The organism is Klebsiella sp. GW_Kp181 (genome assembly GCF_040062315.1).
Lineage (GTDB): Bacteria > Pseudomonadota > Gammaproteobacteria > Enterobacterales > Enterobacteriaceae > Klebsiella > Klebsiella oxytoca.
Map to the genome: position 1 here is coordinate 1 of NZ_JBEAFR010000077.1, position 57363 is coordinate 57363.

General features: G+C 52.8%; 55 protein-coding genes, 2 rRNA genes and 1 pseudogene (1 of these 58 only partly in view). 34 read left to right on the forward strand and 24 right to left on the reverse strand.

Features of this window, described 5'->3' with window-relative positions:
• Positions 1-166 (forward strand): 23S ribosomal RNA (locus tag ABLV11_RS20545); the annotation flags it as partial.
• 71 nt (positions 167-237) lie between these two features.
• Positions 238-353: ribosomal RNA gene (rrf, locus tag ABLV11_RS20550) — 5S ribosomal RNA — on the forward strand.
• A gap of 125 nt (positions 354-478) precedes the next feature.
• Here the strand turns inward: rrf and mobB are convergent.
• Entirely contained in the window at positions 479-985 is a 507-nt protein-coding gene (gene mobB, locus ABLV11_RS20555; RefSeq protein ID WP_004107330.1) for a molybdopterin-guanine dinucleotide biosynthesis protein MobB, read from the reverse strand.
• The gene (gene mobA / locus ABLV11_RS20560) at positions 982-1563 is read right to left on the reverse strand and encodes a molybdenum cofactor guanylyltransferase MobA (RefSeq protein ID WP_004116769.1); all 582 of its coding nucleotides are present in this window, start codon (positions 1561-1563) and stop codon (positions 982-984) included. Before mobA ends, mobB begins: the two co-directional genes overlap by 4 nt.
• A 71-nt stretch (positions 1564-1634) precedes the next feature.
• Here mobA and ABLV11_RS20565 point away from each other — a divergent pair, with 71 nt between their 5' ends.
• The 3 genes from ABLV11_RS20565 to dsbA all read left to right on the forward strand — a co-directional run bounded on the left by ABLV11_RS20565 (position 1635) and on the right by dsbA (position 3617).
• Positions 1635-1904, forward strand: a complete 270-nt coding sequence (locus ABLV11_RS20565) for a YihD family protein (RefSeq protein WP_004107333.1) — start codon at positions 1635-1637, stop codon at positions 1902-1904.
• Between the two features lie 75 nt (positions 1905-1979).
• Entirely contained in the window at positions 1980-2966 is a 987-nt protein-coding gene (locus ABLV11_RS20570; protein ID WP_004107336.1) for a serine/threonine protein kinase, read from the forward strand.
• A 27-nt stretch (positions 2967-2993) separates the two neighbouring features.
• Positions 2994-3617: a thiol:disulfide interchange protein DsbA gene (gene dsbA / locus ABLV11_RS20575; RefSeq protein ID WP_004107338.1), complete on the forward strand. Its 624-nt coding sequence runs from the start codon at positions 2994-2996 to the stop codon at positions 3615-3617.
• A gap of 49 nt (positions 3618-3666) precedes the next feature.
• Here dsbA and ABLV11_RS20580 read toward each other — a convergent pair whose 3' ends face one another.
• The gene (locus ABLV11_RS20580; RefSeq protein WP_348855713.1) at positions 3667-4566 is read right to left on the reverse strand and encodes an acyltransferase; all 900 of its coding nucleotides are present in this window, start codon (positions 4564-4566) and stop codon (positions 3667-3669) included.
• Positions 4567-4962: 396 nt separating this feature from the next.
• Between ABLV11_RS20580 and polA the strand changes: the two genes are divergently transcribed.
• On the forward strand, positions 4963-7752 hold the full coding sequence (polA, locus tag ABLV11_RS20585; protein ID WP_126489660.1) for a DNA polymerase I: 2790 nt from the start codon (positions 4963-4965) through the stop codon (positions 7750-7752).
• Positions 7753-8099: 347 nt separating this feature from the next.
• Here the strand turns inward: polA and yihA are convergent, their stop codons facing one another.
• Positions 8100-8732 (reverse strand): ribosome biogenesis GTP-binding protein YihA/YsxC, encoded by a 633-nt coding sequence (yihA, locus tag ABLV11_RS20590; RefSeq protein WP_004107344.1) that lies wholly within the window; start codon positions 8730-8732, stop codon positions 8100-8102.
• 584 nt (positions 8733-9316) lie between these two features.
• On the opposite strand from yihA, the gene yihI reads away from it, so the two are divergent.
• Positions 9317-9823 carry a Der GTPase-activating protein YihI gene (yihI, locus tag ABLV11_RS20595; RefSeq protein ID WP_126489659.1) on the forward strand — a complete coding sequence of 169 codons (507 nt, stop codon included), beginning with the start codon at positions 9317-9319 and terminating at the stop codon, positions 9821-9823.
• 188 nt (positions 9824-10011) lie between these two features.
• Positions 10012-11385 carry an oxygen-independent coproporphyrinogen III oxidase gene (gene hemN, locus ABLV11_RS20600; protein WP_004107348.1) on the forward strand — a complete coding sequence of 458 codons (1374 nt, stop codon included), beginning with the start codon at positions 10012-10014 and terminating at the stop codon, positions 11383-11385.
• A gap of 36 nt (positions 11386-11421) precedes the next feature.
• Here hemN and ABLV11_RS20605 read toward each other — a convergent pair whose 3' ends face one another.
• The 4 genes from ABLV11_RS20605 to glnA all read right to left on the reverse strand — a co-directional run bounded on the left by ABLV11_RS20605 (position 11422) and on the right by glnA (position 15707).
• The gene (locus ABLV11_RS20605) at positions 11422-11532 is read right to left on the reverse strand and encodes a YshB family small membrane protein (protein WP_016809591.1); all 111 of its coding nucleotides are present in this window, start codon (positions 11530-11532) and stop codon (positions 11422-11424) included.
• A 109-nt stretch (positions 11533-11641) separates the two neighbouring features.
• The gene (gene glnG, locus ABLV11_RS20610) at positions 11642-13051 is read right to left on the reverse strand and encodes a nitrogen regulation protein NR(I) (protein WP_004107350.1); all 1410 of its coding nucleotides are present in this window, start codon (positions 13049-13051) and stop codon (positions 11642-11644) included.
• 8 nt (positions 13052-13059) lie between these two features.
• A complete protein-coding gene (glnL, locus tag ABLV11_RS20615; protein WP_004107353.1) occupies positions 13060-14109 on the reverse strand; it encodes a nitrogen regulation protein NR(II) in 1050 nt (349 codons plus the stop codon).
• 188 nt (positions 14110-14297) lie between these two features.
• Positions 14298-15707 carry a glutamate--ammonia ligase gene (gene glnA / locus ABLV11_RS20620; protein ID WP_004107355.1) on the reverse strand — a complete coding sequence of 470 codons (1410 nt, stop codon included), beginning with the start codon at positions 15705-15707 and terminating at the stop codon, positions 14298-14300.
• Positions 15708-16085: 378 nt separating this feature from the next.
• Between glnA and typA the strand changes: the two genes are divergently transcribed.
• From typA to fabY, 5 genes are all read left to right on the forward strand, one after another.
• A complete protein-coding gene (typA, locus tag ABLV11_RS20625; RefSeq protein ID WP_004107356.1) occupies positions 16086-17909 on the forward strand; it encodes a ribosome-dependent GTPase TypA in 1824 nt (607 codons plus the stop codon).
• Between the two features lie 133 nt (positions 17910-18042).
• Positions 18043-18642 carry a glucose-1-phosphatase gene (gene yihX / locus ABLV11_RS20630; protein WP_004107358.1) on the forward strand — a complete coding sequence of 200 codons (600 nt, stop codon included), beginning with the start codon at positions 18043-18045 and terminating at the stop codon, positions 18640-18642.
• Positions 18636-19496 (forward strand): virulence factor BrkB family protein, encoded by an 861-nt coding sequence (locus ABLV11_RS20635; RefSeq protein WP_004107366.1) that lies wholly within the window; start codon positions 18636-18638, stop codon positions 19494-19496. Before yihX ends, ABLV11_RS20635 begins: the two co-directional genes overlap by 7 nt.
• Positions 19493-19930, forward strand: a complete 438-nt coding sequence (dtd, locus tag ABLV11_RS20640; RefSeq protein ID WP_004107369.1) for a D-aminoacyl-tRNA deacylase — start codon at positions 19493-19495, stop codon at positions 19928-19930. Before ABLV11_RS20635 ends, dtd begins: the two co-directional genes overlap by 4 nt.
• Before the next feature lie 44 nt (positions 19931-19974).
• Positions 19975-20916 (forward strand): fatty acid biosynthesis protein FabY, encoded by a 942-nt coding sequence (fabY, locus tag ABLV11_RS20645; protein WP_004107372.1) that lies wholly within the window; start codon positions 19975-19977, stop codon positions 20914-20916.
• A 17-nt stretch (positions 20917-20933) separates the two neighbouring features.
• Here the strand turns inward: fabY and ABLV11_RS20650 are convergent, their stop codons facing one another.
• Entirely contained in the window at positions 20934-21851 is a 918-nt protein-coding gene (locus ABLV11_RS20650; protein WP_004116784.1) for an alpha/beta hydrolase, read from the reverse strand.
• A 110-nt stretch (positions 21852-21961) separates the two neighbouring features.
• Between ABLV11_RS20650 and ABLV11_RS20655 the strand changes: the two are divergent.
• Positions 21962-22125: pseudogene (locus tag ABLV11_RS20655) on the forward strand (VapC toxin family PIN domain ribonuclease); the annotation flags it as partial.
• A gap of 40 nt (positions 22126-22165) precedes the next feature.
• Here the strand turns inward: ABLV11_RS20655 and fdhE are convergent.
• The 4 genes from fdhE to fdnG form a co-directional block, all read right to left on the reverse strand.
• On the reverse strand, positions 22166-23095 hold the full coding sequence (gene fdhE / locus ABLV11_RS20660; protein WP_004116785.1) for a formate dehydrogenase accessory protein FdhE: 930 nt from the start codon (positions 23093-23095) through the stop codon (positions 22166-22168).
• Positions 23096-23423: 328 nt separating this feature from the next.
• Positions 23424-24059: a formate dehydrogenase cytochrome b556 subunit gene (gene fdoI / locus ABLV11_RS20665; RefSeq protein WP_004116787.1), complete on the reverse strand. Its 636-nt coding sequence runs from the start codon at positions 24057-24059 to the stop codon at positions 23424-23426.
• Positions 24056-24958 carry a formate dehydrogenase subunit beta gene (gene fdxH, locus ABLV11_RS20670; protein ID WP_004107383.1) on the reverse strand — a complete coding sequence of 301 codons (903 nt, stop codon included), beginning with the start codon at positions 24956-24958 and terminating at the stop codon, positions 24056-24058. The genes fdoI and fdxH overlap by 4 nt, the downstream gene beginning before the upstream one ends.
• A gap of 12 nt (positions 24959-24970) precedes the next feature.
• On the reverse strand, positions 24971-28021 hold the full coding sequence (gene fdnG / locus ABLV11_RS20675; protein ID WP_094298909.1) for a formate dehydrogenase-N subunit alpha: 3051 nt from the start codon (positions 28019-28021) through the stop codon (positions 24971-24973).
• A 156-nt stretch (positions 28022-28177) separates the two neighbouring features.
• Between fdnG and fdhD the strand changes: the two genes are divergently transcribed.
• Together fdhD and ABLV11_RS20685 are read left to right on the forward strand one after the other, a co-directional pair.
• Positions 28178-29014, forward strand: a complete 837-nt coding sequence (gene fdhD, locus ABLV11_RS20680) for a formate dehydrogenase accessory sulfurtransferase FdhD (protein ID WP_016809588.1) — start codon at positions 28178-28180, stop codon at positions 29012-29014.
• Positions 29015-29142: 128 nt separating this feature from the next.
• Positions 29143-29355 carry a YdgH/BhsA/McbA-like domain containing protein gene (locus ABLV11_RS20685; RefSeq protein WP_004107394.1) on the forward strand — a complete coding sequence of 71 codons (213 nt, stop codon included), beginning with the start codon at positions 29143-29145 and terminating at the stop codon, positions 29353-29355.
• 164 nt (positions 29356-29519) lie between these two features.
• On the opposite strand, the gene ABLV11_RS20690 is transcribed toward ABLV11_RS20685, so the two are convergent.
• The 7 genes from ABLV11_RS20690 to ABLV11_RS20720 form a co-directional block, all read right to left on the reverse strand.
• Positions 29520-30218: an oligogalacturonate-specific porin KdgM family protein gene (locus tag ABLV11_RS20690; RefSeq protein WP_004107397.1), complete on the reverse strand. Its 699-nt coding sequence runs from the start codon at positions 30216-30218 to the stop codon at positions 29520-29522.
• 222 nt (positions 30219-30440) lie between these two features.
• A complete protein-coding gene (locus ABLV11_RS20695; RefSeq protein WP_004107400.1) occupies positions 30441-31283 on the reverse strand; it encodes a PTS system mannose/fructose/sorbose family transporter subunit IID in 843 nt (280 codons plus the stop codon).
• Entirely contained in the window at positions 31276-32076 is an 801-nt protein-coding gene (locus ABLV11_RS20700; RefSeq protein ID WP_004116796.1) for a PTS sugar transporter subunit IIC, read from the reverse strand. Before ABLV11_RS20700 ends, ABLV11_RS20695 begins: the two co-directional genes overlap by 8 nt.
• A gap of 11 nt (positions 32077-32087) precedes the next feature.
• A complete protein-coding gene (locus ABLV11_RS20705) occupies positions 32088-32585 on the reverse strand; it encodes a PTS sugar transporter subunit IIB (protein ID WP_004116798.1) in 498 nt (165 codons plus the stop codon).
• Between the two features lie 13 nt (positions 32586-32598).
• On the reverse strand, positions 32599-33777 hold the full coding sequence (locus ABLV11_RS20710; protein ID WP_032729182.1) for a glycoside hydrolase family 88 protein: 1179 nt from the start codon (positions 33775-33777) through the stop codon (positions 32599-32601).
• Positions 33774-34256, reverse strand: a complete 483-nt coding sequence (locus ABLV11_RS20715) for a PTS fructose transporter subunit IIA (protein ID WP_016809585.1) — start codon at positions 34254-34256, stop codon at positions 33774-33776. The genes ABLV11_RS20710 and ABLV11_RS20715 overlap by 4 nt, the downstream gene beginning before the upstream one ends.
• Before the next feature lie 174 nt (positions 34257-34430).
• A complete protein-coding gene (locus ABLV11_RS20720; RefSeq protein ID WP_126489657.1) occupies positions 34431-37031 on the reverse strand; it encodes a sigma 54-interacting transcriptional regulator in 2601 nt (866 codons plus the stop codon).
• Positions 37032-37163: 132 nt separating this feature from the next.
• Between ABLV11_RS20720 and ABLV11_RS20725 the strand changes: the two genes are divergently transcribed.
• The 9 genes from ABLV11_RS20725 to ABLV11_RS20765 all read left to right on the forward strand — a co-directional run bounded on the left by ABLV11_RS20725 (position 37164) and on the right by ABLV11_RS20765 (position 43544).
• Positions 37164-37394 (forward strand): hypothetical protein, encoded by a 231-nt coding sequence (locus ABLV11_RS20725; RefSeq protein ID WP_158423280.1) that lies wholly within the window; start codon positions 37164-37166, stop codon positions 37392-37394.
• 173 nt (positions 37395-37567) lie between these two features.
• Positions 37568-38548, forward strand: coding sequence for a 6-phosphofructokinase (locus tag ABLV11_RS20730; RefSeq protein ID WP_004116804.1), 981 nt, complete (start codon positions 37568-37570; stop codon positions 38546-38548).
• An 11-nt stretch (positions 38549-38559) separates the two neighbouring features.
• Complete coding sequence (locus tag ABLV11_RS20735) at positions 38560-38874, forward strand: PTS sugar transporter subunit IIB (RefSeq protein WP_004107427.1); 315 nt, start codon at positions 38560-38562, stop codon at positions 38872-38874.
• Positions 38867-40234 (forward strand): PTS sugar transporter subunit IIC, encoded by a 1368-nt coding sequence (locus tag ABLV11_RS20740; RefSeq protein ID WP_224329779.1) that lies wholly within the window; start codon positions 38867-38869, stop codon positions 40232-40234. Before ABLV11_RS20735 ends, ABLV11_RS20740 begins: the two co-directional genes overlap by 8 nt.
• Positions 40221-41063 (forward strand): class II fructose-bisphosphate aldolase, encoded by an 843-nt coding sequence (locus ABLV11_RS20745; RefSeq protein WP_004107433.1) that lies wholly within the window; start codon positions 40221-40223, stop codon positions 41061-41063. Before ABLV11_RS20740 ends, ABLV11_RS20745 begins: the two co-directional genes overlap by 14 nt.
• Positions 41064-41119: 56 nt before the next feature.
• The gene (locus ABLV11_RS20750; RefSeq protein ID WP_016809582.1) at positions 41120-41389 is read left to right on the forward strand and encodes a hypothetical protein; all 270 of its coding nucleotides are present in this window, start codon (positions 41120-41122) and stop codon (positions 41387-41389) included.
• A gap of 9 nt (positions 41390-41398) precedes the next feature.
• Positions 41399-41836, forward strand: a complete 438-nt coding sequence (locus tag ABLV11_RS20755; protein ID WP_004107437.1) for a PTS sugar transporter subunit IIA — start codon at positions 41399-41401, stop codon at positions 41834-41836.
• Positions 41833-42384, forward strand: coding sequence for a hypothetical protein (locus ABLV11_RS20760; protein ID WP_064344067.1), 552 nt, complete (start codon positions 41833-41835; stop codon positions 42382-42384). The genes ABLV11_RS20755 and ABLV11_RS20760 overlap by 4 nt, the downstream gene beginning before the upstream one ends.
• 131 nt (positions 42385-42515) lie before the next feature.
• Positions 42516-43544: a YiiG family protein gene (locus ABLV11_RS20765; RefSeq protein WP_126489655.1), complete on the forward strand. Its 1029-nt coding sequence runs from the start codon at positions 42516-42518 to the stop codon at positions 43542-43544.
• Between the two features lie 37 nt (positions 43545-43581).
• Here the strand turns inward: ABLV11_RS20765 and ABLV11_RS20770 are convergent, their stop codons facing one another.
• Complete coding sequence (locus ABLV11_RS20770; protein ID WP_004107443.1) at positions 43582-43905, reverse strand: AzlD domain-containing protein; 324 nt, start codon at positions 43903-43905, stop codon at positions 43582-43584.
• The gene (locus ABLV11_RS20775) at positions 43905-44564 is read right to left on the reverse strand and encodes an AzlC family ABC transporter permease (protein ID WP_064371043.1); all 660 of its coding nucleotides are present in this window, start codon (positions 44562-44564) and stop codon (positions 43905-43907) included. The genes ABLV11_RS20770 and ABLV11_RS20775 overlap by 1 nt, the downstream gene beginning before the upstream one ends.
• Positions 44565-44664: 100 nt before the next feature.
• Between ABLV11_RS20775 and ABLV11_RS20780 the strand changes: the two genes are divergently transcribed.
• The 9 genes from ABLV11_RS20780 to ABLV11_RS20820 all read left to right on the forward strand — a co-directional run bounded on the left by ABLV11_RS20780 (position 44665) and on the right by ABLV11_RS20820 (position 56294).
• The gene (locus tag ABLV11_RS20780) at positions 44665-45213 is read left to right on the forward strand and encodes an XRE family transcriptional regulator (RefSeq protein WP_004107447.1); all 549 of its coding nucleotides are present in this window, start codon (positions 44665-44667) and stop codon (positions 45211-45213) included.
• A 75-nt stretch (positions 45214-45288) separates the two neighbouring features.
• Complete coding sequence (locus tag ABLV11_RS20785) at positions 45289-46284, forward strand: substrate-binding domain-containing protein (protein WP_126489654.1); 996 nt, start codon at positions 45289-45291, stop codon at positions 46282-46284.
• Positions 46285-46398: 114 nt separating this feature from the next.
• Positions 46399-48522: an alpha-galactosidase gene (locus tag ABLV11_RS20790; protein WP_126489653.1), complete on the forward strand. Its 2124-nt coding sequence runs from the start codon at positions 46399-46401 to the stop codon at positions 48520-48522.
• A 41-nt stretch (positions 48523-48563) separates the two neighbouring features.
• The gene (locus tag ABLV11_RS20795; RefSeq protein WP_024274858.1) at positions 48564-49829 is read left to right on the forward strand and encodes an MFS transporter; all 1266 of its coding nucleotides are present in this window, start codon (positions 48564-48566) and stop codon (positions 49827-49829) included.
• A 39-nt stretch (positions 49830-49868) separates the two neighbouring features.
• A complete protein-coding gene (locus ABLV11_RS20800; RefSeq protein WP_004107456.1) occupies positions 49869-50462 on the forward strand; it encodes a maltose acetyltransferase domain-containing protein in 594 nt (197 codons plus the stop codon).
• A 102-nt stretch (positions 50463-50564) separates the two neighbouring features.
• Entirely contained in the window at positions 50565-51944 is a 1380-nt protein-coding gene (locus tag ABLV11_RS20805) for a carbohydrate porin (RefSeq protein ID WP_023321840.1), read from the forward strand.
• A 410-nt stretch (positions 51945-52354) separates the two neighbouring features.
• On the forward strand, positions 52355-53365 hold the full coding sequence (locus tag ABLV11_RS20810; RefSeq protein WP_064398855.1) for a LacI family DNA-binding transcriptional regulator: 1011 nt from the start codon (positions 52355-52357) through the stop codon (positions 53363-53365).
• 71 nt (positions 53366-53436) lie between these two features.
• A complete protein-coding gene (locus ABLV11_RS20815) occupies positions 53437-54825 on the forward strand; it encodes an MFS transporter (RefSeq protein ID WP_123830055.1) in 1389 nt (462 codons plus the stop codon).
• A 104-nt stretch (positions 54826-54929) separates the two neighbouring features.
• Positions 54930-56294, forward strand: a complete 1365-nt coding sequence (locus ABLV11_RS20820) for a NosD domain-containing protein (RefSeq protein ID WP_004116819.1) — start codon at positions 54930-54932, stop codon at positions 56292-56294.
• Between the two features lie 54 nt (positions 56295-56348).
• Here the strand turns inward: ABLV11_RS20820 and rhaM are convergent, their stop codons facing one another.
• Both rhaM and fucO read right to left on the reverse strand, forming a co-directional pair.
• Entirely contained in the window at positions 56349-56663 is a 315-nt protein-coding gene (gene rhaM / locus ABLV11_RS20825) for an L-rhamnose mutarotase (protein ID WP_004116822.1), read from the reverse strand.
• Positions 56660-57363, reverse strand: the 3' portion of a protein-coding gene (gene fucO, locus ABLV11_RS20830; protein WP_126489652.1) for a lactaldehyde reductase. It continues 445 nt past the right edge of the window; only the last 704 of its 1149 coding nucleotides appear in the window; its start codon lies beyond the right edge, outside the window; it ends in the stop codon at positions 56660-56662. Before fucO ends, rhaM begins: the two co-directional genes overlap by 4 nt.

Sequence of the window (57363 nt, forward strand, 5' to 3'; positions counted from 1 at the left end):
TAAGTGCTGAAAGCATCTAAGCACGAAACTTGCCCCGAGATGAGTTCTCCCTGACTCCTTGAGAGTCCTGAAGGAACGTTGAAGACGACGACGTTGATAGGCCGGGTGTGTAAGCGCAGCGATGCGTTGAGCTAACCGGTACTAATGAACCGTGAGGCTTAACCTTACAACGCCGAAGATGTTTTGGCGATTTGAGAAGATTTTCAATACAGCTTGATACAGATTAAACAGAATTTGCCTGGCGGCACTAGCGCGGTGGTCCCACCTGACCCCATGCCGAACTCAGAAGTGAAACGCCGTAGCGCCGATGGTAGTGTGGGGTCTCCCCATGTGAGAGTAGGGAACTGCCAGGCATCAAACAAGTGAAGAGCCCATCCTGACGGATGGGCTTTTTGCGTTTTTGTCGTCTGAAAATACCAACAGAAACCTTCAGGTCGATAGATCATGGCTATGTTCCTGAAAATTTACCTGCTCCTGACTAAACCCCTTTTAACCACTGCATAATAAAAGCGGCTATCTGCGGAACATCGTTTAAATCTAACAGTGGAAGCGACGTCTCGACCGGCCTATCGCTGGCGATAGCAATCACATTATCGTCAAACACTAATTCTTCTGTACTATGCCCGCTGTTGTGCCGATAAAGCAGGATTTTGGGCACGGGTTCATGTTTAAAACCCTCAACCAGGACTAAATCCAACGTTGAGGCATCCATTCGGCTGACCAACCATGCCAGATCCAGTGAAGGCTTATCTGGCGTTTCCGTCATTAATGCCCAACGCTGCGAACTGGCGACAATAGTCTGAGCCGCTCCGGCTTTACGCAGTTCATAACTGTCTTTACCCGGCTTATCCACGTCCATATCGTGATGGGTATGTTTAATTAGCCCTGGCCGTAAACCTTCTGCGCGCAGTGCCGGAATCAGCGCCTTCAATAAGGTTGTTTTACCTGTACCGCTCCAGGCGGCGATGGCTAAAAGTGGGATCATGATGGCACCTGCATATGTTGCAAATCGTCGAGAGTATTAACGTTTATAAATGCTGATTTTACATCGCTAAAATCGACGCTATGACCGCCAATTTTGTGCAGAAATACCATTACTCGCCGCTCTCCTGCGGCCAGATACGTTTCCAGTTCGCCGATCACCTTGCGATTTACCAGAGCAATGGCCGGATGGTCTCGTTCACCATCGTGTACCCAAACGGCCAGGGCTGATGTTTTGTGCTGCATTAAACGAGTCGCCAGAAATGATGGGATAAATGGTGTATCGCACGGACAAAACAGAAACCATTCGCCCTCGACCTGATGCATTACGGAAAGCATGCCGGCCAACGGCCCGGGAAAGTCGTTCAGAGAGTCGGTAATAATCGGGTAGCCGCTGCTTCGCCAGCAATCAAGATTGCGGTTAGCGCTAATCACCAGCCTGGCGACCTGAGGCTGCAGCGTATCGGCGACATGACGCCACAGGGCCTTACCATTCAGCAGCTGTAATCCTTTATCTATTCCTCCCATGCGCGTGCCTCTTCCCCCCGCCAGCACGACGCCGGTTATTACCTCACCCTGCATATCAATATCGCCTCTTTCATTGTGGGTTTGTCCCTGCTAACGTACTCCTATCAAGATTAAGGAGCATTGCTATGAAATGTAAACGCCTGAATGAAGTGATTGAACTCCTCCAGCCGGCCTGGCAGAAAGAACCTGAACTGAATTTGATGCAATTCTTGCAAAAACTAGCGAAAGAAGCGGGTTATGCTGGCGAATTGAGCGATCTTTCCGACGATATTCTGATCTACCATTTGAAAATGCGCGACTCGGCAAAAGAGGCCGTTATTCCGGGTATCCAGAAAGATTATGAAGAAGATTTTAAAACCGCCTTGCTACGCGCCCGCGGCGTGATTAAAGAGTAAAAGGTTGTAAGCGCTGCCGCGGAATCGGCAATGAGATGATATCCTGTATCATTCGTACGATTATCGGATGTCAGGATGCACGATAAGGCTTTCACTTTTCAGACGCTTCACCCGGATACCATCATTGATGGTTTATTTGATCTGGGTATGCGGGTAGATTCCGGTCTCACTCCGCTTAATAGCTATGAGAACCGAGTTTACCAGTTTCAGGACGAAGATCGTCGCCGCTATGTGGTGAAGTTCTATCGTCCTGAGCGCTGGTCTGCCGAACAAATCCTCGAAGAACACCACTTTTCGCTTCAGCTCGTTGAGGACGACGTGCCCGTTGCGGCGCCTTTGTTGTTTAACGAGAGCACGCTTCACCAACATCAGGGATTCTTTTTCGCCGTCTTCCCCAGCCTGGGTGGACGTCAGTTTGAGGCGGATAATCTCGATCAGATGGAGTGGGTTGGGCGTTATCTTGGCCGTATGCATCAAACAGGACGCAAACAGCGCTTTGTCGCTCGTCCGGAGATAGGCACCAATGAGTATCTTCTGGAGCCCCGACAGGTCTTTGAGCTCTCCCCCCTGATTCCTGCTGGCCTGAAAGATGCCTTTCTCAGCGCTACCGATAAACTCATTGACGCGGTAATGGCGCAATGGCACGGACGCGCCAATATTTTACGGTTACACGGTGATTGCCATGCGGGAAACATCCTCTGGCGCGATGGCCCCTTGTTTGTTGATTTAGATGATTCACGTAACGGCCCTGCTATCCAGGATCTGTGGATGCTGTTGAACGGTGATAAACCCGAGCAGCGTATGCAGCTTGAGATGATTATTGAAGCGTATGAAGAGTTTAGCCCTTTCAATACGGATGAGATTGCTCTCATCGAGCCTTTACGTGCAATGCGGTTAGTTTATTATCTGGCGTGGTTGTTAAGGCGCTGGGAAGATCCCGCTTTCCCTAAAAATTTCCCATGGTTGACCGGGGAAGATTACTGGCGCGGGCAGACAACAACTTTTCTTGAGCAGGTAAAGGTTCTGCAAGAACCGCCTCTTCAGTTAACGCCAATGTATTAATGTGATATATCCAGGAGAGAGTTAATCATGAAAAAAATTTGGCTGGCGCTGGCTGGTATGATTCTGGCTTTTAGTGCATCCGCTGCCCAGATCACCGACGGTAAGCAGTATATTACCCTCGATAAACCCGTTGCTGGTGAGCCTCAGGTGCTCGAGTTTTTCTCGTTCTATTGCCCGCATTGCTATCAGTTTGAAGAAGTCCTTCACGTATCAGATAACGTGAAGAAAAAGCTGCCGGAAGGCGTCAAAATGACAAAATACCACGTTGAGTTCCTGGGCCCGCTAGGCAAGGATCTGACTCAGGCATGGGCTGTGGCGATGGCGCTGGGCGTGGAAGATAAGATCACCGTCCCAATGTTTGAAGCGGTACAGAAAAACCAGACCGTCCAGACCGTGGCCGATATTCGTAAGGTCTTCGTTGATGCCGGCGTCAAAGGTGAAGATTATGATGCGGCCTGGAACAGCTTTGTGGTGAAATCTCTGGTGGCTCAGCAAGAGAAAGCCGCTGCTGATTTCCAGCTGCAGGGCGTGCCTGCTATGTACGTTAATGGTAAATACCAGCTTAATCCGCAGGGTATGGATACCAGCAACATGGACGCATTTGTTGCCCAGTATGCTGATACCGTTAAGCAGCTGGTTGATAAGAAATAAAAAATAAACGCCGGTCACTGACCGGCGTTTTTCTTTTCTGCGTCCCAATTCACTTCTTTGCCTGCTGCATGATTTCCGTTAGCTGCCGATCTTTCTCTTCCCAGAGCGTATTTAGCCAACGCTGAAAGCGTCGCTTAAAGTTTTTATCATTTACATAGTCGCCATGCAGCTCTTCAGCTACGGGCTCAAGATGGATTCGCACCACAATGCGTGTTAATTGACCGCTCAGCATATCGTAAAACGGTCTTTGGTTATTTTCCGGGTAACACACCGTGACGTTCAACAGCTTATCAAACTGCGAGCCCAGCACGCTTAATGCCATTGCGATACCTGCCGCTTTTGGCGCTAACAGATTGTGGTATGGCGAACGGGTTAGCTGTCGCTTTTCTTCAGTAAAACGTGAACCTTCAACAAAGTTGACGATAGTGGTGGGATGCGCGCGGAATTTCTCGCAGGAGCGGCGAGTAGTTTCAACATCTCTGCTACGGCGCTCGGGATGGCGGAGTAAATAGCCTCGGGAATAACGGCGCATAAAAGGCATATCCAGCGCCCAGCAGGCCAGCCCAATAAACGGAACCCAGGCGAGCTGTTGCTTGAGGAAATATTTATTCATCGGAATATGTTTGCGGAACAGCACGCAAAGTACCACGATATCGGCCCAGCTGTGATGGTTGCTGATAAGCAGATACCAGTTCTTTTTACTCAGACCATCAAGGCCCTGTACATCCCATTTAAGCCAGGGATTAAGGCGCAGCAGCCACGCCAGTCCTTCACACCAGCAGTACATCATGAAATTGCAAAAAACGGATATCGAGCGCCAGACCGCAGGAACGGGCACAAGAAGTTTAATCAGCCCGGCGATGATGATTGGCACGGAGCAGATGACGGTGACTATGATAGTCAGGGCGATACTCAGCGGGAGCGTTATCGCGGCGAGTAATCTCGGCATAGTTAAATTATTCAGAAAGTTAGGCTGATAAAGAACGCCTATAAACAGCGCAAGGGGCTGATTTTATCAGAAAATAGAGTAAATAACGGGTCTTACCAGAACAGAAAAATTTCTGGATCTTATATCCACATGGAACATCGAGTCGCCATGATGATAATAAAGCAGGTTGTGAACCTATAATTGCATGATAAATATGGAATATTTTTCCGTTATATTATTTTATTAATCATTGGTCGATCAACGTTATAAAACTATTCACAAAGTTATCCACAGGTTAGGCCGCAACGCGATCCTGGGGATCGCTGAATCTTTTCGACGAAATGTGGGAAAAATTCAGGATTTAATGTCCGTCTGTGGCATCCTTTACCGATAATCTGATAAACAGGCACGGAAAATATGGTTCAGATCCCAGAAAACCCTCTCATCCTCGTTGACGGCTCTTCTTACCTTTATCGGGCATACCACGCGTTCCCCCCGCTGACGAACAGCGCAGGCGAACCGACAGGCGCCATGTATGGCGTGCTGAATATGCTGCGAAGCCTGATCCTGCAGTATCAACCGACCCATGCTGTCGTTGTGTTTGATGCCAAGGGAAAGACTTTCCGGGATGAACTGTTTGAGCACTATAAATCTCATCGTCCACCGATGCCGGACGATCTCCGTGCGCAGATCGAGCCGCTGCATGCCATGGTGAAAGCGATGGGCCTTCCGCTAATGGCCGTTCCTGGCGTGGAAGCAGACGATGTCATCGGTACCCTGGCCCGTGAAGCTGAAAAAGTAGGGCGTCCGGTGCTGATTAGCACCGGTGATAAAGATATGGCTCAGCTGGTTACGCCGGGTATTACGCTCATTAATACCATGACTAACACCATCCTTGGCCCCGACGAAGTCGTGACAAAATACGGCGTTCCACCGGAACTGATCATCGATTTTCTGGCCCTGATGGGTGACTCCTCGGATAACATTCCGGGCGTGCCTGGGGTGGGGGAGAAAACCGCGCAGGCGCTGCTGCAGGGACTGGGTGGTCTTGATACGTTATATGCTGAGCCTGAAAAAATCGCCGGATTGACTTTCCGCGGCGCGAAAACGATGGCGGCAAAGCTGGAACAGAATAAAGAGGTGGCTTACCTCTCTTATCAGCTGGCGACGATCAAAACGGACGTTGAACTGGATTTGGGCTGTGAAGATCTGCTGGTTGAACAACCTGTTGCGGATGAACTGCTGACGCTGTTTAAAAAATATGAATTTAAACGCTGGATCACTGATGTAGAGTCCGGTAAGTGGATGCAGGCAAAAGGCGCTAAGTCTGCGGCCAGGCCGCTGGCAGCGGCTGCCGAAGTGGCCGAGGCAGAAGAAGAAACCGCGACAGTGCTCTCCGCTGAAAACTACGTCACCATTCTGGATGAACAAACATTGCTCACCTGGATTGAAAACCTGAAGAAAGCGCCGCTTTTTGCCTTTGATACCGAAACCGACAGCCTGGATAACGTATCCGCCAATATGGTGGGCCTCTCCTTCGCCATTGAACCTGGCGTGGCGGCCTATGTACCGGTCGCCCATGATTATCTGGACGCGCCGGATCAAATCCCTCGCGACCGCGTCCTGGAATTGCTGAAACCGTTACTGGAAGATGACAAGGTTCTGAAGGTTGGGCAAAACCTCAAATATGACCGCGGGATCCTGGCTAACTACGGCATTGAACTGCGCGGTATTGCCTTCGATACCATGCTGGAGTCCTACATTCTCGACAGCGTGGCGGGCCGTCATGATATGGATAGTCTCTCCGATCGCTGGCTGAAGCACAAAACCATTACCTTCGAAGAAATCGCGGGGAAAGGTAAAAACCAGCTCACATTTAACCAAATTGTGCTGGAAGAAGCAGGCCGCTACGCGGCGGAAGATGCGGATGTCACCCTGCAGCTGCACCTCAAAATGTGGCCTGAACTTCAGCAAAATGAAGGTCCGCTGAACGTCTTTAAAAATATTGAAATGCCGCTGGTGCCGGTGCTATCCCGCGTGGAGCGTAACGGCGTGAAGATTGATCCGGCCGTGCTGCATGCGCATTCTCAGGAGATAGCCAAGCGCCTGATTGAACTGGAGAAGAAGGCGTACGATATTGCGGGTGAAGAGTTTAACCTCTCGTCGCCGAAGCAGCTGCAAACGATCTTGTTTGAAAAACAAGGCATTAAGCCGCTGAAGAAAACCCCTGGCGGTGCGCCTTCTACCTCGGAAGAGGTGCTGGAAGAGCTGGCGCTGGACTATCCGCTGCCGAAAGTTATCCTCGAATATCGTGGACTGGCAAAACTTAAATCCACCTATACCGATAAGCTGCCGCTGATGATCAGCCCGAAAACGGGGCGGGTTCATACTTCCTATCACCAGGCGGTGACCGCTACGGGGCGTTTGTCGTCTACCGACCCGAACCTGCAGAATATTCCGGTACGCAACGAAGAAGGGCGACGTATCCGCCAGGCGTTTATTGCACCGGAAGATTATCTCATTGTCTCGGCCGACTACTCGCAAATTGAACTGCGCATCATGGCGCATCTCTCCCGCGATAAGGGTCTGCTGACCGCATTTGCGGAAGGCAAAGATATCCACCGGGCGACGGCGGCTGAGGTCTTTGGTTTGCCGCTGGAGAGCGTTAGCAGCGAGCAGCGCCGTAGCGCGAAGGCGATCAACTTTGGTCTGATTTACGGCATGAGCGCATTCGGTCTTGCGCGACAGCTGAATATCCCACGCAAAGAAGCGCAAAAGTATATGGATCTCTACTTTGAGCGCTATCCGGGCGTTCTGGAGTATATGGAGCGTACTCGCACCCAGGCCAAAGAGCAGGGGTATGTTGAAACGCTGGATGGTCGTCGTCTCTATCTGCCGGACATCAAATCCAGCAATGGCGCGCGTCGCGCTGGCGCCGAACGTGCGGCGATCAATGCGCCAATGCAGGGTACCGCAGCCGATATCATTAAACGTGCAATGATCGCGGTAGACGGCTGGCTGCTAAGCGAAAAACCTCGCGTGCGGATGATCATGCAGGTGCACGATGAACTGGTCTTTGAAGTGCATAAGGACGATCTTGAAGCGGTCGCGAAAAAGATCCACGAACTGATGGAGAGCAGTACGACGCTGGCGGTTCCGCTGCTGGTGGAAGTCGGTAGTGGAGAAAACTGGGATCAAGCGCACTAAGTATTCGTCGGGTAAGGTCATTTTTTGTAAGTGAGTAACATAACTTATCGTGTTTTGTGATGATCATTTGAATTTGCTATGTAAAGAGTGAAAAAAAACTACAAAAAATGCTTTATCCGTAACCGAAAGAAGAGTAGAGTTAAAGACGTAGGGTACAGAGGTAAGATGTTCTATCTTTCAGACCTTTTACTTCACGTAATCGGATTTGGCTGAATATTTTAGCCGCCCCGGTCATTTATGACCGGGGCGTTTTTTATTGCGCGAAAGAAAATTTTACGCATCGATGCATGCAAAGGCGGGGAGCCCGGATAAGGCTTCACGCGCCGCTATCCGGGTTTTTTGCGAACTTATTCGCCGTCTTCGGGTTCTTCCTGCGGCGGGATATCGTTATACCAGCTATCCAGCTTCTGACGCAGTTTATCCACACCTTGCTTCTTCAGGGAAGAAAACGCTTCTACCTGCACATCTCCGTTAAAGGCGATGACCGCTTCGCGAACCATATTGATCTGCGCTTTCCGCGCACCGCTGGCGAGCTTATCGGCTTTAGTCAGCAGTACCAGCACCGGGATATCGCTTTCGACGGCCCACTGGATCATCTGCTGATCGAGATCTTTAAGCGGATGACGAATATCCATCAGCACCACCAGCCCTTTCAGACAGAGGCGTTTCTCAAGATATTCACCCAGCGCGCGCTGCCACTTGATCTTCATCTCTTCCGGAACCTGGGCGTAACCATAGCCCGGCAGGTCGACAAGGCGTTTGCCCTCAGCGACTTCAAACAGGTTAATCAGCTGCGTACGCCCGGGCGTCTTCGACGTGCGCGCCAGGCTTTTTTGGTTAGTCAGCGTATTCAGAGCGCTGGATTTCCCGGCGTTAGAGCGGCCAGCAAATGCCACTTCAATACCGGTATCGGCAGGAAGATGGCGGATATCTGGCGCGCTAGTGACAAAATGCGTCAGTTGATAATTCCAGTTGGTCAAGACGGTCGTCTCCGTTAAATCAGGCTATGGCGGGGATTATACCTGAACAACAGAAAAAGACTGTTTTTACCGCATCTCATTGATGTAAGTTAAAACCACACTCTTTGTGAGATATTGGCTATTGGTTATATGAGATATGAGTGAGAAAAATCCGAGCATAAATAACACAAAAGCTTATAAATCATGATATTAAGCTGAAAGAAAATTCTGAAATTAGATTTTTTTCTGTACAGTCAGTTGTAGGTTTTCCTCAAACCAGTAAAGTAGTGACCAAGGGCGAGGATGCTAACAGGATGATGACTCAGGATGAGGGGTCAGGAAGCGCCAGGAGGCGAGGACTACGGATTGTCAGGATGACAAACGTCTGGAAGACGTTTTAAAGGGAAATGGAAGTAACAGGGACCGTTGGTAGCTAAAGGAAAGACAGGGTGTGTCGTTAGCTAACAGGGAAAGTAGAAGCCCTTTAAGGGTTGTCAGTACGGAAAAAGGCGACAGAGTAATCTGTCGCCTTTTTTCTTTGCTTGCTTTCTGCTAGATTCCGCCTCAATTCTATACTGAAGAAAATGGCCTGAAGATTACCCAACATGAAAAAACCGACATCCGTACCTCGTGGCAAAAAAAATCGCAAAACGCGTGAAGAATTGAACCAGGAAGCTCGCGAGCGTAAGCATCAGAAGAAGCATCGCGGCCATGCGGCAGGCAGTCGTGCGACCGGTGGCGACACCGCTTCAGCAGCAAAAAAACAAGGTCAGCAGCAAGATCCCCGAATTGGCAGTAAAAAACCCATCCCGCTGGGCGTAACTGAAAGCGCTTCGGCGATTAAGCAGCATAAACCAAAGAGCGAGAAACCTATGCTTTCACCGCAGGCTGAGCTGGATTTGCTGGAGAACGATGAGCGCCTGGATGCGCTGCTGGAACGCCTTGAAGAGGGCGGCACCCTGAATGCTGAAGAGCAAACCTGGGTTGATGCCAAACTGGATCGCATTGATGAGCTGATGCAGCAGCTGGGCCTCTCCTATGATGATGACGAAGATGAAGAAGAGGAAGAGCGCAAAGAAGATATGATGCGCCTGCTGAAGGGTGGAAACTAACGTTTGCATCCCATCGGATTCCCGGTCCTGCTTATAACCCTTCTGGTTATATGTTATCTGCTGTGGTTATTCGTTAAACTACGACGGTTGTCGCGGCGTCAGAAATGGCTGCGCAACCGGCTCATTACCCGAGGTGCGGTTGGGCCGGGGCGGCGTACCCGCCGACGGCACCATCGGAAGGAGTGAGCATGTCTGTGCAGTTAATCGACTGGGATCTGGCCCTGATCCAGAAATATAATTATTCCGGGCCGCGTTATACTTCGTATCCCACCGCGCTGGAGTTTTCTCCAGAATTTGGCGCTGCTGAATTTGATGCGGCGGTTGCCCGCTATCCGCAGCGTCCTCTATCGCTATACGTGCATATCCCGTTTTGCCATAAACTCTGCTATTTCTGCGGCTGCAACAAAATCGTTACCCGCCAGCAGCATAAGGCTGACCAGTATCTGGATGTGCTTGAGCAGGAGATTATTCATCGCGCTCCGCTTTTTGCTGGCCGCAAGGTTAATCAGCTGCACTGGGGCGGCGGTACGCCGACGTATCTGAACAAAGCGCAAATTAGCCGCCTGATGGGGTTGCTGCGTACGCATTTCGATTTTAACGCGGATGCAGAGATTTCCATTGAAGTCGATCCGCGTGAAATTGAGCTTGATGTCCTGGATCATTTACGCGCCGAAGGCTTTAACCGCCTGAGCATGGGCGTGCAGGACTTCAACAAAGAAGTGCAGCGTCTGGTGAACCGCGAGCAGGATGAAGCATTTATCTTCGCGCTCCTTAATCACGCGCGTGATATCGGCTTTACCTCAACCAATATCGACCTGATTTACGGTCTGCCGAAGCAAACGCCGCAGAGCTTCGCTTATACGCTACAGAAAGTGGCGGAGCTTAATCCCGATCGTCTGAGCGTATTTAACTATGCGCATCTGCCAACGCTGTTTGCTGCACAGCGCAAAATCAAAGATGCCGATTTGCCCTCAGCTGAACAAAAGCTGGATATTCTTCAGGAGACGATTGCTTCGTTAACCTCTGCGGGATATCAGTTTATCGGCATGGACCACTTTGCCCGCCCTGATGATGAGCTGGCGATAGCCCAACGGGAAGGTATTCTGCATCGCAACTTCCAGGGATATACCACCCAGGGAGACACCGACCTGCTGGGGATGGGCGTGTCGGCGATCAGTATGATTGGCGATTGCTATGCGCAGAACCAGAAAGAGTTGAAACAGTATTATCAACAGGTCGATGAAACCGGGACGGCGCTGTGGCGCGGTATTGCGTTGACGCGCGATGACTGCATTCGTCGTGATGTCATTAAGGCGCTGATTTGTAACTTCCGTCTCGACTTTGCGGCGGTAGAGAAACAGTGGGCGCTCATCTACGATGACTACTTTGCCGAAGATATGAAATTGTTGGCGCCGCTGGCTAAAGACGGGCTGGTGGATGTGGATGAGAAGGGCATTCAGGTTACGCCGAAAGGCCGGCTGCTGATTCGCAATATCTGTATGTGCTTTGATGCTTACCTGCGGCAGAAAGCGCGGATGCAGCAGTTTTCTCGCGTGATATAAGCTATATCCCCTCTCCTTACCGGAGAGGGGATATTATCAGTTAAACAGCCCAACCATCGCCGCGCACAGGACGGCAGCTACCGCCGTCTGCGGCGTATGACCCGCTGCAACTCCGCTCGATATAATATTAATGAGTGATTCAAGCATGATTACCCCCGTCTTTCCGGGCAAGATCATACTCAACGCATAGCAACAGTAAAGTACAAAATAGCAGCAGTTTGCGCTGGATGACTATTTTTTACGCGCCGCCGCGCTGCTACTCCATTCCCAACTCTTTTAACTTACGCGTCAGAGTGTTACGGCCCCACCCTAGCAGCCGCGCCGCCTCTTGTTTATGCCCCTGAGTATGGCGTAACGCGGTGGTCAGCAGCGTACGCTCCATCTCCGGCTGCGCTTCTGAGAGCAGGTTTTGATGACCGGAGCGCAGCGCGCGATCGGCCCATTGCCCCAGCAGCGTCGCCCAGCTATCCGGCAGCATTTGCGTCGGATTATCCGGTATCGCGGTTTCAAACAGCTCACTGGGGAGATCCTGCGTCAGAACTTCCTGACCCGCGGCCATCACCGTCAGCCAGCGGCAAGTGTTTTCCAGCTGACGAACGTTGCCCGGCCACGCCAGCCGGGTTAACGCCATCTCCGTCTCCGGATGCAGCTGTTTGGCCTCCACGCCCAGTTCACGAGCGGCAATTTGCAGGAAATGCCTCGCCAGGCGAGGAATATCTTCCCGACGCTCGCGCAGCGGCGGCAGATGGACGCGAATCACGTTCAGGCGATGGAACAAATCCTCACGGAATTTCCCCTCCTGGACGCGCAGCTCAAGGTTCTGGTGGGTGGCGGCAATAATACGCACATCCACTTTCACCGGCGCATAGCCGCCCACGCGGTAAAACTGACCATCGGCCAGGACGCGCAGCAGACGGGTCTGGACGTCCAGCGGCATATCGCCAATCTCGTCAAGGAACAGCGTACCGCCGTCTGCCTGCTCAAAACGTCCCTGACGCACGGTATTGGCGCCGGTAAAAGCGCCTTTCTCGTGGCCAAAGAGCTCTGACTCAATCAAGTCTTTAGGGATTGCCGCCATATTCAGCGCAATAAACGGCGCCTTGGCGCGCGGGCTGTGGCGATGCAGAGCATGGGCAACCAACTCTTTGCCGGTACCGGATTCGCCGTTGATCAGCACGCTGATAGAAGAGCGCGACAGGCGGCCGATAATGCGAAAGACGTCCTGCATTGCCGGCGCTTCGCCGATGATATCGGCCGTTGGGCTATTAATCGGCGCATTACGCGGCTGTTGTTGCTCCTGGTAATGGCTAATTGCCCGGTCAACCAGCGCTACCGCTTCATCGATATCAAACGGTTTCGGCAGATAATCAAAGGCGCCTTGCTGATAGGCGCTTACCGCCGCATCAAGATCCGAATGCGCCGTCATTATGATGACCGGTAGCATTGGATGGCGCTGTTTAATTTGCTTTAACAGCGCCAGCCCATCCATTCCCGGCATGCGGATATCAGACAGCAGCACATCCGGGGTTTTGGTCGTGAGGGCATCAAGCACCTCGTTACCGCTCTCAAACGTTGTACAACTCAAGCCTGCCCCGGTGAGCGCGCGTTCAAGCACCCAACGGATGGAGCTATCGTCGTCAACGATCCATGCTATCCCTCGTTGCATAAACACCTCTACTTCCGAATAGGCAGGTACACCGAGAATTCGGTATGCCCTGGCCAACTGGTAAATTCAATTTTCCCGGAGTGCTGATCGATAAGGCTGCGGGCAATAGACAGACCGAGTCCGGTACCGCCTTCGCGCCCGCTCACCATCGGATAAAACAGCGTGTCCTGTAAATGAGACGGTATTCCCGGGCCGTTATCTTCAACGTCAATGCGCGCAGCGAGGCGGTAGCGTACGCCGTGTAAGGTTAACTGGAAGGCCGTGCGGGTGCGCAGAGTGATCTCGCCGCCCTCGGGTCCCAGCGCCTGCAGCGCATTACGGACGATATTCAGCAACACCTGTTCGATTTGGTCAGGGTCATGCGGGAGTTCCGGCAGGCTGGGGTCGTAATCGCGAACCAGTTTGACGTTATCCGGCAGCTCCATCGACACCAGCTTCACTACCCGCTCAGCGACCTTATGGATGCTTTCCGTCACGTGCATCCCGGGATGCTGCGGCCCCAGCAGACGGTCGACCAGATTTCTTAACCGATCGGCCTGTTCAATAATGACTTTGGTATATTCCATTAGCGCAGGATCGGGCAGCGCTTTGCTCAGCAGCTGTGCCGCTCCGCGCAAACCGCCCAGCGGGTTTTTAATCTCATGGGCCAGACCACGCACTAAGTCGCGTGCGGCAATCTGCTGTGCGTGCTGCAGCTGCTCCTGGCTCAGACGACGCTGATTATCCATCGGCGCCATTTCCAGCAGAATATAGCCTTCCGGCAGGCGCTGCGCCGTCAGGGAAAGGATATGCGAGCGGCTATCAATGACCAGCGTCACTTCGTTATCGGTAAAACCCTGCCCCGCAGCGAGGCTCTCCTGCATGAGGCCGATATTCAGCGAGAAATAGCTCAACAGTTCCGGCAGCGGCGTGCCGAATAGCTTACGAGAACTTTGCGCCAGCAGCTGCTGCGCCGCCGGGTTCGCGTAATGAACCGCCAGGTCATCATCGACCAGTAAGATACTGTTGATTAAAGAGTTAAGGATCTGCCCAGCATCGGGCAGTGTGCCTGTTGCCATTCGACAGTCTCCAGAAAAAGAGTGCACCATTTTAGTGCAGTATAGCTTTTTATGAATAAAAAGCTCACGAGATCAGCGTGTTGGTGGAGAAAAAAGCCCATCCTGAGATGGGCTGAAAGTTTCCACGGCAACAAAACATCCTTGGTACCTCGCGCCACAACACGAAGCACCATGGATTTACAGCAAAATCAGACGCTGTAGTACAGCTCGAATTCAACCGGGTGCGGAGTCATACGGATGCGGTCGTTTTCTTCCATACGCAGGGCGATGTAAGCATCGATAGCGTCGTTGGTGAATACGCCGCCGGCGGTCAGGAATTCACGGTCTGCGTCCAGCGCGTTCAGTGCTTCTTCCAGAGAGCCTGCAACCTGTGGGATCTCTTTCGCTTCTTCCGGCGGCAGATCGTACAGGTTTTTATCCATGGCTTCGCCCGGATGGATTTTGTTCTTGATACCGTCAAGGCCAGCCATCAGCAGCGCGGCGAAGCACAGGTACGGGTTAGCCGCCGGGTCCGGGAAGCGCACTTCGATACGGCGCGCTTTCGGAGAGGTGACAACCGGAATACGGATAGACGCGGAACGGTTACGGGCAGAGTAAGCCAGCATTACCGGCGCTTCGTAGCCCGGGACCAGACGCTTGTAGGAGTTGGTGGTCGGGTTAGCCAGGGCGTTAATCGCTTTAGCGTGTTTGATAACGCCGCCGATGTAGTACAGCGCTTGTTCAGACAGGCCCGCGTATTTGTCGCCGGAGAACAGGTTTACGCCGTTCTTGGACAGGGACATGTGGCAGTGCATACCGGAACCGTTATCGCCAAACATCGGTTTTGGCATGAAGGTCGCGGTTTTGCCGAAACGGTGTGCGACGTTGTGCACAACGTATTTGTAAATCTGAATTTCATCCGCTTTTTTGGTCATGGTGTTAAAGCGGGTGGCGATTTCGTTCTGACCGGCAGTCGCCACTTCGTGATGGTGAGCTTCAACAACCAGGCCCATCTCTTCCATGATCATACACATGGTGGAGCGGATATCCTGAGAGGAGTCTACTGGCGGAACCGGGAAGTAGCCGCCTTTCACGCCCGGACGGTGGCCTTTGTTGCCGCCTTCGTATTTGGTGGAGGAGTTCCATGCGCCTTCGATATCATCGATAGCGACGTGGGAACCGGAGATGGACGCACCAAAACGGATATCATCGAACAGGAAGAATTCTGGTTCTGGCCCGAACAGTACGGTGTCAGCCAGGCCGGTAGAGCGCAGATACTCTTCAGCGCGCTTAGCAATGGAACGCGGGTCGCGGTCATAGCCCTGCAGAGTGCCGGGTTCCAGGATGTCGCAGCGGATGATCAGAGTCGGTTCTTCATAGAACGGGTCGATCAGCGCGGTGGTTGCATCCGGCATCAGAACCATGTCGGATTCGTTAATACCTTTCCAACCGCCAATCGAGGAGCCATCAAACATTTTGCCTTCTTCGAAGAATTCGGCATTTACCTGATGAGAAGGAATAGTTACGTGCTGTTCTTTACCTTTGGTATCGGTGAAGCGCAGATCGACAAACTTCACTTCATGCTCGTTCAGCATCGTCAAAACGTGTTCAGCGGACATACTTAAACTCTCCCGGATTGGTCTGTGTCGTCGTGGAAACGAAAACTTTTTTGCTACTAAAAGTGGCGTTGTTGCCTTAAAAAATACAAAGCGAAATCTGTGCCAACTTTTAAATTGCCCCCAAAAGGCGTTATCATGCACGTCATCGTGCAAAAGGGCTGCACCAAAATGAATGCATTGCACCAATATAGTGCATTTGTGTGAACGTTGGGCACTTATTTGGTGCAATTGGACTCGAATAACCCTTTTAATGCTCCGTGAAAGCGATCACAAAGAATCTCTGCAATACTTGTTTGCGGAGGATGTTTGTGATCCTGTTTTGTACTGCGATTAATCCGTGTACAATAACGCGCTATTTCTAATGCCTGAGGCAAAGTTGTGATCGAAAATCTGCGTAATATCGCCATCATCGCGCACGTTGACCATGGTAAAACTACCCTGGTTGATAAGCTGCTACAGCAATCTGGTACGTTCGACGCGCGTACTGAAGCACAAGAACGAGTGATGGACTCCAACGATTTGGAGAAAGAGCGTGGGATTACCATCCTCGCTAAAAACACTGCTATCAAATGGAATGATTACCGTATCAACATCGTTGATACCCCTGGGCACGCCGACTTCGGTGGTGAAGTTGAACGTGTCATGTCCATGGTAGATTCTGTGCTGCTGGTGGTTGATGCCTTTGATGGTCCGATGCCGCAGACGCGCTTCGTCACCAAGAAAGCTTTTGCCCACGGTCTGAAGCCGATTGTTGTTATCAACAAAGTTGACCGTCCTGGCGCGCGCCCTGACTGGGTTGTCGATCAGGTATTCGACCTGTTCGTTAACCTTGATGCTACCGACGAACAGCTGGACTTCCCTATCGTTTACGCTTCCGCGCTGAACGGTATCGCGGGTCTGGATCACGAAGATATGGCTGAGGATATGACTCCGCTGTATCAGACTATCGTCGATCGCGTACCGGCACCGAACGTTGACCTTGATGGCCCGCTGCAGATGCAAATCTCCCAGCTGGACTACAACAACTACGTTGGCGTCATCGGCATCGGCCGCATCAAGCGCGGTAAAGTGAAGCCGAACCAGCAGGTCACTATCGTTGATAGCGAAGGCAAAACCCGTAATGGTAAAGTCGGTAAAGTTCTGACCCACCTGGGTCTGGAGCGTATCGAGAGCGACATCGCTGAAGCGGGCGATATCATCGCGATCACCGGTCTGGGCGAGCTGAACATCTCTGACACCATCTGCGATACGCAGAATGTTGAAGCGCTGCCGGCGCTGTCCGTCGATGAGCCGACCGTTTCCATGTTCTTCTGCGTTAACACCTCTCCGTTCTGCGGTAAAGAAGGTAAGTACGTTACCTCTCGTCAGATCCTTGACCGCCTGAACAAAGAGCTGGTGCACAACGTGGCGCTGCGCGTTGAAGAAACTCCGGATGCAGACGCATTCCGCGTTTCTGGCCGTGGTGAACTGCACCTGTCCGTTCTTATCGAAAACATGCGTCGTGAAGGTTTCGAAATGGCGGTTTCCCGTCCGAAAGTTATCTTCCGCGAAATCGACGGCCGTAAGCAAGAGCCGTTCGAGAACGTGACGCTGGACGTCGAAGAGCAGCACCAGGGGTCTGTTATGCAGGCGCTGGGTGAGCGTAAAGGCGACCTGAAAAACATGAATCCAGATGGCAAAGGCCGCGTACGTCTCGACTACGTGATCCCAAGCCGTGGTCTGATCGGCTTCCGTTCAGAATTCATGACCATGACCTCCGGTACCGGTCTGCTGTACTCCACCTTCAGCCACTACGATGACGTTCGTGCGGGTGATGTGGGTCAGCGTCAGAACGGCGTTCTGATCTCCAACGGTCAGGGTAAAGCGGTGGCGTTTGCGCTGTTCAGCCTGCAGGATCGCGGTAAGCTGTTCCTGGGCCACGGCGCAGAAGTTTACGAAGGCCAGATCATCGGTATTCACAGCCGTTCTAACGACCTGACGGTAAACTGCCTGACTGGTAAGAAACTGACCAACATGCGTGCGTCCGGTACTGACGAAGCAACGGTTCTGGTTCCGCCGGTTAAGATGACCCTGGAGCAGGCTCTGGAGTTCATCGATGACGACGAACTGGTTGAAGTTACCCCTACTTCCGTTCGTATCCGTAAACGTCATCTGACCGAGAACGACCGTAAACGCGCAATGCGCGGCGCGAAAGAAGAGTAATTAACGCTTCTTTCCACTATCTGAACCCTGCCTCAATGGCAGGGTTTCTTTTTTGTACAAAGCCCTGCCACCCATAGTCAAACTCCCCCTTTCCCGCTACAGTTAATTTTCCACGGTGCAAAAGGAGAGGGCCATGCTCTATATCTTTGATTTAGGTAATGTGATTGTCGATATTGACTTCAACCGGGTGCTCGGGACGTGGAGCGATTTAACGCGGATCCCTCTTGCGACGCTGAAGCAGCATTTCACTATGGGTGAAGCGTTCCATCAGCACGAGCGCGGCGAAATTAGCGATGAGGATTTTGCGGCGGCGATGTGCCACGAAATGAACATGCCGCTTAGCTACGAGCAGTTCTCCCACGGCTGGCAGGCGGTTTTCGTCGCCCTGCGACCGGAGGTGACGGCAATTATGCAAAAATTACGCGAGCAGGGGCATCGAGTCGTGGTCCTGTCCAATACTAACCGTTTGCATACCACCTTCTGGCCGGATGAATATCCAGAAATACGCGCCGTGGCTGACCATATCTATCTCTCCCAGGAGATGGGGATGCGTAAACCCGAAGCGCGGATCTACCAGAGCGTGCTCGAATCGGAAGGTTTCTCCGCAGAGGATACGGTTTTCTTCGATGATAACGCCGATAATATTGCCGGCGCTGATCAGTTAGGTATCACGTCAATTCTGGTGACCGGAAAGGAGACGATACCGAACTACTTTGCGAAGCAGCTATGCTAAAAACCGTTCATCAAAAAACAGCGCGCCATCTGCGGCCGCTGGTGGCCTGGCTGAAGCTGCTATGGCGGCGTATTGATGAAGATCATATGACGACCCTGGCGGGAAACCTGGCCTATGTGTCGTTACTCTCCCTGGTGCCGCTTATCGCCGTTATATTTGCGCTGTTTGCGGCCTTTCCGATGTTTTCTGATGTCAGTATCCAGATTCGACACTTTATTTTTGCCAATTTTATTCCGACCACCGGCGATGTGATTCAGGGCTATATCGAGCAGTTTGTCGCCAACTCCAGTCGGATGACCGCCGTGGGCGCTTTCGGCCTGATTGTGACATCGCTGCTGCTGATGTATTCCATTGATAGCGCATTGAATACTATCTGGCGCAGCACCCGAACCCGGCCAAAAACCTACTCCTTTGCCGTCTATTGGATGATCCTCACGCTGGGGCCGCTGCTGGCGGGGGCCAGCCTTGCGATCAGCTCCTATCTCCTGTCGTTACGCTGGGCCAGCGATCTGAATAGCGTGATTGACGATGTGCTGCGTATTTTTCCGCTCATTTTATCGTGGGTGGCATTCTGGCTGCTGTACAGCATTGTGCCGACGGCCGAGGTCCGTAACCGCGATGCGATAATCGGTTCCCTGGTTGCGGCGCTGCTCTTTGAGGCGGGGAAGAAAGCTTTTGCTTTATATATCACTGCGTTCCCGTCCTATCAGCTGATTTATGGCGTGCTTGCCGTGGTACCCATTTTGTTCGTCTGGGTGTACTGGACGTGGTGTATCGTCTTGCTTGGCGCTGAAATTACTGTCACTCTCGGTGAATACCGCAAACTGAAAAAAGAAGAAACAGAACAATCATGATTGCATTAATTCAACGCGTATCCCGAGCTAGCGTTACCGTGGAGGATGAAGTGACGGGCGAAATCGGTCCCGGGCTTCTGGTGCTGTTAGGCGTCGAGAGAGACGATGATGAGCAAAAGGCGAATCGCCTGTGCGAACGCGTGCTGGGATACCGTATTTTTAGCGATGCTGAAGGCAAAATGAATCTTAATGTGCAGCAGGCTGGCGGCAGCGTGCTGGTGGTTTCACAGTTTACGCTGGCAGCGGATACCGAGCGCGGGATGCGTCCTGGATTTTCTAAAGGCGCGGCACCGGATAAAGCGGAAGCGCTGTACGAGTATTTCGTTGAGCGCTGCCGCCAGCAGAAAATGAATACGCAGACCGGGAGATTTGCTGCCGATATGCAGGTTTCTCTGGTGAATGATGGTCCTGTGACCTTTTGGTTGCAGGTATGAGCCAGCTTCCGGGCAGGCTGCGGGTAACAAAAGAGAGTACAGCTATGTATCACCTTCGCGTACCGCAAACAGAAGAAGAGTTAGAGAGCTACTACCAGTTCCGCTGGGAGATGCTGCGTAAGCCGCTGCATCAGCCGAAAGGGTCCGAGCGCGATGCGTGGGATGCGATGGCGCACCATCAAATGGTGGTCGATGAAGAGGGTAATCTGGTTGCCGTTGGGCGACTGTATGTGAACGCGGAAAACGAAGCCTCGATCCGTTTTATGGCCGTACATCCGTCAGTACAGGATAAGGGGCTGGGAACCCTGATGGCGATGACGCTGGAGTCCGTCGCCCGTCAGGAAGGCGTTAAGCGCGTGACCTGTAGCGCCCGTGAAGACGCGGTAGAATTCTTTGCCAAGCTCGGGTTTGTGAACCAGGGTGAAATCACGACGCCGACCACCACGCCGATTCGTCATTTTTTGATGATTAAGCCAATAGCCTCGCTGGACGATATTTTACATCGCGGCGACTGGTGCGCTCAGCTGCAGCAGGCCTGGTATCAGCACATCCCTCTTAGTGAAAAAATGGGCGTGCGCATTCAGCAGTATACCGGGCAAAAGTTTATCACCACTATGCCGGAAGCTGGTAACCAGAATCCCCACCATACGCTGTTTGCCGGCAGCCTGTTTTCGCAGGCAACGTTAACCGGCTGGGGGCTTATCTGGCTGATGCTGCGCGAGCGGCATCTTGGCGGCACAATTATTCTCGCAGATGCTCATATTCGTTACAGTCAGCCCATTAGCGGACGCCCCAGCGCTGTTGCCGATCTCGGCTCATTAAGCGGCGATCTCGATCGCCTGGCGCGTGGGCGCAAAGCGCGCGTTCAGCTGCAGGTTGAGCTATTCGGTGACGATCGGCTCGGCGCGGTTTTTGAGGGTATCTATATCGTGCTTCCTGCGAAGCCGTTCGGCTCTTATGAAGAGGGTGGCAACGAAGAGGAGTAGCCTCCCTTTACGCTTATCTACTGGCCCGGTGATTTTACCCGCCAGGCGATATCTCTCATCGCGCTGGCTGCCGCTGGGCTGATACCGCCCAGCTGGAAGAAGCCGTGAATCACTCCGAGATAGCGCTGACAGGTGCACTCTACGCCCTGTTCAAGCAGACGCTGGTAAAGCGCTTCGCCTTCATCACGCAAAGGATCGTATTCTGCCGTCAGAATATGCACCGGCGGTAAGCCGTTAAAGTCTTTACGCCATAGCGGGCTGGCTTCCGGGTGGTGGAGTGTCGTCGACGAAAGGTACATTTCATAGCCGCTGAGCAGAGTGTCTTCGGTGATAATGTAATCTTTACCGTTATCGATATAGCTCTTCATACTGGCGGTGGCATCCAGCATCGGATAAATCAAAACAAGCTGCGCGGGTTGCCATGCCCGGGTGGTTTTCAGCCGCAGAGCGGTGACCAAGGCCAGATGACCCCCGGCGCTATCGCCCGCAAGCGTAATACGCGAAACGTCGATGCCTAACTGCGGCGCGTGGCGGTGAATAATCAGTGCGCCTTTTTCAGCATCGTCATGGGCGGCGGGAAAAGCGTGCTCCGGCGCCAGCCGGTATTGCACGGCGATAACCCGGCAGCCGCTGTGGTAAGCCAGCTGACGGAGCTGATGGTCATGCGTGGCGAAACTACCGCTGATAAAGCAGCCGCCGTGAAAATAGATGACCGCAGGGAGAGCGCCTGAGGCGTTGAGGGGGGAGACAATGCGAAATGTCATGCCTTCGAGCTCGATATCTTCTACCTGAACGCGCTTTTCTTGCTCCCCAGCCAGTACCGTGCTGGCGATATAGCCGCGTCTCCGGTCATCAATACTCTGATCGCGCGATGAGGGTCGACCCGCCTCGATAAACTCCCGCACCTGTATTGCAATACCCTTTTCAAGCGCCATTCTTATTCCCTTAACCTGTTTGGATATACAGGTTTATAGCCTGATTGTGAGCAAAAGAAAACCGGGGATTTTCGTTGGGAAGTGATTCTGGAAAGCGGCTCGCAAAAGTGAAACCCATTGCTGGACGAAGCAGCAATCGCAGGGAGGAGTATGGGATAAAGCTGCCGGATGCCATCGTACTGGCAACAGCGCAAATAGATCGTTATGAACTGGTCACGCGCAAAGCAAAAGTTTTGCCGGCATACCGGGAGTGATTACGCTTTATCATTTGTAAGTCGGGCAGCAGAAGAGGCTGCCCGACATGCTGCTCGCCGTTACTCCCCCTCTCCCGGGAACAGGAACGGGTTGATGGAGCTGCGGGCAAAGCCCTCTTGTTCCATCCGTGCGTCCAGCACCAGTGAGGCGAGGTCGTCGGCCACGGCTTCTACTTTGGGATCCTTTTCCTGATAAAGAATCTTCAGGTAGGTACCGCAGTCGCCGCAGCTTTCAGCTTTAATGGCCGCCTGCTCGTTATCTAAAGACCAGTAGTGCAGATCGCGCGTCTGTTCGCAGTTGCTGCATTTCACGCGCACCACGTGCCACTCGGTTTCACACAGGTTGCAGTGCAAATAGCGCAGGCCCTGAGTGGTGCCAATTTGCACTATGCTGGAGACCGGCATCGAGCCGCAAACCGGGCAGAATTGACGCTGTTCACCGTATTCGGCGCGAGCTTTACCGGGTATCAGGCTGGCCATCTGCGCCCAATAGAGCGATAGCGCGGCCCAGATAAACGGTGCTTTATCGCTGCTAACGGAGGCAAAATCGGAGACAAATAGCGCGCTTGCCATCAGTTCCAGCTCTTGCTCTGACGCTTTTTCCAGATTCTCGATAACCGCCAGCGCCGGGCCGCTCATCTCTGGCTTCAGTTCGGCAATCAGCGAATGCAGTAGCTTGTGCCAGTGCTTGTCGCGCGGTAAAACGTGAATATCGAGCGGCGGTTTGCCCTGATCGTTCGCTTCTTTAATGCGTGCGGTGAGATCCATCTGCAGGGGATGATCGTACAGCACCACTTCCTGCGCGTGGGCGATAAGCGCAGCAAAGCGCAGATAATCCCCCAGCGGATTATTTTCAGCCAGTTCGCGCAGGCGCTCGGCACGACGGTTATATAAATTTTTGAGTCGAGGAAACAACAACGGTGGAATCATATCCGTCGCGCGTTTCTCGCTCTTTTCCAGCTCATCTTGCGGGATGATACGAATGCTCATTCAGTCACTTCCTGGTTTCAGCAGATTCGGCGATGGTCGCGTCCGCTCTGTGATTTGGCGGGCATCATGCGCCCGCTCTGGTGATGTCATTAATGATAACCGTAATCGGCATACGGGATATACCCATGACATCGCAATGTGTGCGCTACGATACCTGATATCGATACCCCAGACTATGCGCCGTTAGGATTAGCCATCCTGCCCCATGAGTTTAGAGTGCCAATCCCGCCTGCGGTGCATGAGGGCTGGAGGCGGCAAAAGCGAACGGTATCCGCAAAAAAATGGCGTCGATATACGACGCCATTTATAAGACCAGCAAAGCGCACGCTTACGACTGGCGCTTATCCTGCTTTTCGCGGACTTCACGATACCAGCGTGGATGATGCTTCTTCGCCCAGGTCTTCGTGACCCAGCCTTCCACCATCGCGGTTATCGTGCCCTTCACCCACAGCGCGGCGTAAATATGCACCATGATCACCACAATCAGCGCCACCGCAGAGAAGGAGTGCAGCATCAGCGCGAAGCGGATAACCGGGATGGAGAACGCCGGCGCAAAGTACGGACGCCAGATAATCACCCCGCTGACCAGCAGCAGCACCAGCAAGATAATCGCCGCCCAGAACACGCATTTCTGGCCGAAGTTATAGCGTCCGGTATCGCCCACTTCCTCGTTGACGACAATCTTGCGAATATTCTTCGCCCAGAAAATATCGTCCCGGTTGATCAGGTTGTGGTGCCAGTAGCGGAAGAACATGATGATGAACGAGGCAAACATGATCACGCCCACAAACGGGTGCAGAATGCGCGCCAGCTGCGGTGTGCCCATGATTTGCATCAGCCAGTTGAAGGACGGGAAGAAAAAGCCCAGCCCGCTCACCGCCGCCAGCACGAAACAGAAGGCGGTGACCCAATGGTTGATTCGCTCCGGCGCGGTGTAGCGCACGATGGTGTCACGTCTTTTCATTTGCGCACCTCGTCTTTCTCTTCATCCAGATTGTCCTCTTCCTCTTCCGCGCGGTTCGGACCGACGCCGACGTAATGGAAGATGCTGGCGGCGAAGGTGGCCGCAAATCCGACCGCGGCCAGCGGTTTCCAGATCCCTTTCCAGAACTTCACGGTAGCGCTGATTTCCGGATTTTCCGGCAGGCCGTGATAGAGATTCGGCTTGTCGGCGTGGTGCAGCACGTACATCACGTGCGTGCCGCCAACGCCTGCCGGATCGTACAGACCTGCGTTGTCATAACCGCGGGTTTTCAGCTCGGCGACGCGCTCGCCTGCCAGCGTTTTCATATCCTCTTTGGAGCCAAAGTGGATAGCACCGGTCGGGCAGGTTTTCACGCAGGCCGGTTCCTGGCCAACGTTAACGCGGTCCACGCACAGCGTACATTTATAGACGCGGTTGTCTTCCGGGTTCAGACGCGGCACGTTGAACGGGCAGCCAGCAATGCAGTAGCCGCAGCCGATGCACTGCTCAGACTGGAAGTCGACGATGCCGTTGGCATACTGAATGATTGCCCCTTCCGCCGGGCAGGCCTTCAGGCAGCCCGGATCGGCGCAGTGCATACAGCCATCCTTACGGATGAGCCACTCCAGTTTGTCGTTCTGCTCCACTTCCGAGAAGCGCATCACGGTCCAGGATTTGGCGGTCAGATCGGCGGGGTTATCGTACACCCCGACGTTATGACCCACTTCATCACGAATGTCGTTCCACTCGGAGCAGGCCACCTGACAGGCTTTACAGCCGATACAGGTCGTGACGTCGATAAGCTTCGCCACCTCTTCCTGATGGTCCCGCGCGTGCGGCGCGGGGGTGAAGCCGTTAGTCGCGGAACGACGGATAATGTCTTGCGATTGATAAGCCATAATTCGTCTCCGTTACGCCTTTTCCACGTTCACAAGGAAAGCCTTGAACTCCGGCGTCTGCGTGTTCGCATCCCCGACAAACGGCGTCAGGGTATTGGCGATAAACCCTTTCTTCGCCACGCCTTCGTAGCCCCAGTGAATCGGAATACCGATAGTATCGATATCCTTGCCGTCCGCTTTCAGCGTGCGAATACGCTTGGTCACCACCGCCTTGGCTTTAATATAGCCGCGGTTAGAGGAGACCTTCACGGTATCGCCATGGGCGATGCCGAGCTTGTTCGCCAGCTTCTCGCCGATCTCCACAAACTGCTCCGGCTGCGCGATGGCGTTGAGAAGCGCGTGCTTGGTCCAGTAGTGGAAGTGCTCGGTCAGACGGTAAGTGGTACCGACGTAAGGGAATTTTTCCGCTTTGCCCATCTGCTCAAGGTCGCCTTTAAAGACGCGAGCGGCCGGGTTAGAGACGACATTCGGATGCAGCGGGTTAGTGCCCAGCGGCGTTTCAAACGGCTCGTAGTGTTCCGGGAACGGCCCCTCCGCCATCTTATCGATAGCGAACAGACGTCCCATCCCTTCCGGCTGCATGATAAACGGCCCGACATCGCTGTCCGGCGCAGCGGCGCTGTAGTCTGGAATATCCACGCCGCCCCACTTCGCGCCGTCCCATTTCAGGAGCTGACGCTTCGGATCCCACGGTTTACCCTGCGGGTCAGCGGAGGCGCGGTTATACAGGATACGGCGATTAAGCGGCCACGCCCATGCCCAGCCGAGGGTATTGCCAAGGCCAGATGGATCGGCGTTATCGCGACGGGCCATCTGGTTGCCGTCAGGCGTCCAGCTGCCGGCGAAGATCCAGCAGCCGCTGGAGGTCGTGCCGTCGTCACGCAGCTGCGCAAACGAACTGAGCTGCTGGCCTTTCTTGACGATCACAGCACCGGTTGCCGGGTCGGTGATGTCAGCCAGCGCCTTGCCGTTGCTCTCCATCGCCACTTCTTCCGATGCCGGTTCATGCGGCGTGGCGTAGTTCCACGTCATGTTCAGCACCGGTTCCGGCGCCGGTCCGCCCTGTTCGGCGTACATCTTGCGCAGGCGTAAGAAGATACCGGCGAGGATTTCACCGTCGGTGGCCGCAATCCCCGGGGCGTCAGCGCCTTTCCAGTGCCACTGCAGCCAGCGGCCGGAGTTAACGATGGAACCGTTCTCTTCGGCGAAGCAGGTGGACGGCAGGCGGAACACTTCGGTCTGGATTTTCGCCGGATCGACGTCGTTCGACTCTCCGTGGTTTTGCCAGAAAGTGGAGGTTTCGGTGTTGAGCGGATCGATGGTCACCAGGAACTTCAGTTTCGACAGCGACGCAACAACCTTGTTTTTGTTCGGGAACGAGGCTACCGGGTTAAAGCCCTGGCAGATATAGCCATTCACTTTACCCTGATTCATCATCTCGAAGTATTGCAGGACGTCGTAGCCCTTGTCCCACTTCGGCAGCCAGTCAAAGCCCCAGCTGTTTTCCGCCGTTGCTTTATCGCCAAAGAAGGCCTTCATCATCGAGACGAAGAATTTCGGGTAGTTACCCCAGTAGTTCACCTGATCCTTCAACAGCGGTTTCGGTGTATTGGCGGCGAGGTAGGTTTGCAGGTCAGTCTGTTTCTCGCTCGGCAGCGTCATATAGCCAGGCAGGCTCTGCGACAGCAATCCTAAGTCGGTGAGACCCTGAATGTTGGAGTGGCCGCGCAGGGCGTTTACGCCGCCGCCCGCCATGCCCATATTACCGAGCAGCAGCTGGATCATCGCCATGGTGCGAATGTTCTGCGCGCCGATGGAGTGCTGCGTCCAGCCCAGTGCGTACAGGAAAGACGCGGTTTTATCCGGAGCGCTGGTTTCCGCAATGTACTCGCAGACTTTCAGGAAGTCCGCTTTTGGCGTCCCGCAGATATTTTCGACAACTTCTGGCGTATAGCGGGAAACGTGCTGCTTCAGCAAATTCCAGACGCAGCGCGGATGCTGCAGCGTGGTATCGCGTTTAGCAAAGCCGTTTTCATCCAGCTCATAGTTCCAGGACGTTTTGTCGTACTTGCGGGCTTCGGCGTCATAGCCGCTGAATAAACCGTCTTCAAAGCTGTAATCTTCACGCACGATCAGGCTGGCGTTGGTATAGGCTTCGGTATATTCACGGTTAATCTTTTCATTGTTCAACAGGTACAGGATGACGCCTGACAGGAAGGTAATGTCAGTACCGGAACGAATTGGGGTATAGAAATCAGCCACCGACGCGGTACGCGTAAAGCGCGGATCGATCACAATCAGCTTCGCGCCATTGTGGATCTTGGCTTCCATCGCCCAGCGGAACCCAACCGGGTGAGCTTCAGCGGCGTTGCCGCCCATCACCACGATAAGATTGGCGTTCTTTATGTCGACCCAGTGGTTGGTCATCGCACCGCGACCAAATGTTGGAGCAAGACTTGCTACCGTTGGTCCGTGTCAGACGCGCGCCTGGTTGTCGACCGCGAGCATACCGAGCGCGCGGGTAAATTTCTGGGTTAAATAACCGGTTTCGTTACTGGAGGCGGAGGCGCACAGCATACCGGTGGTCAGCCAGCGGTTGACGGTGGTGCCTTCGCTATTCTGCGCGACAAAATTGGCGTCGCGGTCTTCTTTCATCAGCTTAGCGATACGGTCGAATGCTTCATCCCAGCTGATTTGCTGCCATTTATCAGAGCCTGGCGCGCGATATTCTGGAAATTTCAGGCGACTTTCGGAGTGGATAAAGTCTACCAGACCGGCCCCTTTAGGGCAGAGCGCACCACGGTTGACCGGATGGTCCGGATCACCTTCGATATGGAAGATAGACGCTTTGGCATTTTTTGCGCCGTCGCCGAGGCTGTACATTAACAGCCCACAGCCAACGGAACAGTAAGTGCAGGTGTTACGGGTTTCGCGGGTGCGCAGCAGCTTGTACTGCCGTGTTTCCGCTAGCGCTAAACCGGGCGCAAAGCCCAGCGCCGCTGCCGTGGTTCCTGCCATACCGCCAGCGCAGATCTTAAAGAACTGCCTTCTGCTGACCTGCATGGTTCGCTCCTTGTTTCGACATTGTCACGTATAGTTATTTGCTTTGCGGTAAGGGCCACAAAGGTTCAGAATTGGGGGTAATTTCCCTCGTTCCCGGAGGGATATAAACAGAATACCACATTGTGTGTATGCCTGTTCCAATACGGTTAAGACAAAGTGAACAAGAAGCCTCTTGAACAAATCGAAAATGTGATCGATATCACAGGTTATCGCCAGGTATCGCTCTGGAAGCGCCCAAATTTGCAACATCCCCAGCCAGACGAGTTAGCTGAAGAGGTACCCGTTGCGCTGGTTTATAACGGCATCTCGCACGTGGTGATGATGGCGACGCCGAAAGACCTGGCGCAATTCGCCGTCGGCTTTTCCTTATCCGAAGGGATTATAGAGAACCGGCGCGAGATTTATGGCATCGACGTCGTTCAGGCCTGTAACGGCCTGGAAGTGCAAATTGAGCTCTCCAGCCGCCGCTTTATGGGATTGAAAGAGCGCCGTCGTGCGCTAGCCGGCCGCACCGGCTGTGGCGTATGCGGCGTGGAACAGCTCAACGATATCGGTAAGCCCGTGCAGCCTCTGCCTTTTACCCAGACGTTCGATCTGGCGAACCTCGATCGCGCGTTGGCGCATCTGCGGGATTTTCAGCCAATAGGCTGCCTTACCGGCTGCACGCACGCGGCGGCTTGGGTAACGCTTTCCGGCGAGCTCGCGGGCGGCCACGAAGACGTTGGCCGCCACGTGGCGCTGGACAAACTCCTCGGACACCGCGCGGAAGATGATGGCGCCTGGCAAAACGGTGCGGCGCTCGTCTCCAGCCGCGCCAGCTATGAAATGGTGCAGAAGGCGGCGATGTGCGGGGTGGAAATTCTTTTTGCGGTCTCTGCCGCGACCACGCTGGCGGTTGAAGTTGCTGAGCGCTGTAACCTGACGCTGGTGGGCTTCTGCAAGCCGGGTAGGGCAACCGTATACACGCATCCGCAGCGGTTAATTGCAGGTTAAAATTAAGTCAATTTTTTTGAATGATAACAGCAAATCCTTCCGCTTTTTGTTTGGTGATGTGAGGGCTACTATTTATCACATCAAGGCACGGCGCCTTATCAAAATAACTAACGTAAAGGGTTTATCTCATGAAAAGCATCAAAACTTTTGTCGCTGTTATCGCACTGTCCGCTTCTTTTGGTTCCTTTGCTGCGGAAACCGTCACCGCTACCGCAGCAACGATGGACGGTGCGGAAGCGAAGATCGCCGCTCAGGCCCAGGCCGCAGGCGCGTCGTCTTACAAAATTACCGAAGCGTTTACCGGTAACCGCGTGCACATGACCGCTGAACTGAATAAATAAGCTTAAAGCTACTGTCGAAAGAGCGCCCAAGGGGCGCTTTTTTTGTCTTTTTGTGGCCTGCAGATGTGCATCAGCTATGGAGATTGTGCTTATCATTGGCCGGGCGGTGCGTCAGGCGCCGCCCGGCAGAAATGCGGGCACAATAGCTGTTGCCCTTGCATCCTTTAATCGAAGTAATAGCGAATGCCGAGGCGGAATCGTACCTGATCGTCGTGATTCTGATCCTGATCGAGCCAGGCCACTTCTGCATAGGGAAGCCAGTGTTTATCGACGCGGTAGCGCGCCACAATGCTTGGCTCCCAGTGGGTTTTCTGCCCGTTAGAGGCATTGAAGTCGTTAGCGTTGACGAAGAACTCAGGGTTGAGCTGGAGCCACAGTTTTTCGGTCGCCTGGTAATTAAGGAACAGGTCGAGCTGATGGCTGTCGTTATAATCCATATAGCCATTATAATCGCGATCTTTATGGGTCATATGGTTATAGCGATAGCGGCTGCTGAAACTCAATGTTTTACTGATTTTATAGTCGAGACTGATATAAGGAGCCAGTTTTGTTCCTTTATTATCAATATCGGTTAATCCGCCAGGCGTCAGCGTCCATTTTTCATTAAGCGGTAGCGGATACCAGCCTTCAAACTCCTGAAATGAGCTTTTCATTTGATTAAAGTCTTGCCCGAGGTCGTACATTGCGGAAGCCAGAACGCCTGCGCCATTATCAAATATATGACCCAGGCCAATTTTATACTGGTTTTTCTCAGAGGCCGTCGTGTGAGCGTAGCGATTATCAACCCAGGTTGCTGCGGCAATTGCATTTAGCGTAAAGCAGGACAGCGGTATGGCGATACAAAGCGTGCGTGATTTTTTCATTTTTATTCCTGTAGGATTTAATAAGTGCCATAATTTCTGGAGAGAAATAAAAGACACTTATTAAATAGCAATTGCTGTGCCAGAATATAAAGTTCTTAAAATACATGAAGTTGTTTTTATGTGTTGAGCCTTAATTCGACACTGACTGATTTTTTATTTGCGTCGATACTCATCACGAGTAATAAGACGGCTCCCTTTTATTAAAGGGAGCCAGGGGATGCGTTAAATTATGCCAATACCCGCAGCGGCAAAACCGAAGACAATCAGCATAATTAATACTTTATTGGGGCTAACTTTTTTATTCAGAAGCTTCAGGCAGCCCAGAACTAAAAGCAGAGGAATCAATCCGACGCAAATTTTGTCGAGGATCTCTTGCAGTACAAAGGGTTGGCCGGCGATGGTGGTTTTAAAGGTGGTGGTAAACTTCACCATGCTGGCGCTCATCGCTCCCACCATCATCAAACCCATAATTGATGAGGCTTTCGTTATACAGCTCAGCAACCCTGATTGCGTCGCTTCGGCGATATACTTAGAGCCTAAACGGTAGCCCATGACGCCGCCGTAATAGCGCAGCAGATAGCTGGGAATATTGTAAATCAGCAGGAACAGCAGCGGTCCCAGCGGATTCCCTTGCGATGCCAGACCGATGGCAATCCCGGTGGCGATAATACGCAGTACGCCATAAAAGAAGGAATCCCCGACGCCAGCGAAGGGTCCCATCAGCGCCACTTTGATGCCGTTAATACTGGAAGTATCAAAGTTCGGATTGGCTGCGTTCTCTTTCTCCATCGACAGCGTCAGGCCCATAATAAAAGGAGCCAGATGCTGGTTGGTATTAAAAAACTGGCTGTTACGTTTTAACGACTCAATATAGCCGTGTGGATTGCCGGTATAGATTTTTTTCAGCAGCGGCGCAAGGATCCAGCCGTAGCTCAGCCCCTCCATGCGGGTAAAGTTCATGGAGCCCAGCAGCTGGAACTGGCGGAAGAACAGCTGACGGAACATCTTTTTTTCGCCTTTGCTGTCATTTTGTGCGCTGAGCGCACTGTGTTGGATATCAGTCATTGAAAAACCCATCCTTATCATCAACTGACGCTGGGGCAGCGGTTGCCGCCTGTTTATTGGCTTTAAGCTGATTAAATTCGTTAAAGCACAGATAGACCGCTACCGAGGCCGCGATAATGGCAATGCCCATAATCGGTAGCTGCAGATAGGCCGCCATCGCAAAACCGATAAAGAAGAAGGCGGCGATATTCTTGTTCCATAATGCTTTGAGCAAAATTGCGAAGCCCAGCGCCGGGAGAATGCCGCCAACGGCAGTCATTCCACGCATCACCGTATCCGGGATACTTTCGACCAGACTGCGAATGACGTCAGTGCCAAACAGAATGCCGAAGAACGCCAGTACCGCAAACGGCACGCCGTAAAACAGGGTCATGCCGAAAGTGATACCCAGCGCCGCACGGTCGCGGCCTTCTTCCAGTAAGGCGTCATATTTTTCAACCAGTCCGGTATAAACCAGCTTTAGTACCTGATAGACGAAAACCGCCAGCAGGCTGATGGGCAGCGCCAGCGCGACGGCCACCGCTGGTTCCGCGTGAGTAAGAATGGTAAAGGCCGTCGCCAGGACTGAACCCACAGCCAGATCTGCGGGAACGGAGCCGCCGATAGTGATAGTGCCCAGAAAAATGAGTTCCAGCGTGGCGCCGATAATAATGCCCTGTTGAAAATCCCCCAGCACCAGTCCTACCATCGCGCCGCAGATCAGCGGCCTTTCGATGAGCGGTTGTCCCAGGGTGTGATCCGCGAACTTGGCGATATACATCACCAGCGCGACAAGGAGTGCAGACGTTAACATAGCGACCTCGCTTAGCTGGCGGCGTTGCCCAGCATCTCAATCAGGTTTTTTACCGGATGAGAAGGCAGGACCTGATATTCAACGGCAATGCCGCGGTTGGCGATGGCGTGGAAATCCGCCACATCTTCCGGCGTCACGTAGACGGTATCGCTGATGCGCTTTTTCGCCGCCAGATTGTCGGTGATGCGCCCAAAGTTAGCGACATTTAACGTTTTTATTCCCGGAACCTGTTCGACGAGTCGACGGGCGTCGGCGGCGTTGTTGACGATCACCATAATTTTCATTGCGTCCGAACGCGGGTCGTTAAGCACATCCCCTGCATCCTTTACCGCCATGATGGCGCATTTTGCGGTATCAGGAGCCGCCATGCGCAGCGACATTTTTTGCACTTCGTTATTCACGATCTGGTCATTGGCGACCAGAATGCGGTTCACGCCCAGATGCTTGGTCCAGACCACGGCAACCTGTCCGTGGATTAGACGATCGTCAATACGTACTAAAGAAATCATGGTGTAGCTCCAGTTAGCAAAAGTAGGGTGTCCAGACGCGGGAAAGGCGAACCAGGGCTTCGAAATAGAAGTAATCGCCCCAGAGGTTTGGTTCGTTAATGCCCATATTGCGGCCAAAGTTATAAACGCCTTCGCGCAGCAGGCCGTCCTGCGTGTGGGCAAGGTAGCGCTCGTGTAAACTGCGCATCATCAGTTCGATAGCATTGCTGTAGGCCGGGCGCAGCGGGTCGGTGAGCGGTAACAGCTTCAGTAGTTCCGCCAGACCGCAGGCGGCTATCGCCGCTGCGGAAGTGTCCCGATACTGGTTATCCCTGGCGGTGAAAATCAGATCCCAGTAGCAGACAAAATCTTCCGGCAGGCGGTTAAGAAAATAGTGCGCCAGGCGGCGAGAGAGCTCGGGCTGCCAGGCATCGCCGGTGTGGGTGTATCCCAGCGCAAAACCGTAAATTCCCCACGCCTGGCCGCGCGACCAGCAAGAGCTATCGCTGAATCCCTGGTGCGTATCCCCACGTAGCGGCTTACCGTTATGAATATCCATATAGAACGTATGAAAAGTAGAAGCATCATCACGTACCAGATAGCGTGCGGCCTGTGCCAGATGACGGCAGGCGGCTTCGCGCCATTGTTGATTTCCGGTTTCGTTGGCGGCCCAAAACAGCAGCGGAACATTAAGATTGCAGTCGATGATCATTCGCCCCTGGCGTGCCGGGTCGTTTAAATCTCCCCAGGCCTGAATGACGCCCGCCGTGGCGTTAAAGCGGCGATAGAGCAGCTCGGCCGCGCGCAGGGCGAGTTCGCGAGCGCGCAGGTTGCCGGTGAGCTTCCAGGCGTTAACGCAGGAGAGGAGATAGAGAAAGCCCAGATCGTGGGTATCCACTTTAATCTGCTTATCGAGACGTTCTTCAAAGCTATCGAGCAGGCTTTCCGCCACCGCCCGATATTTATCATCGCCGGTGACCTCCCAGGCGAGCCACAGCATGCCGGTCCAGAATCCCTCGGTCCAGTCGACTTTCTCCACGCTTTCATAACGGCCCCGTGTCGCACTGGCGGAGGGAAAGGTCGCCGTAAAGCGCGGCAGTATAGCATCGAGGCGGATCAGAACGTCGCCGATGGCGCCGTCAAGCCAGGCGCGGTCCAGCCCTGGCTGCGGTGAGAAGTAGCGAGTATCAAGCGCTTCGAGTGCGATAGTCATAGCTTTCCCTCCCCGGCAAAAAAATCGTCAATATCATCCTGGGAGTGAGGCTGTTTCGTCTGGCGCGCAGTGATGATTTCCGGCAGCTGGTTCATGTACTGCATTGCTCCGCTGGCGGCGGCAAATGCGTCCTGGAGGCGCTGGGCGGTATCAGTGTGCTCCGACATACAAAACTCCATCAGCATAATCAGGTTAGCGCCGCTGATCACGTGAGCGTGGGGATATTTAACCATCATCTGTACAGCGGTATTGTTGACACTGCCGCCCGGCATATCGGTAAACAGCACCAGCTCATTGCCGCGACCGGCAGCCTGTTGGGCTATAACATCAAAACGGGCTGCTAACTCTGCGGTTGAGCCAATTTCGCCGCAGTAGGCGCAAACGGGCGTGACGCCATGGTCGTCGCCAATCAGCAGATTTAATGCCGACACTATCCCTTCTGCGTAGCGGCCGTGAGTTGCGATGTACATCTCTCGCATTGCGTATTCCTTAATCTTTACAGGTGTCTGAGAAAGAATTAGCAATCAGCGTGCCATGTTTTTATTTATATGATTTTAAAGGATAAAAATATTTTTTTGGACGCTCTTTGCAGTGTTGAATAGGCAGCTTATGCAGTGTCGACAGATTTGCCAGCCGAAGCTGGCGGCGGGGGATTAATGGCCGGGATCAAAGGCAATCCACGGTTCCATAATTTCATAAATCATCAGCACTTCGGTAAGCGGCAGGGTGATATTGTATTTGCGGTTCAGAGCCTGAAAAAAGGTGTCATGGACGGCGACAAACGCCTGCTGTTCCAGCGTTAACTCCGCCTCTTCGCGATGGCGGACCCCATTGTTGACCATGACCCGTTCGATCATCAGCGCGATGTGCATGAACAGGTTGATGCGCAGATAGCTTTCAAAATGGATTTTGTAGAAGGATTCATACTGCTTAATGACCGCTTCGACTTCATCAATAATCACTACCGGATTGAGGAAGTTAAGGCGGCTGGCGACGCCTTCGACGGTAAACAGTTTAACCACTTCATCAATCATGGGCTCCAGACCGCCTTCCATCAACAGCCCGTTGAAGTAGTCGCGTTTTAACACCAGCGTCTTTTCTTTAATCAGCTGTTCCACGCTAAGCAGAGGAATATAGCCTGCTTCCAGATCGGTCGTGGTGATGATTAGCCGCGTACCGTTTAGCGCCGGGTCAGCATGGGCGATTTTCCATTTCAGATCGTCATACTCCATCGTAATAATGTCGATCTCCTCCTGGGCCAGGAAGCGCTGGACAATATCTTTTAGCTTGCGGGAGATCCCTTCGCCGGAGATACAGGAGATAATAATTTTATTGCCCGGTAACACGCCCGCGTAGTAGCGCGTTTCCACCTCGTACGCACCTTTAGCGCTTTCAATAATCGCCTCCATCGACAGCTTATCCTGAATTTTACCCGCAATATCCAGCGCCATGGCCGTGCTGACGTTATTGATAACCAGGAGTTCGCCATGCAGATGGAGCTTTATCTCTTCATAGATCTCTTTCAGCGACCCCATGTCCACCAGGATAATCAGCCCGGCTCCTTGCCTGAGGCGCGAAACGTGAGCAATCAGCAGGTCGATGATCTCTCGGGTAGAGGTCGCGTTCGCCATGTCGAAGGCTTTAAAGTAATAGCCGCCGGTCAGCTGGTTGGCGATCCCGGCAATGCTCGACGCGGTGGCGCGGCCGTGGGAAACGATAATGCCCTGAATCGGATCGTCTTCACCGGCGAGGGTGTGAAATGCGCAGCTTAGCAGCGGGAGCAGCAGGGGCAGCGGCTGCCGGGTGACATGTTTGCTAAGTAAAGCCAGGCACTCCTCGGCCAGCAGGCGCGCCTTTCCGGAAACATAATCGGAAATCGTTTGCAGTTCGCCTGGGTCGACCGCCTCTTCCGGAGCATGGAGCGCATAGCTTAGACAGAGCCAGACCACCTTGCGAATCTCCAGGCTACAGGAGACGCCGGTCAAGTTCTCCAGCTCCTCCAGAGCATGAACGGTGTTCTGCCAGATATAGCCGCTGTACAGCGACTCGGCGGCAACTGCGCCGCCGAACGTCGTCAGCCGCTGTTCCATTTTGCGATTCAGCAACAGCACGTTACCGCTATGGCAAAAGTCGCGAAAAATAACGTCGTCGCGCATTGCTTTTGGCAGTAGATGGCTAATATTCAGCGCATCATCATGTGGGTTAGCGTTAATGCTAATTATCTCACCGCCGGATATGGGGCCGCGTAGCGTGATGGCGTCGGCCTCGCGACTATCGCTCCAGGCGCTGGCGCACATTACTTTGATCTGGTTTTTTAACTCGCCGATATTGCCGCGTACCGGGGAGGTTACCAGCTGATGCATCAGTTGGTTATCGAGATGGATACTGCGCCGCAGGCTGAGCGCTTCCTGATGCAAAAAATGGCTAACCTGAGCGACGCGTTCGGTAAGCGGGCGTGAAATATAGTTGGGTAGCGTGACGCGCACCGGGATACGCCGGCGAAAGGTATTGAGCAGTACGGTGTCGATATTTTCCGTGGTGGCGAAGATGAACCGCAGCGATGCAGGGTGGCGCGTGCGATTATCGCCAAGACGGTAGAAATACCCCTTGTCCATAAACAGAAACAGCTTTTCCTGATTCTCTGCCGAGAGGCGATGCACTTCATCAAGAAACAGAAATCCGCCATCGGCATCATCAAAGGCGCCGCGTTTCTCGCGGTCAGCTCCGGTGAAGGCGCCGCGGGTATAGCCGAAAAGTGTCGCCGAAAGCAGCTCCGGGTTGTTAGCGTAATCCGCGCAGTTAAGCTCGACGAAGGGTTTGTCCGCCGCGATAGCCCCGCGCTCAATAGCATATTGATAGATCAGCGTCGCCAGATGGCTTTTACCGACGCCGCTTTCTCCGGACAAGAGGATAGGTAAGCCGTCCGGATAGTCCACCGCAGAGCGGCACAGCGCGACGGCTTCCGCCAGGCTCCCGTGGGCACCAATCAGCGGCAGAAAGGCGTCATGTTTTTTCGACACTATGCGAGACGCCTGAGTAGTTTCCCCGCCTTTTTGCTGTACATAGAAGCGTACCGGACGGGTGTTTTCTTTGCGCAGATGACCGTCATCGCACAGTCTATTGAGATAATGACTAATGACGCTGCGATTAACCTGCATAAAATCCGCACAGTCCTGAGCCGTGAATCCTGCGGCTTTCTGCGCGTAATGGGTGACTATTTTCTGGAATAATTTTTCTTTTGCCGACAGCGCCATCTCTCAATGCCCCGCGTAGAGTAGAAAATAGCGTCGATTTTATTTAGACACTAGACACTACTGTTTTTATTAGACACTGAGTACTTTCTACGGCATTAGATAAAAATGAAACTGTGTTTTGATTGAAGTGTGATGAAGATCGCCACAGATTTTACAGGGGATAACATCTGGTCTCTCCATCGCGAGCGTGACAGCCTGAACCGCGAGATTAAGCGCTGTGAACCCTCCCGACGCAAAAAAATGCGCTATTTATCACATTTCCGCCTTTTCATTACCGCCGGGTTTATTGGTCGAAACCGTCAAGCTGGCCGCAGAACGGCTCATTCAGGCAACTTAATGATCTTAAAGAAAATAAAAAAATAATTGTTAAGGCGATCGCCTTTTATAAAGGAGAGATTGATCACAAAAAACGTGATAATAAACCCGGTGTCAATATTAGGTGTGACTAAATTTATCGACATATTGTGATCTCTATTGCAAATAACAGCCTTGAAGTCGGGGAAAAATGTTGGCAGGTAAAACGGCGGGGGCAGACAATGAAAATTGGCATTGTTATTAGCGGTGGCGATGTTTCTGGAATTAATAACTTTATATTTCAGATTGCCAGACTGGCGAGCGCCGATATCACCGTTTTTAACGGGGGCATACCCGGGTTATTGGATAAAAATCATCACGAAGTTGCGTGGCGCGATCTGGTTGATTTCTCCATAACGTCTATTCCGATCATCACATCCGGTCGGACCAGTCGCAAGCTGTTGCGCAGTGAATATGAAACCATAGCTAAAAAAATTAAATCATTGCGTATCGATGTGCTGATTATGGCCGGCGGCGACGGCAGCCTGCAGTTTCTCAATACGCTGAGTGAATTTGATATTAACTGCTTTGGCGTCGGGATGACTATCGATAATGATGTATACGGCAGCGATTATACGATTGGTTTTTCTACTGCCTGCGAGCAGATTATTAAAGAAGTTTCCCGTTTAAGAAATACCGGAAGAGCATTACCGGGTCGGGTATTTATGGTTGAAATATTAGGAGGCTATTGTGGAGAGTTAACGTTGCAATCCGCTATTAAATCTAATGCTGATATTGCCCTGATTCCGGAATCACAGATGCCGTTAGAAGCGCTGGCCGAGCGGGTGAAGCACAAGCTAAAACAGCAAAATAGCGTGGTGATCCTCTGCTCTGAAGGCTACACCAGAGAGTATTCTCCCGGTTTTCAGGGGGCCATTGATACCATGATTAAGCAGCTTGAACCGCAAATTGGCGTACGCATCCGCAAAACCATCGTGGGCTACGGTTTACGCAGCGGCGACCCGACCTGCGAAGAAATCTATCAGGGGACGATTATGGCCTGCGAAGTGGTTCGCTGCATTCAGTCCGGCATGAAAAATAAAGCCATTATAATTAATTCCAGTAACAAACCTATTCCGATTGATTTAGTCAGTATGAAAAAACGTCTGGTCGATACCGAAGGACACCATTATAAACTTGCCAAACAACTCAATATTATTTGAGGAGACCCTACATGCTGAAAATTCTTTGCGTATGTGGCTGCGGCCTCGGTTCTAGCTTTGCCATCGAAATGACGGCGAAGGCGGTTTTAAAGAAACTGGAAATTCCGGCGCAGATTGAACATACCACAATTTCCGAAGCCGGGGCGTTTAAATCAGACATGATTCTGACGCAAAAAACCTTTGCCGATATATTAACCGCAGATGCCAGTGAGGAGGAAATTAAACGTGTGGTGGTACTGCATAAACTGACGGATAAAGATGAGGTTGAAGCCAAAATCGTCGCATTCTTAAAAGAGCGTAACCTGAAGGTGGCAGATTATGAATAGCTTTGTAGAGTTTATCGTCAAAGATTTGCTCGGCCAGGCTTCGATATTAATTGCATTTATTGCGATGCTGGGCCTGATTTTGCAAAAAAAATCAGCGGGCAAAACGGCGGAGGGAACCTTTAAAACGCTGCTCGGTTTCTTAATAATGATGGCCGGAATCAACATTATTGTCGCCACGCTAACGTTCCTTAACGATATCTTCACCCAGGGATTCGGCATGAAAGGCTACATTACTGATGTTGCCGCCATCGCCGGGTTAGCCAACCGTGAATTAGGTTCCGAAGTGGCGCTGACCCTGATGGTCATTTTTGCCGTTAACATTATTATCGCCCGCCTGACGCCGCTCAAATATATCTTCCTGACCGGCCAGGCTCTGCTGTGGATGGCGACCATCGGCGCGGTAATAGGCTATAAAGCCGGGCTGACCGGACTGTCGCTGATTTTAACCGGCGGTATTTTCGGCGGCGTAATGGCGGTATTGATGCCCGCTCTTGCGCAGCCGGTGGTCAGACGTATTACCGGTTCCGATGATGTGGCCCTGGGGCACTTCTGCACCATCGGCTATCTGGTGCAGGCGGCGGTGGCTAAAGTGGTCGGGAAAGGTTCCCGCTCAACCGAAGATCTTGAGCTACCTGATAACTTTAAGTTCCTCCAGGATACCTACCTTGCGATGGCGGTGATAATGGTGCCGATGTACCTCATTCCCGCGCTTGCCGCAGGCCCGGAATATATCGCTCAGTTCTCCGGTGGTATTAACTACCTGATGTACGCCTTTATGCAGTCTATTCAGTTTGTGGCGGGGGTATTCGTTCTCTATAGCGGCGTGCGCTTATTGCTTAACGAGCTGGTGCCGGCATTCCGCGGCATCGCCATGCGCATTGTCCCGGACGCAAAACCCGCGCTGGATTGCCCGGTACTGTTCCCCTATGCGCCCAATGCGGTGATTGTCGGCTTCCTGGCAACGACCGTCGGCTCCATTATCGGCATGCTGGTATTCCCGATGTTTGGTCTGGCGATGATCCTGCCCGGCCTGTTAACCAACTTCTTTGCCGGCGGTACGGCAGGCGTGTTTGGCAACGCGCTGGGCGGCCGGCGCGGAGCGATGATTGGCGGCGTCATTCACGGCCTGTTTATTACCTTTCTGCCCGCCATTTTAGTGCCGATGCTGGAAAGCTACGGCTTTACCGGCGTCACTTTCAGCGATTCTGACGTCATTAGTTCCGGTCTGGTATTGGGCCACGTCTTCCAGAATAACTGGCTATTTGTTGCTCTGTTCATTGTTTTTGTTGCCGCACTGGCATGGTTCGTAAACGGTAAATCAGCTAAGCCAAAAGGGGAAAATATTCATGAGTCTGTATAACTTCAACGCGATTCTGAAAATTGCGCAGGAAAGAGATTTTAAGGCCATTGGCTCATTTAATTTGCACTGTATTGAAATGCTGCCCGCCTTTTTTAAAGCGGCGCAGATAAGCGATAGCCCATTAATGATTCAAATCTCTACCGGGACGGCGGAATATCTCGGCTATCGTTTACTGGTGGATGCCGTGCGCTCGCTCGCGGAAAGTGAAAACGTGCCGACCTGTCTGCATCTGGATCACTGCTCTGATATCAGCGCCATTGAAACGGCAATGGATGCCGGGTTTTCATCAGTGATGTATGACGGCTCCCATCTGGGGCTGGAGGAGAATATCGGCAATACGCGTATCGTGGTGGAGATGGCGCGCCCGCGGAATATCACGGTAGAAGGCGAGCTGGGGGCAATAGGCGGCTCGGAAGATGGCAAAGCCGTTGCCGCAGAAGATATTTGTTTCACCACGGTGGAAGACGCCAAACGCTTTGTGAAGGAGACGCAGGTGGATATGCTGGCGGTCTCCGTAGGCACGGTACATGGCCTCTATACCGGCAAAGCGCAGATCCAGCATCAGCGGCTGAAAGAGATTAGCGCCGCCACAGGCGTACCGTTAGTGCTCCACGGCGGTACCGGCGTCAGCGATGATGATATGCGCCTGGCCGTAACGGAAGGCATCAACAAAGTGAACGTCGGTACTGAAATGAACGTTCAGTGGGTCGATCAATGTAAAACCACTTTTGAAAAAGGCAAAGTTAATGACAGCGTGCGCAAATTCTTAATTCCGGCGAATAATGCGGTCACCCAGGTATTAATGGAAAAAATCGCGCTGTTTAAATAATACTTTATTTTTAATCGTATTCCGTTGCCCTGCTGTCCGTCAGGGAGGAGCTCGCTATGTTTGAATCTTTGAAAACGCTGTGGAAAAAAGAGAGTAGCCCGCCGCAGGATTATGACGCACAGTCCCGCCAGCTGGCGGGGGAAATCGCCAGGCTGGAAGGCGAATTACAGGGCGACCCGGGAAATGGCGAAGTACAGAAAGCATTAATGCTGGTTTATAACCGGGCGCTGTCGGTATATGCCAAAAGCCATACGCATCGCCAGGAAATAGATGCGCTTTTTGTGCGCATTGATGAGTTACGTAATGTTATTCGCCGTAATATATAGGAAGTGATAATGACGATAAAAGAACTGCTTATTGAGGCCGATGCGATTCAGGTCGGCGTCACGGAGTCCGACTGGCAGAAGGTGATCCAACTGGCGGCCAGCCCGCTGGTTGCAAAGGGATATATCTCGGCAGATTACGGTCAGGCGGTGATCGATAATACCCTGCATCATGGCGCCTATTACGTTTTTGATGAGGGCATCGCCATCCCGCATGCCAGACCGGAGTGCGGCGTAAAGCGCAACTGCTTTAGTCTTGTTGTGTTGGATAAGCCAATTCAGTTTGCTGATAGCGAGAAGGCGGATATCGTCATTATGTTCGGCGCGCAGGACAGCAATGCCCATATAGAAGAGGGGATTCGTGCGATTGTTGCTCTGCTCGATAATAACGAGACCATGGAGAAGCTGCGGGCCGCCAGCAGCAAGGAGGAGGTCGTTGCGTTGCTATGAACAGATATCTCACACCCGGCTGCAAAACGGTAATTTTAATTAACGGCATTCCCGCCTCGGGTAAAAGCACCGTCACCCGGCAGCTATCGGTAGCGTTTAATCTGCCACAGCTGACCATCGACGGTATTAAAGAGCCGTTTATGGCGTGCTTTACCGGGATCGATCGGTCCTTCAACCGGCAGCTGGGCTGCGCCGCGTATGAAGTGATATGGTCGATTGTCGGTCAGTCACCGGCAGGCTGCATCTGGCTCATTGACGCCTGGTTTGGCTTTCAACCGCGCGACACGCTGCAGCAGCTGCTGCAACAAGCGGGCGTTGAAAAGGTTCTGGAGGTCTGGAATCATATCCCGCCTGAGCTTGCGGTGGCGCGCTATGCCAGCCGGTTACACGATCGTAAGCCGGGGCATCCGGGCGAAGAGTATCTGCCGGAACTGGCTCGGCTGGCGCAGCAGGCGGAACCAATGCGGCTGGGGCCGGTATTGACCGTGGATCAGCAAAAACCGCTGGATATCGAGCGCGTTATTCTTTGGATAGCAGCACAGATTTAGTCAGGCAAAATAACATCATTAGTTTAAAAGCGCCTGCGGGCGCTTTTTTTGTATCGGCATAAAACGATTATGCGATATGATTTATCCTCCTGTCTTTAGATTGATTTAATTGTTTTTAATAAAGGATAGTTATGAAAAGGAATTTATTGGCGGCAGCAATAAGCTGCGTCTTATTAATGGGGCTTGTTGGATGTGACGATAATAAATTACCCGAAAGCGCTCCTGCAGCAGCTCCGGCTAGTCCATCTGCATCTTCAGGTGCCGATAACAAGGAAGTTAAAAACGCCAGCCCAGACCGCATTATTAGCGAAAAGATGAGAGTATATATTGAGTGTTATAATGATATCGATGAAGATATTTATCGTAGCATTAAATACTATGCTCGCTGGTTAGACGATCTGAAGGTCGGTCCCACCGGAAAAGAAAAGAGGGTTGGTGGTATTACGGATGTTTCCGCAGAGTTTGATCAGTGCCTGGCCAATATGACACACGTTTCGAGTTTAAAGCCGTCGCTGGATCCTATCGATAATCTCGCTTTACCCTATATTAATTCATCTATTAAGCTGGCAGAAGTCATCAATAAGATGAATAAATATTACGAACAGCAAGATTATAAAGATGATGCTTTCGCTAAAGGCAAAGCGCTGCATACTCAGTTTATTCAGGCATTAGCCGCGTTCAAACCCGCGTCAGATGCTTACTCAGAAGCGATTCATGAAATTAATAACCGCCGTCAGGAACAGCAGTTGAAAAAGATTGAGGCCAAAGAAGGCAAGTCTTTTGATTACTATTCGCTATCCATTATGTTGACCAGCAAAAAGGTTAACCAGGCGCTTGAGGCGGATAAATTTGATACCGATGCTGCGATGAAACTCGTCCAGGATCTGGGTGAACAAATTGAGCAATTGAAATCAAAACAGGGCGAAACCAAAAAAGGTCCCCGGATGCGTGAGATCAGAGCCCCGACGTTTATCGAAGCGGCGGAAAAGTACCTTCTGGATGCCAAAACGCGCGTCCGCCGCGTTCGCGATAACACGCCGCTGACGTCTGGGGAAGCCATGTTGATGGATGGCGCCCCGCAAATGGTGGATGGCTCCTTTGAACATCTCATGGCGAGCTATAACCAGCTCGTAAGATGGTTTAATACATTGAGTGATTAAACTGGCTGAAGAACGATAAAAGCGCCTGTGGGCGCTTTTATCGTAAACCCGCCATCCGCAGCAGCGCCGTCACCACGGCAGCGGCGATAATCACCACGATCAGCGGCATCTTACGCCAGGCAAGAAATACCGCAAAGCCCACGCCCAGCACCCTCGCCATCCCGGCAAAATGTTCACCTTCGTAGAAGGTGGTTGCCAGCGCGACGGAAAAGAGCAGCACCGTTGCCGCATCGGAGAGTAGCGCCTGTGAGCGCTCAGAAAAGGCCAGCCGGCTGCCGAGCTTCGCTCCGCCTAAGCGCATTAAGTAAGTGCCCAGCGACAAAATCGCGATACCGGCGATAAATAGCGTCATATTGCCCATTATTTTCTCCTCGTCAGCAGGCCAAACAGCGACAGCAAAACCGGCAGACCAACCGGCGCAAAAGGTACGGCGGCCAGCGACAGAGCTGCTCCGCTGCAGGCGCGGATCAAGGTGGTGCGATTTTTAAATGCCGGAACCACCAGCGCCAGCAGAATGGCCGGAAAGACCGCATCGAGGCCAATGGTTTCCGGAGCCGGGAGCAGTTTGCCGACCCCCGCGCCCAATAGCGCGCCCAATGGCCAGATCAGCGCCACGCCCAGACCGCACAGCCAGTAGGCCGCCCGCCGCTGCTCGAGGGTTTTCTGCGACAGACCAAACACCACGCTTTCATCGTTCATAATATGGCAGCCGAGGAAGCTGGCGGCGCGCTGGCCGACCAGGTCGCGAACCGTCACGCCGAAGGGAATATGACGAGCGTTAACCAGTAAACCGGCCGCCGCCGCCGCCAGGGGATTTCCGCCGCTGGCGACAATGCCGATAAACATAAACTCCGAGGCGCCTGCCAGGACGCTGACCGAAAGCACAAAGGGCACCCAAATCGGGAAACCGTAGGCGATGGCCAGCGAGCCATAGGACATACCGACGATGCCCACTGCGAGGCAGACTAAAACAATTGCTCTGAGGGTGTCGCCTTTAAGACTGGCGAAGTGATGTTTCATACTCTTTAGCCATATCGAACGAATTTCCATTATAATGAACGCAACAGAATCGTATTTCAAGGCGAACGAAACGTTCGTTATAAAAAACACGGAGGGCTGGATGACTCAGCCAATTAGCCTGATTGCCAAAAGCCTGGTTCGTGAACGCGCGCGCACCGGTCTTTCCCTTGCTGAAGTTGCGCGACGGGCGGGAATTGCCAAATCAACGTTATCGCAGCTGGAGTCCGGTAACGGTAACCCGAGTCTGGAAACGCTGTGGGCGCTGTGCGTGGCCCTCGATATTCCTTTTGCCCGGCTGCTGGAGCCGCAGGTCAACACCACCCAGGTGATCCGCCGCGGCGAGGGGACGAAAGTGATTGCCGAGCAGGCAAACTATCAGGCGATTTTACTCGCCGCCTGCCCGCCGGGCGCGCGGCGCGATATCTATCTCCTGCTAACCCAGCCGGGGGCTGACCGTATCTCTCACCCTCATCCACCCGGTTCCGTGGAACATATTATTATCACCCAGGGGCGAGCGCGGGTCGGCCTCACGGAGGCGCCGGAAGAGTTGGGAGAGGGGGATTACATCTGCTATCCCGCCGATCGGGAGCACGTTTTCCAGGCGCTGGAACCGGATACCCAGGCGCTATTGGTCGCCGAGCAGAACTAGTCACGGCGGCAGGGTGGACGCCATGCCCGTATTGCGGGACACTAGCCGCATTCTCCCGCGAAGACAGGGAAACTTATGTCGCTGAAAGCCATTGCTAAAGAACTTGGGATCTCGGTTACAACCGTCAGCCGCGCGTTGAACGGCTATGACGACGTGTCGCAGGAGACGCGCGCCCGCGTCGAGGCCGAAGCGCAGCGTCGCGGCTATCGGCCAAACACCTTTGCGCGCCGCCTGAAAATGGGCAAAATCGATGCCGTCGGCCTGGTGTTCCCCGTGCGTCCCGCGCCGTTGAATAACAACGTCTTTCTCGAAATGGTAGGCGAAATCAGCCACGAGCTGGCGCGCTATGAGATCGATTTACTGCTGATAGCCGATGACGAACAGGCCGATAAACACGGTTATATGCGTATGGTGCAGAGTCGTCGTGTTGATGCGCTGATTGTTGCCCATACTCTGGACGATGATCCGCGCCTGATTCAGCTGCTCTCTTCCGGCTTTCCTTTTCTCGCCCTGGGGCGCAGCCGTCTGCCACAGCCCTATGCCTGGTTTGATTTCGATAACCAGGCGGGAACGTACCGCGCAACCCGCCATCTGATTAGCCAGGGGCACCAGCGTATAGCGCTGCTGAGCGAAAATAACAATCAGGCGTTTATTACGCAGCGCCGCAATGGTTACCTGCAAGCCCTGCGCGAAGCGGGGCAGGCGGAAACCTGGCTGCGCAGCGTGTCGCCCACCCGCCGCGGAGGGTTTCAGGCGACGATGGAGCTGCTGCGTCTGCCCGAACCGCCTACGGCGATAGTCACCGATTGCAACACCCACGGCGACGGCGCGGCGATGGCACTTGCTCAGCTCGGGCGTCTTACCGGCTCCGATCGCGTCTCACTGGTGGTTTATGATGGCTTGCCGCAGGACAGCATCATCGAAACTCCGGTGGGCGCGGTGATCCAGTCCACCCGGCAGGGCGTGGGCCGCCAGATAGCCAGCATGGTTCGCCGCTTAATCGCCGGCGACGATCTCGCCTCTCTTCAGGTGCTCTGGCAGCCTGAATTTATCCCCGGCGAAACTGCCTGATTCCCCTCCCGTCAGATTAATTTCCTGAACTCGATCACGGATCCGAAACGTTTTGGTTGGCGTCCGAAACGTTTCGGATCAACAGTAAGCTATTCCTTGTTGTGGAGAAGTCTGATGTCTGATTCGATTTTACGCCTGCAAAGCGCAGCGGCTGATGTGGTGATCAAAACCCGTCCGTTCGCCGAAATTATCTACTGGGGGCCGCATTTAAGCCATTTTTCGCCGCAGGATGCCCTGAGCATTGCCCGCCCGGTGGCCAATGGTCGTCTTGATGTGGATTCACCGGTGACCTTAATGGCTGAGCTGGGTCACGGCCTGTTCGGCGCGCCGGGCATCGAAGGCCACCGTCAGGGGCTGGACGCTTCGCCGATGTTCACCACGACCGAGGTGGCGCAGGATGGGCAGAATTTAACCATCATTAGTGAAGATGCTCAGGCAGGCCTGCGGTTATGCAGTGAAATTCAGCTTGATAACAGCGGCGTGCTGAGCGTTCGCCATGGCTTGACCAACCTGCGTCCGCAGCCGTGGCAGGTAGATCGCCTGGCCGTCACGCTACCGGTCGCCGAGCGCGCCCGCGAAGTCATGGCTTTTCATGGCCGCTGGATCCGCGAATTCCAGCCCCATCGCCTGCTCCTTGAACATGACAGCTTCGTGCTGGAAAACCGTCGCGGACGCACTTCCCATGAACATTTTCCGGCGCTGATTACCGGCAGCCAGGCCTTTAGCGAGATGCAGGGGGAAGTATGGGGCGTGCATCTGGGCTGGAGCGGTAACCATCGCCTGCGGGCGGAAGTGAAAACCGATGGCCGTCGCTACCTGCAGGCGGAAGCGCTCTATCTGGCGGGCGAAATGGCGCTGGCGGAGGGGGAAACCCTGTGGACTCCGCACCTCTACGGTAGCTATTCAGCGCAGGGGCTGAACGGCATGAGCCAGCAGTTCCATCATTATCTGCGCGAACGGATTATTCGCTTTCCGGGTAACAAACCGCGCCCGGTGCATCTCAATACCTGGGAAGGGATCTATTTCGACCACGACCCGCAGTACATCATGCGCATGGCGGATGAGGCGGCGGAACTGGGCGTTGAGCGCTTTATCATTGATGACGGCTGGTTTAAAGGGCGCAACGACGACTGGGCGGCGCTCGGCGACTGGTATCTTGATGAGCAAAAATATCCGCACGGTCTGACCCCGGTTATCGACCACGTAAAATCGCTGGGCATGGAGTTCGGCATCTGGGTTGAGCCAGAAATGATTAACCCTGACTCCGATTTATACCGCGCGCATCCTGACTGGGTGCTGGCGCTGCCGGGCTATACGCCGCTTCCCGGGCGCCATCAATTTGTGCTGAATCTGAATATCCCGGAAGCCTTTGATTATCTGCTGGAGCGGATGAGCTGGCTGCTGGGCGAGCACGCGGTGGATTATGTGAAGTGGGATATGAACCGCGAACTGGTACAGCCCGGGCATAACGGTAAAGCTGCCGCCGATGCGCAAACCCGCCAGTTCTATCGCCTGCTCGATACGCTGGTGGCTCGCTTCCCGCATATTGAATTTGAGTCCTGCTCCTCCGGCGGCGGGCGAATCGACTACGAAGTGCTGAAGCGCAGCCATCGCTTCTGGGCTTCAGATAATAACGATGCCCTGGAGCGCAACACTATCCAGCGCGGCATGAGCTACTTCTTCCCGCCGGAAGTCATGGGCGCGCATATCGGCAACCGCCACTGTCACGCCACCTTCCGCCAGCACAGCATTGCGTTTCGCGGCCTGACGGCGCTGTTCGGCCATATGGGGCTTGAGCTGGACCCGGTAAGCGCTGACGAACAAGAGCGTGCCGGCTACCGCAAATACGCGGCGTTGCATAAGCAGTGGCGCGATGTGATTCATCACGGCGTGCAGTGGCGTATCGATATGCCGGACGCCACGACGCTGGCGCACGGCGTGGTAAGCGAAGACCGGAGCCAGGCGATTTTCCTCGTCAGCCAGCTGGCGATGCCGGACTACACCCTGATGGCGCCGCTGCGCGTGCCGGGACTGGAAGCGGGAGCGCGCTACCAGGTCACGCTGCTCGACCATCCGAATATTCAGATTACGGGAGAGGGCGGCCACACCATGCGTAAGCTGCCGGAATGGATGACGACGCCGCAGACCGTAAGCGGCGAGTGGTTGCAACTGGCGGGGCTGGCGCTGCCAATCCTTGACCCGGAAAGCGCCATTTTGATTGGCCTGCAACGCGTGTGATGACGACGGGCCGCGCGGCGGCCCTTTTTGAGGAATACACCATGAACCCGACCGTCTGTACCCATAAAAACAACCCCAATTTCTGGATTTTCGGGCTGTTCTTCTTTCTCTACTTTTTCATTATGGCCACCTGCTTTCCGTTTTTGCCGATCTGGTTATCGGATGTCATCGGCCTGAATAAAACCGAGACCGGGATTGTTTTCTCCAGCCTGTCGCTGTTTGCTATCTGTTTTCAGCCGATACTGGGCGTGATCTCCGATAAGCTGGGGCTGAAAAAGCATCTGATGTGGATTGTCACCGTGCTGCTGGTGCTGATCGCGCCCTTTTTCCTCTACGTTTTTGCGCCGTTGCTGAAAACCAATATCTGGCTCGGCGCGCTGAGCGGTGGAGCCTATATTGGCTTTGTGTTCTCCGCCGGCGCCGGGGCGATGGAGGCCTATATCGAACGCGTGAGCCGCAATAGCGGGTTTGAATACGGCAAGGCGCGGACTTTTGGCTGCCTCGGCTGGGCCCTGTGCGCCACCACGGCGGGGATGCTGTTCAGCGTTAACCCGGAGTGGGTGTTCTGGATGGGCTCCGCCGCCGCGCTGGTACTGGTTGTGCTGGTGGCTATCGCTAAACCGCAGGCCAGTCAGAGCGCACAGGTGATGGATTCTTTAGGGGCCAATCGTCCGGCGGTGGATTTAAAAACTGCCGTGAGCATGTTCCGCCAGCGCAAAATGTGGATGTTTATTCTGTACGTCATCGGCGTCGCCTGCGTTTATGATGTCTTCGATCAGCAGTTTGCCACCTTCTTTAAATCCTTTTTTGCCACCCCTGAATCGGGCACCCGCGCTTTTGGTTTTGCGACCACCGCCGGGGAAATATGCAACGCGATTATTATGTTCAGCTCGCCGTGGATTATTAACCGCATCGGGGCGAAAAATACGTTACTGATTGCCGGAATGGTGATGGCGGCAAGGATGATCGGTTCATCGTTTGCCACGACGGCTGCGGAAGTGGTGGCGCTGAAAATGCTCCACGCGCTGGAAGTGCCGTTCCTGCTGGTAGGGGCCTTTAAATATATCACCGGCGTATTTGACGTCCGCCTGTCGGCGACGATTTATCTGGTTGGCTTCCAGTTTTCCAAACAGGTGGCGGCGATCTTCCTCTCCGCTTTTGCCGGCAACATGTATGACCGCATCGGCTTCCAGGACACCTATATGATCCTCGGCGGAATTGCCCTGGCCGTTACGCTAATATCCGCCTTTACCTTATCGGGTAAGGCAAAGCCGGAAAAGATTAGCGATAGCGCTATGACGGTTTAGCCAACGGAGCAATTATTCACCGTGACAGGAGCGGTTTGTATGATGGATATGAAAGAAAGAATGAACAGCGGCGAGCTCTATATTGATTCAGGATATGGCTTACCGCAGCAGCGGTTGATGGGGAAGGCGCGAGCCTATGAGTACAACCACTCCCATCCGTTTAACCAGGAATTAAGAAACGACATTATTCAGCGGATGTTTGCCCGCGTGGGTAAAGAATGCTGGATAGAACCACCGATTAATTTTGCCTACGGAACTCACATCTCCATTGGCGATAATTTTTACGCTAACTTTAATCTGACGCTAGTTGATGATGCTGAGATCACCATTGGTAATAACGTGATGTTTGCGCCAAATGTGACGATTTCAACCGCCGGCCACCCGATCCATCCGGATCTGCGCCACACCCAGCAGCAGTTCTCTTTGCCGGTGGTTATTGAAGACGGCGTCTGGCTGGGCACCGGGGTGATTATCAATCCTGGCGTCACTATCGGAAAAAACTCGGTCATTGGCGCCGGGAGCGTGGTGAACCGTTCCATACCGGCAAATGTTGTCGCCGCAGGCGTCCCTTGTCGGGTATTAAGAGACATTACCGATGAGGATAAAAATAAATATCAGCTGTTCGCAGGCTGAACTTCAATAATAAAATAGAAAATCTTCCTGATATAAAAAATAAAAATATATACGGGTGAGTTTATGACTCACCTGGCCCTCTTTTACCTCCGGAAAATAAAAATGAATAAAACAGCATTATCGATAGCCATAGGTTTGTCTTTGATAACCGGTTCAGCGGTAGCGAAAAATAATCATCTGACGCTGGAACAAAGGATGGAGCTGCTTGAAGCGCGGCTTGCCGCCGCTGAAAGCCGGGCGGCGGTGGCCGAAGGCCAGGTGCGGGATTTACAGGCGAAGCAGAATTCCGCTATACAGGCGGCGCAAACCAGCGTAGCGGTTAAAAGCATGGCCCCGACCGCTGAGAGTAAAAAAAATATTTCAGTTCCTGAGCTGAAATTATCCGGCTATGGCGATCTGAAAATCTACGGCGATGTCGAATTCAATATGGATGCGGAAAGCAAACATGGGTTGCTGGCCATGACCAATGCCGACGTTGGCAGCGATACAACCTATGATAAGTGGGATTTAAATGGCCGCATTCTGCTCGGTTTTGACGGTATCCGTAAAATGGAAAACGGCTATTTTGCCGGGTTCTCTATCCAGCCGCTAGCGGACATGACCGGTTCGATGAACCTTGATGATGCGGTTTTCTTCTTTGGTCAGGAGAACGACTGGAAGGTGAAAGTGGGGCGTTTTGAGGCGTACGATATGTTCCCGCTAAATCAGGATACCTTCGTTGAGCACTCAGGAAATACCGCTAACGACCTGTACAGTGACGGTCATGGCTATATCTATATGATGAAAGAGGGACGCGGTCGTTCTGACGCAGGCGGTAACTTCTTGCTGAGTAAACAGTTAGATAACTGGTATTTTGAGCTTAATACACTGTTGGAAGACGGTACTTCGTTGTATAACGACGGCGGTTATCACGGTCGCGACATGGAGCAGAAAAAGAACGTGGCGTACCTGCGTCCGGTGGTGTCCTGGGCAAAGGATGAATTTTCCGTTGCGGCGGCCGTGGAAGCGAACGTGGTACAGAATGCCTACGGCTATAAAAATACGCAGGGTCACTTCGTCGATCAGTCTGACCGCACCGGCTATGGCCTGACCATGACCTGGAACGGCCTGAAGAGCGACCCGGCGGACGGTGTGGTAGTAAACCTGAATACCGCTTATATGGATGCCAATAACGAGAAGGATTTCACCTCCGGGGTGAACGCGCTATGGCGGCGCTTTGAGCTGGGATATATCTACGCGCATAATAAAATCAGCGATTATGCCGGCGTGATTTGCGAGAACGACTGCTGGATTAAGAACCAGGGCACTTACAATATTCATACTTTGCACGCCTCGTATCAAATTCCGAACGTCATGAACATGCAGAACTTTAATATTTATCTCGGCGCTTATTACTCCTTTCTCGACAGCGACGACAAGCTGAGTCAGGGGGATGATGACGATCGCTACGGCGCGCGGGTGCGCTTTAAGTATTTTTTCTGATAATTATCGTTATAGCCAGAGTACATTCTATTAAATTGCACATTATTTTAATGAACAGTAGCCGCTATATATAATTAAGCCAGCACTTCTAATGCCTCATCCTGAGTGAACATGTCATCTGACACTCTGTCGTTTACTCGGCAAAAAGGATGAGGCGCCTTCATGCGTTCAATACCTTTCAGCTAAATCCCACACGACCAACAGCAATATTTTTTTGACATAATATATTATTCTTTTACGCTGATTTATGCTTTTGTATAGGCCGGTCTTTAAGCTATGTAAGGAATAATAAAATTGCGAAGGCTAAACGTCATTCCATGTAACGCGACAACATGTGAACTGGCTTACATTTTCGATTTAGCTCACAATTTATAGTGAGCTCCAGGAGTCAGAAGGCGTATTCAATTACCATGGCATCGATTAAAGACGTAGCAAAAAGAGCTGGGGTCTCGACGGCAACCGTATCACGAGTCCTGAATAATCATCCCAGCGTGGTCGCGGAAACGCGTAAGGCGGTGCGGGAGGCGATGGATTATCTTTGCTATGTTCCCAGCAAAAGTTCGTTTCAACTTAGCGGTAAATGTTCCGGACTGATTGGTGTGGTTGTGCCTAATCTGGTCAATCCTCACTTCTGTGAACTGTTGGCGACAGTGGAAGAAGAGGCCCGGTACATCGGTAAATCGGTGATCGTCAAAACGCACCAGAATCAACCGCAACAAGATAAGCATATTATTCATACCCTGGTGGGGATGGGCATTGACAGTTTGCTATGGGTGCCGACAGAAGCAGAAGCCGGTCTTTCAGAATGGTTAACTATTACCCGAATCCCGGTTGTCGTCGTTACGCAGGTGTCCCGGTTCTTTAATTCTGTATCGATTAATCAGGATCGCGGGGCTGAAAGTATTGCGGAGCATTTCATACACACCGGACATGTTGCATTTGGTTTTGTTGCCCAGGAAGGCGTTGATAACCGCAAGGTATCGTCGTACAGCAAAAAAATAGCGAGTCACGGTTTAAAGCTTGCCAAAGATAATTCGTTCTGGATAACAAAAGGTGAGGGTGAGAAGGTCTCAGGTCATATAAGCATTCTTGATGATATTATTGAGAAACTCAGCGAGCCGAAGCGAACCTGTACATGTCTGTTAGTTTATAACGATATTGCGGCAAACTATCTTATCGATGGGCTAGAAGCAAAAGGCATCGCCGTTCCAGAAGATATTGCGATTGCCAGTTTTGATAATACTTTGCTGGCGCAAACAAAAAAAATTACCAGCGTTGCGCAGCCGGTAAGTGAAATCGCTCATCTCGCTTTCCAGATGGTGAAATATCAACAGCAGCCGGACAGTATTGAAATGCACGAAATTGTCTCTCGGCTAATTATTCGTGAGAGCAGCGTAAAAATTAATATTACTACCCTGTAAAAGATTTATGTTTAGCAATGGCGCGACGACTGGCGCCATGGGTCCCTTTTAATAAAAAAATAGGTATATTTATGTCTGCTACCGCAATGGAAAGGCCAAGCGCTTATGAAAAGCTGGGGCTGAGGGAGAAGATCGGCTACGGCATGGGTGATGCCGGATCAGGAATGATATGGAGCGTGCTGGCACTGTATCTGACATGGTTTTATACCGACGTGTATGGTTTAAGTGCCGGAGTTGTGGGGACCTTATTCCTGGTTATCCGTATCTTTGACGCTTTTAGCGATCCGCTGATGGGGGCCATCTGCGACCGCACCGTGACCCGTTGGGGTAAGTTCCGCCCATGGTTATTATGGATGGCGTTTCCGTTTGGGCTGGGTGCGGTGCTGATGTTCACTACGCCAGAACTAAGCATGAATGGCAAGATTATCTATGCCTGGGTCACCTATTTAATGATGTCGCTGATTTATACCGCGATCAATATTCCCTATTGCTCGGTCGGCGGCGTGATTACTCTCAATCAGAAAGAGCGTATGGGCTGCCTGTCATGGCGTTTTTTCCTTAACGGGCTGGCAACGTTAATTATCTCCTCATCTATTTTGCCGTTAACGGACTGGCTGGGTAATGGCGACCGCGCCTCCGGTTTCCAGCTGACGATGATGATTATGGGCGGCGCGGCAACCCTGATGTTCCTCTTCTGCTTTTCCAGCATAAAAGAGCGCGTGGTGTCGGTTAAGGAAAACGAGTCATTAAAGAAAGACCTGCGGGATATTATCAAGAACGATCAGTGGCTATTGATGATCTCTATAACCTTTCTAAATGTTTTCCCGGCCTTCATCCGCGGCGGCGTCACCATTTATTATGCTACCTATGTGATGAAGGCCTCTGTCGGATTTATCACATTGTTTATGGCGCTGGGCGTGGCCTGTAATATGCTGGGCAGCGTGCTTGCCAAACCGCTGACCGATCGCTTTGATAAACTCGCGCTGTTCCGCATTATTAATATTATTCTCGGTGTTCTGTCATTTGCGCTGTGGTTTATCGATCCGCAATCCCTGACCCCGCTGATGGCGTTATTCATCATTATTAACGTTCTGCATTTAATTCAGTCAGGCCCGATTCTGTGGGCGATGATGTCCGACGTTGATGACTACGGTGACTGGAAGTTCGGCAAGCGCCTGACCGGTATCTCCTTCGCGGGTAACCTTTTTATGCTGAAAATGGGTTTGGCGGTGGCCGGCGCTATCGTTGCGTGGATTCTGGCGTTTACCGGCTATGTCGCTAATGAGCCGCAGCAAAATGCGCAGACAATTCAGGGCATCATCATGATGTTCTCACTACTGCCGATGGTGAGCTATTTCATCAGCGCGTATCTGGTGCGCTACTTCAAGCTGAATAACACGTTCCTTGAAAAAATCAAAGCCGATCTTGCAAAACGTGAACTGGAAAAAGGACGCGATTAATCGCCAGCGGATTAGGCTATCCGTATTATTTATCATTAAATATCAGTGTTAATCAAAACAGTTTTTTTTAATTGATTTTCTGTTCATAGCAGAGGGGGTTCTTCATGACGCATAATAATTATTATGACGTGACGCAGTGGCATATCGGTAATCCGTATAAGGATATCGGCGAAGTTATCAACAGTATTATCCTCGATATTAAAAATCGGCAAACCGCAACCGACATGAATAATGGTGGAAAACCCGGCGCCGCTATCTATATCCCGCCCGGCGATTATCATCTGACGACTCAGGTTTTGATTGATATCAGTTATTTAAAAATAATGGGCGCCGGACACGGGTTTGTCTCTTCAAGTATTCGCTTTAATACGCCGGCTGACGAGTGGGCGAATTTGCATGATATATGGCCGGGTGGCAGCCGTATCCTGGTCGATCTTTGCCCGCAGCCCGGTGATGAAGAACACGCTGGCGCTGCATTTTACGTGAAACGCAGCGGAGCACCGCGAATAAGTTCAGTGGCGTTTGAAAACTTCTGTATTGATGGCTTGCATTTTATTGATGATGGGCTGGGAAACAACGATCCGGAAAATAGCTATATTAACGGCAAAACCGGGATTTATATCGCCAGCGCTCAGGATGCTTTCCGGATTACCGGCATGGGATTTATCTATCTTGAGCATGGTCTCACGACGTACAATAGTGATGCTATGGCGATCCATAATAACTTTATCGCCGAATGCGGCAACTGCATCGAGCTTCGTGGCGCTGGACAGGCTTCTAAAATAACCGATAACCTGATTGGCGCAGGCTATAAAGGCTATTCGATTTATGCCCAAAACTTTGGTGGGTTATTAATTTCTGGCAATAATATCTTTCCGCGTGGCGCCAGCAGCGTTCATTTATCTGGCGTTGTTCGTTCTACCGTGACCGGTAATCGGTTGCACTCATTTTATCCAGGGATGTTGGTACTGGAGAATAACAGTGCGGAGAATCTCATCGCGGCCAATCATTTTTTCCGCGATCGCGAACCCTGGCCGCCGATGCAGACCTATGACAACGGCCTGGATGATGCCTATGGTCTGCTGCATATCAATGGTAGTCATAATTCGTTGATTGCCAATCATATTTCCGAAACGATTGATATCCAGTATCTCAAGCCGCTGGGAATAAAACCGGTCATCATCCGGCTGGTTTCCGGGAAAGGGAATTATATTGCCAATAACCATATCGTGGCGACCACGGAGACGTCAGCGGCGCAGGCGCAGCCCTCCGAAGAGGATGCCTGCTTTGCGGCGCAGGTCAGCGCTTTGCTGACGACGGCCAGGTTAAAGGAGCTTGATGCGGTTGCCGTGCAGGTAGAAAAAGAATCCGCGCAAAACACGATACTGGATAGCGGAAGCGACGATCGGGTGCTGATGGACAGGGCGGTAAACGCCTTCAGGGCCACGCCCGTTCCCGGAACGATGTAACGCTCTTCGATCTGAAGCGGTGGCCCCGCTAAATGCAGCGGGGCCGTCATGGATTTAATCGAGATAAAACACCTCTTTGAGCTCTGCGCTCACCGGACTGTTGTCCGGATTGGCTGGCATGACATCGCGCATATACTGCCACCAGCGCTGACACACCTCGGTCCCGGCGACGGCGTTCCAGCGCGCTTCGGATTCAATCTCCACCGTGGCGAACAGCAGATGGCGCTCTTTATCGAGATAAATCGCGTAATGGTGCGCGCCGTGGGCTTTCAGCACCGCTTCCAGCTCCGGCCAGATGGGATTATGGCGGCGCTGATACTCTTCATGCGCGTCCGGGTTTACCTGCATCACGAAAGCTTTGCGGATCATAATGCCTCCAGATACAGTTCGCGGACTTCGTCGCGGCTGGCGGTGCGCGGGTTGCACGGCGCGCACGGGTCGGCCAGCGCTTTGTCCAGCCAGCCTTCGATATCGGCTTTGCTAACGCCAAGCTGACTAAAGCCTTGCGGGATACCGACGCGTTTACTCAGCGCGCGGATGGCGTTGATGGCCTCCATGCTGGCTGCCTCATCGCTCATGCCGCGGGTATCGACGCCCATCGCCTGCGCGACGCGAGCGAAACGGGTAACCGCGTTCGGGCGATTAAAGTTTTCGATGATCGGCAGCAGGATGGCGTTGCACACGCCGTGCGGCAGGTTGTGGGTAGCGCCAGGCTGATGAGCCAGCGCATGCACCAGGCCAAGACCGGCGCTGTTAAACGCCATGCCCGCCAGATACTGGCCAAACGCCATTTGCTCGCGGGCTTCAAGATTGTGCCCGTCGTCCACGGCTTGCGGCAGCCATTGGTTGATCAGGCGAATCGCTTCCAGGGCATTGGCATCGGTCAGCGGGTGCGCGCCAACGGAAACAAAGGCTTCAATGGCGTGGGTCAGCGCGTCCATGCCGGTGGCGGCGGTAATGGACGGCGGGATATCCAGCATCACGCTGGCGTCATCGACGGCAATATCGGGAATGATATTGGGGTCGATGATCACCTCTTTCACCTGACGTTCGGCGTCGATAATGACCG

Coding starts and splice junctions, on each gene's coding strand:
- yihI (WP_126489659.1), top strand. CDS start 9,317: ATGAAAAAACCGACATCCGTACCTCGTGGCAAAAAAAATCGCAAAACG.
- yihX (WP_004107358.1), top strand. CDS start 18,043: ATGCTCTATATCTTTGATTTAGGTAATGTGATTGTCGATATTGACTTC.
- ABLV11_RS20635 (WP_004107366.1), top strand. CDS start 18,636: ATGCTAAAAACCGTTCATCAAAAAACAGCGCGCCATCTGCGGCCGCTG.
- ABLV11_RS20690 (WP_004107397.1), bottom strand. CDS start 30,218: ATGAAAAAATCACGCACGCTTTGTATCGCCATACCGCTGTCCTGCTTT.
- ABLV11_RS20710 (WP_032729182.1), bottom strand. CDS start 33,777: ATGACTATCGCACTCGAAGCGCTTGATACTCGCTACTTCTCACCGCAG.
- glnL (WP_004107353.1), bottom strand. CDS start 14,109: ATGGCAACAGGCACACTGCCCGATGCTGGGCAGATCCTTAACTCTTTA.
- ABLV11_RS20565 (WP_004107333.1), top strand. CDS start 1,635: ATGAAATGTAAACGCCTGAATGAAGTGATTGAACTCCTCCAGCCGGCC.
- fdoI (WP_004116787.1), bottom strand. CDS start 24,059: ATGAAAAGACGTGACACCATCGTGCGCTACACCGCGCCGGAGCGAATC.
- ABLV11_RS20805 (WP_023321840.1), top strand. CDS start 50,565: ATGAATAAAACAGCATTATCGATAGCCATAGGTTTGTCTTTGATAACC.
- ABLV11_RS20815 (WP_123830055.1), top strand. CDS start 53,437: ATGTCTGCTACCGCAATGGAAAGGCCAAGCGCTTATGAAAAGCTGGGG.
- ABLV11_RS20760 (WP_064344067.1), top strand. CDS start 41,833: ATGAACAGATATCTCACACCCGGCTGCAAAACGGTAATTTTAATTAAC.
- ABLV11_RS20740 (WP_224329779.1), top strand. CDS start 38,867: ATGAATAGCTTTGTAGAGTTTATCGTCAAAGATTTGCTCGGCCAGGCT.
- ABLV11_RS20780 (WP_004107447.1), top strand. CDS start 44,665: ATGACTCAGCCAATTAGCCTGATTGCCAAAAGCCTGGTTCGTGAACGC.
- dtd (WP_004107369.1), top strand. CDS start 19,493: ATGATTGCATTAATTCAACGCGTATCCCGAGCTAGCGTTACCGTGGAG.
- fdxH (WP_004107383.1), bottom strand. CDS start 24,958: ATGGCTTATCAATCGCAAGACATTATCCGTCGTTCCGCGACTAACGGC.
- ABLV11_RS20735 (WP_004107427.1), top strand. CDS start 38,560: ATGCTGAAAATTCTTTGCGTATGTGGCTGCGGCCTCGGTTCTAGCTTT.
- ABLV11_RS20750 (WP_016809582.1), top strand. CDS start 41,120: ATGTTTGAATCTTTGAAAACGCTGTGGAAAAAAGAGAGTAGCCCGCCG.
- ABLV11_RS20785 (WP_126489654.1), top strand. CDS start 45,289: ATGTCGCTGAAAGCCATTGCTAAAGAACTTGGGATCTCGGTTACAACC.
- ABLV11_RS20745 (WP_004107433.1), top strand. CDS start 40,221: ATGAGTCTGTATAACTTCAACGCGATTCTGAAAATTGCGCAGGAAAGA.
- ABLV11_RS20820 (WP_004116819.1), top strand. CDS start 54,930: ATGACGCATAATAATTATTATGACGTGACGCAGTGGCATATCGGTAAT.
- ABLV11_RS20720 (WP_126489657.1), bottom strand. CDS start 37,031: ATGGCGCTGTCGGCAAAAGAAAAATTATTCCAGAAAATAGTCACCCAT.
- mobB (WP_004107330.1), bottom strand. CDS start 985: ATGATCCCACTTTTAGCCATCGCCGCCTGGAGCGGTACAGGTAAAACA.
- ABLV11_RS20800 (WP_004107456.1), top strand. CDS start 49,869: ATGATGGATATGAAAGAAAGAATGAACAGCGGCGAGCTCTATATTGAT.
- ABLV11_RS20685 (WP_004107394.1), top strand. CDS start 29,143: ATGAAAAGCATCAAAACTTTTGTCGCTGTTATCGCACTGTCCGCTTCT.
- hemN (WP_004107348.1), top strand. CDS start 10,012: ATGTCTGTGCAGTTAATCGACTGGGATCTGGCCCTGATCCAGAAATAT.
- dsbA (WP_004107338.1), top strand. CDS start 2,994: ATGAAAAAAATTTGGCTGGCGCTGGCTGGTATGATTCTGGCTTTTAGT.
- glnG (WP_004107350.1), bottom strand. CDS start 13,051: ATGCAACGAGGGATAGCATGGATCGTTGACGACGATAGCTCCATCCGT.
- ABLV11_RS20700 (WP_004116796.1), bottom strand. CDS start 32,076: ATGTTAACGTCTGCACTCCTTGTCGCGCTGGTGATGTATATCGCCAAG.
- ABLV11_RS20650 (WP_004116784.1), bottom strand. CDS start 21,851: ATGGCGCTTGAAAAGGGTATTGCAATACAGGTGCGGGAGTTTATCGAG.
- ABLV11_RS20775 (WP_064371043.1), bottom strand. CDS start 44,564: ATGAAACATCACTTCGCCAGTCTTAAAGGCGACACCCTCAGAGCAATT.
- glnA (WP_004107355.1), bottom strand. CDS start 15,707: ATGTCCGCTGAACACGTTTTGACGATGCTGAACGAGCATGAAGTGAAG.
- ABLV11_RS20730 (WP_004116804.1), top strand. CDS start 37,568: ATGAAAATTGGCATTGTTATTAGCGGTGGCGATGTTTCTGGAATTAAT.
- ABLV11_RS20695 (WP_004107400.1), bottom strand. CDS start 31,283: ATGACTGATATCCAACACAGTGCGCTCAGCGCACAAAATGACAGCAAA.
- ABLV11_RS20795 (WP_024274858.1), top strand. CDS start 48,564: ATGAACCCGACCGTCTGTACCCATAAAAACAACCCCAATTTCTGGATT.
- ABLV11_RS20790 (WP_126489653.1), top strand. CDS start 46,399: ATGTCTGATTCGATTTTACGCCTGCAAAGCGCAGCGGCTGATGTGGTG.
- fdhE (WP_004116785.1), bottom strand. CDS start 23,095: ATGAGCATTCGTATCATCCCGCAAGATGAGCTGGAAAAGAGCGAGAAA.
- ABLV11_RS20705 (WP_004116798.1), bottom strand. CDS start 32,585: ATGATTTCTTTAGTACGTATTGACGATCGTCTAATCCACGGACAGGTT.
- ABLV11_RS20755 (WP_004107437.1), top strand. CDS start 41,399: ATGACGATAAAAGAACTGCTTATTGAGGCCGATGCGATTCAGGTCGGC.
- ABLV11_RS20770 (WP_004107443.1), bottom strand. CDS start 43,905: ATGGGCAATATGACGCTATTTATCGCCGGTATCGCGATTTTGTCGCTG.
- ABLV11_RS20570 (WP_004107336.1), top strand. CDS start 1,980: ATGCACGATAAGGCTTTCACTTTTCAGACGCTTCACCCGGATACCATC.
- ABLV11_RS20810 (WP_064398855.1), top strand. CDS start 52,355: ATGGCATCGATTAAAGACGTAGCAAAAAGAGCTGGGGTCTCGACGGCA.
- rhaM (WP_004116822.1), bottom strand. CDS start 56,663: ATGATCCGCAAAGCTTTCGTGATGCAGGTAAACCCGGACGCGCATGAA.
- polA (WP_126489660.1), top strand. CDS start 4,963: ATGGTTCAGATCCCAGAAAACCCTCTCATCCTCGTTGACGGCTCTTCT.
- ABLV11_RS20580 (WP_348855713.1), bottom strand. CDS start 4,566: ATGCCGAGATTACTCGCCGCGATAACGCTCCCGCTGAGTATCGCCCTG.
- mobA (WP_004116769.1), bottom strand. CDS start 1,563: ATGCAGGGTGAGGTAATAACCGGCGTCGTGCTGGCGGGGGGAAGAGGC.
- ABLV11_RS20715 (WP_016809585.1), bottom strand. CDS start 34,256: ATGCGAGAGATGTACATCGCAACTCACGGCCGCTACGCAGAAGGGATA.
- ABLV11_RS20605 (WP_016809591.1), bottom strand. CDS start 11,532: ATGCTTGAATCACTCATTAATATTATATCGAGCGGAGTTGCAGCGGGT.
- ABLV11_RS20725 (WP_158423280.1), top strand. CDS start 37,164: ATGAAGATCGCCACAGATTTTACAGGGGATAACATCTGGTCTCTCCAT.
- fabY (WP_004107372.1), top strand. CDS start 19,975: ATGTATCACCTTCGCGTACCGCAAACAGAAGAAGAGTTAGAGAGCTAC.
- ABLV11_RS20765 (WP_126489655.1), top strand. CDS start 42,516: ATGAAAAGGAATTTATTGGCGGCAGCAATAAGCTGCGTCTTATTAATG.